The sequence below is a fragment of the Pseudomonas syringae group sp. J248-6 genome (assembly GCF_032586995.1).
Taxonomy (GTDB): Bacteria; Pseudomonadota; Gammaproteobacteria; order Pseudomonadales; family Pseudomonadaceae; genus Aquipseudomonas; species Aquipseudomonas amygdali.
Window position 1 is genome coordinate 1 of record NZ_JAWHOP010000020.1, and the last position, 57,671, is coordinate 57,671.

Annotated in this window: 39 protein-coding genes and 1 riboswitch (1 of these 40 running past the window's edge); of the genes, 16 read left to right on the forward strand and 23 right to left on the reverse strand. The window is 59.5% G+C overall.

All coding sequences use genetic code 11. The annotated features are described in order from the left end of the window. Positions 1-438: 438 nt before the first annotated feature. A complete protein-coding gene (gene thiC / locus RYC17_RS21320; RefSeq protein ID WP_005743016.1) occupies positions 439-2,328 on the reverse strand; it encodes a phosphomethylpyrimidine synthase ThiC in 1,890 nt (629 codons plus the stop codon). A gap of 155 nt (positions 2,329-2,483) precedes the next feature. Next, a riboswitch (TPP riboswitch) is annotated at positions 2,484-2,588 on the reverse strand. 161 nt (positions 2,589-2,749) lie between these two features. On the opposite strand from thiC, the gene RYC17_RS21325 reads away from it, so the two are divergent. Then, the gene (locus tag RYC17_RS21325) at positions 2,750-4,189 is read left to right on the forward strand and encodes a TolC family outer membrane protein (protein WP_058399891.1); all 1,440 of its coding nucleotides are present in this window, start codon (positions 2,750-2,752) and stop codon (positions 4,187-4,189) included. A gap of 122 nt (positions 4,190-4,311) precedes the next feature. Here the strand turns inward: RYC17_RS21325 and waaA are convergent, their stop codons facing one another. Then, positions 4,312-5,592, reverse strand: a complete 1,281-nt coding sequence (gene waaA, locus RYC17_RS21330; RefSeq protein ID WP_058399890.1) for a lipid IV(A) 3-deoxy-D-manno-octulosonic acid transferase — start codon at positions 5,590-5,592, stop codon at positions 4,312-4,314. A 69-nt stretch (positions 5,593-5,661) separates the two neighbouring features. Between waaA and RYC17_RS21335 the strand changes: the two genes are divergently transcribed. From RYC17_RS21335 to RYC17_RS21350, 4 genes are read left to right on the forward strand one after another with little or no spacing between them, the layout of a single operon-like run. Then, on the forward strand, positions 5,662-5,994 hold the full coding sequence (locus RYC17_RS21335) for an SMR family transporter (protein ID WP_002551789.1): 333 nt from the start codon (positions 5,662-5,664) through the stop codon (positions 5,992-5,994). A 48-nt stretch (positions 5,995-6,042) separates the two neighbouring features. Next, positions 6,043-7,218, forward strand: coding sequence for an NAD(P)/FAD-dependent oxidoreductase (locus tag RYC17_RS21340; RefSeq protein ID WP_316904400.1), 1,176 nt, complete (start codon positions 6,043-6,045; stop codon positions 7,216-7,218). After that, the gene (locus tag RYC17_RS21345; protein ID WP_316904401.1) at positions 7,215-8,030 is read left to right on the forward strand and encodes an aldo/keto reductase; all 816 of its coding nucleotides are present in this window, start codon (positions 7,215-7,217) and stop codon (positions 8,028-8,030) included. The genes RYC17_RS21340 and RYC17_RS21345 overlap by 4 nt, the downstream gene beginning before the upstream one ends. Positions 8,031-8,066: 36 nt before the next feature. Then, positions 8,067-9,023, forward strand: a complete 957-nt coding sequence (locus RYC17_RS21350) for a hypothetical protein (protein WP_002551786.1) — start codon at positions 8,067-8,069, stop codon at positions 9,021-9,023. Positions 9,024-9,070: 47 nt separating this feature from the next. Here the strand turns inward: RYC17_RS21350 and hldE are convergent, their stop codons facing one another. Next, positions 9,071-10,495: a bifunctional D-glycero-beta-D-manno-heptose-7-phosphate kinase/D-glycero-beta-D-manno-heptose 1-phosphate adenylyltransferase HldE gene (hldE, locus tag RYC17_RS21355; RefSeq protein ID WP_058399886.1), complete on the reverse strand. Its 1,425-nt coding sequence runs from the start codon at positions 10,493-10,495 to the stop codon at positions 9,071-9,073. Positions 10,496-10,622: 127 nt separating this feature from the next. Then, on the reverse strand, positions 10,623-12,425 hold the full coding sequence (msbA, locus tag RYC17_RS21360; protein ID WP_058399894.1) for a lipid A export permease/ATP-binding protein MsbA: 1,803 nt from the start codon (positions 12,423-12,425) through the stop codon (positions 10,623-10,625). A 178-nt stretch (positions 12,426-12,603) separates the two neighbouring features. On the opposite strand from msbA, the gene RYC17_RS21365 reads away from it, so the two are divergent. Continuing rightward, the gene (locus RYC17_RS21365; protein ID WP_038820444.1) at positions 12,604-13,242 is read left to right on the forward strand and encodes a toluene tolerance protein; all 639 of its coding nucleotides are present in this window, start codon (positions 12,604-12,606) and stop codon (positions 13,240-13,242) included. 45 nt (positions 13,243-13,287) lie between these two features. Here RYC17_RS21365 and RYC17_RS21370 read toward each other — a convergent pair whose 3' ends face one another. From RYC17_RS21370 to RYC17_RS21400, 7 genes are read right to left on the reverse strand one after another with little or no spacing between them, the layout of a single operon-like run. Continuing rightward, the gene (locus RYC17_RS21370; RefSeq protein WP_122280674.1) at positions 13,288-14,457 is read right to left on the reverse strand and encodes an O-antigen ligase domain-containing protein; all 1,170 of its coding nucleotides are present in this window, start codon (positions 14,455-14,457) and stop codon (positions 13,288-13,290) included. Further along, entirely contained in the window at positions 14,447-15,220 is a 774-nt protein-coding gene (locus tag RYC17_RS21375) for a hypothetical protein (RefSeq protein WP_058399884.1), read from the reverse strand. The genes RYC17_RS21370 and RYC17_RS21375 overlap by 11 nt, the downstream gene beginning before the upstream one ends. Before the next feature lie 31 nt (positions 15,221-15,251). Further along, the gene (locus RYC17_RS21380; RefSeq protein WP_058407707.1) at positions 15,252-16,208 is read right to left on the reverse strand and encodes a glycosyltransferase; all 957 of its coding nucleotides are present in this window, start codon (positions 16,206-16,208) and stop codon (positions 15,252-15,254) included. 30 nt (positions 16,209-16,238) lie between these two features. Further along, positions 16,239-17,648 (reverse strand): PIG-L deacetylase family protein, encoded by a 1,410-nt coding sequence (locus RYC17_RS21385; protein ID WP_316904403.1) that lies wholly within the window; start codon positions 17,646-17,648, stop codon positions 16,239-16,241. Beyond that, positions 17,645-18,541 (reverse strand): antimicrobial resistance protein Mig-14, encoded by an 897-nt coding sequence (locus RYC17_RS21390; protein ID WP_122280671.1) that lies wholly within the window; start codon positions 18,539-18,541, stop codon positions 17,645-17,647. The genes RYC17_RS21385 and RYC17_RS21390 overlap by 4 nt, the downstream gene beginning before the upstream one ends. Continuing rightward, positions 18,541-19,671 carry a glycosyltransferase gene (locus RYC17_RS21395; protein WP_316904405.1) on the reverse strand — a complete coding sequence of 377 codons (1,131 nt, stop codon included), beginning with the start codon at positions 19,669-19,671 and terminating at the stop codon, positions 18,541-18,543. The genes RYC17_RS21390 and RYC17_RS21395 overlap by 1 nt, the downstream gene beginning before the upstream one ends. Then, positions 19,655-21,412, reverse strand: coding sequence for a carbamoyltransferase (locus RYC17_RS21400; protein ID WP_002551776.1), 1,758 nt, complete (start codon positions 21,410-21,412; stop codon positions 19,655-19,657). The genes RYC17_RS21395 and RYC17_RS21400 overlap by 17 nt, the downstream gene beginning before the upstream one ends. A gap of 302 nt (positions 21,413-21,714) precedes the next feature. Here RYC17_RS21400 and RYC17_RS21405 point away from each other — a divergent pair, with 302 nt between their 5' ends. Next, positions 21,715-27,807 carry a membrane-targeted effector domain-containing toxin gene (locus RYC17_RS21405; protein WP_316904407.1) on the forward strand — a complete coding sequence of 2,031 codons (6,093 nt, stop codon included), beginning with the start codon at positions 21,715-21,717 and terminating at the stop codon, positions 27,805-27,807. Between the two features lie 10 nt (positions 27,808-27,817). Here the strand turns inward: RYC17_RS21405 and RYC17_RS21410 are convergent, their stop codons facing one another. From RYC17_RS21410 to glnE, 8 genes are all read right to left on the reverse strand, one after another. Next, entirely contained in the window at positions 27,818-29,263 is a 1,446-nt protein-coding gene (locus RYC17_RS21410; RefSeq protein ID WP_316904409.1) for a lipopolysaccharide kinase InaA family protein, read from the reverse strand. Beyond that, positions 29,263-30,042, reverse strand: a complete 780-nt coding sequence (locus tag RYC17_RS21415; protein ID WP_058399878.1) for a lipopolysaccharide kinase InaA family protein — start codon at positions 30,040-30,042, stop codon at positions 29,263-29,265. The genes RYC17_RS21410 and RYC17_RS21415 overlap by 1 nt, the downstream gene beginning before the upstream one ends. Next, on the reverse strand, positions 30,039-30,773 hold the full coding sequence (locus RYC17_RS21420) for a lipopolysaccharide kinase InaA family protein (RefSeq protein WP_058399877.1): 735 nt from the start codon (positions 30,771-30,773) through the stop codon (positions 30,039-30,041). Before RYC17_RS21420 ends, RYC17_RS21415 begins: the two co-directional genes overlap by 4 nt. Beyond that, positions 30,773-31,579, reverse strand: a complete 807-nt coding sequence (rfaP, locus tag RYC17_RS21425; RefSeq protein ID WP_058399876.1) for a lipopolysaccharide core heptose(I) kinase RfaP — start codon at positions 31,577-31,579, stop codon at positions 30,773-30,775. The genes RYC17_RS21420 and rfaP overlap by 1 nt, the downstream gene beginning before the upstream one ends. After that, entirely contained in the window at positions 31,579-32,700 is a 1,122-nt protein-coding gene (locus RYC17_RS21430) for a glycosyltransferase family 4 protein (protein WP_230017391.1), read from the reverse strand. Before RYC17_RS21430 ends, rfaP begins: the two co-directional genes overlap by 1 nt. Then, positions 32,700-33,764 (reverse strand): lipopolysaccharide heptosyltransferase I, encoded by a 1,065-nt coding sequence (waaC, locus tag RYC17_RS21435; RefSeq protein ID WP_122280664.1) that lies wholly within the window; start codon positions 33,762-33,764, stop codon positions 32,700-32,702. Before waaC ends, RYC17_RS21430 begins: the two co-directional genes overlap by 1 nt. A 2-nt stretch (positions 33,765-33,766) precedes the next feature. Continuing rightward, complete coding sequence (gene waaF / locus RYC17_RS21440; RefSeq protein WP_122280663.1) at positions 33,767-34,801, reverse strand: lipopolysaccharide heptosyltransferase II; 1,035 nt, start codon at positions 34,799-34,801, stop codon at positions 33,767-33,769. A gap of 129 nt (positions 34,802-34,930) precedes the next feature. Beyond that, on the reverse strand, positions 34,931-37,888 hold the full coding sequence (glnE, locus tag RYC17_RS21445) for a bifunctional [glutamate--ammonia ligase]-adenylyl-L-tyrosine phosphorylase/[glutamate--ammonia-ligase] adenylyltransferase (RefSeq protein ID WP_316904413.1): 2,958 nt from the start codon (positions 37,886-37,888) through the stop codon (positions 34,931-34,933). Between the two features lie 384 nt (positions 37,889-38,272). Between glnE and aceE the strand changes: the two genes are divergently transcribed. The 5 genes from aceE to yccS all read left to right on the forward strand — a co-directional run bounded on the left by aceE (position 38,273) and on the right by yccS (position 48,078). Further along, positions 38,273-40,918, forward strand: a complete 2,646-nt coding sequence (aceE, locus tag RYC17_RS21450) for a pyruvate dehydrogenase (acetyl-transferring), homodimeric type (RefSeq protein ID WP_058399871.1) — start codon at positions 38,273-38,275, stop codon at positions 40,916-40,918. A gap of 142 nt (positions 40,919-41,060) precedes the next feature. Continuing rightward, a complete protein-coding gene (gene aceF, locus RYC17_RS21455) occupies positions 41,061-42,707 on the forward strand; it encodes a dihydrolipoyllysine-residue acetyltransferase (protein ID WP_058407715.1) in 1,647 nt (548 codons plus the stop codon). Positions 42,708-43,008: 301 nt separating this feature from the next. Next, positions 43,009-44,388 (forward strand): ATP-dependent RNA helicase DbpA, encoded by a 1,380-nt coding sequence (gene dbpA / locus RYC17_RS21460; protein ID WP_004654486.1) that lies wholly within the window; start codon positions 43,009-43,011, stop codon positions 44,386-44,388. A gap of 176 nt (positions 44,389-44,564) precedes the next feature. After that, positions 44,565-45,743: an NAD(P)/FAD-dependent oxidoreductase gene (locus tag RYC17_RS21465; RefSeq protein ID WP_122259383.1), complete on the forward strand. Its 1,179-nt coding sequence runs from the start codon at positions 44,565-44,567 to the stop codon at positions 45,741-45,743. A gap of 136 nt (positions 45,744-45,879) precedes the next feature. After that, positions 45,880-48,078: a YccS family putative transporter gene (gene yccS / locus RYC17_RS21470; RefSeq protein ID WP_058399868.1), complete on the forward strand. Its 2,199-nt coding sequence runs from the start codon at positions 45,880-45,882 to the stop codon at positions 48,076-48,078. Here the strand turns inward: yccS and RYC17_RS21475 are convergent. Then, the gene (locus RYC17_RS21475; protein WP_316904416.1) at positions 48,041-48,796 is read right to left on the reverse strand and encodes a substrate-binding periplasmic protein; all 756 of its coding nucleotides are present in this window, start codon (positions 48,794-48,796) and stop codon (positions 48,041-48,043) included. The two genes, yccS and RYC17_RS21475, sit on opposite strands and share 38 nt — an antisense overlap. Before the next feature lie 227 nt (positions 48,797-49,023). On the opposite strand from RYC17_RS21475, the gene RYC17_RS21480 reads away from it, so the two are divergent. Then, positions 49,024-49,482, forward strand: a complete 459-nt coding sequence (locus RYC17_RS21480) for a GNAT family N-acetyltransferase (protein ID WP_002551760.1) — start codon at positions 49,024-49,026, stop codon at positions 49,480-49,482. Positions 49,483-49,543: 61 nt separating this feature from the next. Further along, positions 49,544-49,840: a helix-turn-helix domain-containing protein gene (locus RYC17_RS21485; protein WP_002551759.1), complete on the forward strand. Its 297-nt coding sequence runs from the start codon at positions 49,544-49,546 to the stop codon at positions 49,838-49,840. Positions 49,841-49,851: 11 nt separating this feature from the next. On the opposite strand, the gene RYC17_RS21490 is transcribed toward RYC17_RS21485, so the two are convergent. Then, a complete protein-coding gene (locus RYC17_RS21490) occupies positions 49,852-50,376 on the reverse strand; it encodes a M48 family metallopeptidase (RefSeq protein ID WP_316904417.1) in 525 nt (174 codons plus the stop codon). Positions 50,377-50,409: 33 nt separating this feature from the next. After that, on the reverse strand, positions 50,410-52,548 hold the full coding sequence (locus tag RYC17_RS21495) for an EAL domain-containing protein (RefSeq protein WP_058399865.1): 2,139 nt from the start codon (positions 52,546-52,548) through the stop codon (positions 50,410-50,412). A gap of 314 nt (positions 52,549-52,862) precedes the next feature. Here RYC17_RS21495 and RYC17_RS21500 point away from each other — a divergent pair, with 314 nt between their 5' ends. Beyond that, complete coding sequence (locus RYC17_RS21500) at positions 52,863-53,534, forward strand: polysaccharide lyase family 7 protein (protein ID WP_058407720.1); 672 nt, start codon at positions 52,863-52,865, stop codon at positions 53,532-53,534. Positions 53,535-53,630: 96 nt separating this feature from the next. On the opposite strand, the gene putP is transcribed toward RYC17_RS21500, so the two are convergent. Next, entirely contained in the window at positions 53,631-55,118 is a 1,488-nt protein-coding gene (gene putP / locus RYC17_RS21505; protein ID WP_058399863.1) for a sodium/proline symporter PutP, read from the reverse strand. A gap of 448 nt (positions 55,119-55,566) precedes the next feature. On the opposite strand from putP, the gene putA reads away from it, so the two are divergent. Continuing rightward, positions 55,567-57,671, forward strand: the 5' portion of a protein-coding gene (putA, locus tag RYC17_RS21510) for a trifunctional transcriptional regulator/proline dehydrogenase/L-glutamate gamma-semialdehyde dehydrogenase (protein ID WP_316904418.1). It continues 1,849 nt past the right edge of the window; 2,105 of the gene's 3,954 nt are visible here — the first part of the coding sequence; its start codon is at positions 55,567-55,569; its stop codon lies off the right edge, out of view.

The window sequence follows — 57,671 nt, forward strand, 5'->3', positions numbered from 1 at the left end:
CCTCTTGACGACGCAGAGCGTCGAGAACTGCATTCCCACGCTGGAGCGTGCGGAACGATAATCTCAACTATCGTGCGGCGCTCTGCGTCGCATGCCGTTCTGGACGCTCCGCGTCCTCTTGACGACGCAGAGCGTCGAGAACTGCATTCCCACGCGGGAGCGTGCGGAACGATAATCTCAACGATCGTGCGGCGCTCTGCGTCGCATGCCGTTCTGGATGCTCCGCGTCCTCTTGACGACGCAGAGCGTCGAGAACTGCATTTCCACGCGGGAGCGTGCGGAACGATCATCGCAACTATCGTGCGTCGCTCTGCGTCGCATGCCTTTCTGGACGCTCCGCGTCCTCTTGACGACGCAGAGCGTCGAGCACTGCATTCCCACGCTGGAGCGTGCGGAACGATAATCTCAACTATCGTGCGACGCTCCGAGTCTCGCTCTCTACACCTTCTTGTACAGCTGGCTGCCTTCCTGCTTGAAGCGCTCGGCCTGCTCGGCCAGGCCTTTAGCAACGTCGACATCCACCGCCTCGATCCGCTGGTTGGCGGCGTACTCGCGTACTTCCTGGGTGATTTTCATCGAGCAGAATTTCGGCCCGCACATGGAACAGAAATGCGCGACCTTGGCCGAGTCCTTGGGCAGGGTTTCGTCGTGGTACGAGCGTGCGGTGTCCGGGTCCAGGCCGAGGTTGAACTGGTCTTCCCAGCGGAACTCGAAACGCGCCTTGCTCAAGGCGTTGTCACGGATCTGCGCGCCAGGATGGCCTTTGGCAAGGTCCGCTGCGTGAGCAGCAATTTTGTAGGTGATGATCCCGGTCTTCACGTCATCCTTGTTCGGCAGCCCCAGGTGCTCTTTGGGCGTGACGTAGCACAGCATGGCGCAACCGAACCAGCCAATCATCGCAGCACCGATGCCCGACGTGATGTGGTCATACCCCGGCGCAATATCGGTGGTCAGCGGGCCGAGGGTGTAAAACGGCGCTTCGTCGCAGCATTCCAGCTGCTTGTCCATGTTCTCCTTGATCAACTGCATCGGCACATGACCGGGGCCTTCAATCATGGTCTGTACGTCGTGCTTCCAGGCGATCTTGGTCAGTTCACCCAAGGTTTCCAGCTCACCGAACTGCGCCGCATCGTTGGCGTCGGCAATCGAGCCCGGACGCAAGCCATCGCCCAGCGAGAAGCTGACGTCGTATGCCTTCATGATTTCGCAGATGTCTTCGAAATGGGTGTACAGGAAGTTTTCCTGGTGATGCGCCAGGCACCACTTGGCCATGATCGAGCCTCCACGGCTGACAATCCCGGTCACACGCTTGGCGGTCAGCGGCACATAACGCAGCAACACACCGGCGTGGATGGTGAAGTAATCAACGCCCTGCTCGGCCTGCTCGATCAGCGTGTCGCGGAACAGCTCCCAGGTCAGGTCCTCGGCCGCACCGCCGACTTTCTCAAGAGCCTGATAGATTGGCACAGTGCCGATCGGCACCGGCGAGTTGCGGATGATCCATTCGCGGGTTTCATGAATATGCTTGCCGGTGGACAGGTCCATGACCGTGTCCGACCCCCAGCGAATGCCCCAGGTCAGCTTGGCAACTTCTTCTTCGATGGAAGAACCCAGCGCGCTATTGCCGATGTTGCCGTTGATCTTCACCAGGAAGTTGCGGCCGATGATCATCGGTTCCAGTTCGACGTGGTTGATGTTGGCCGGGATGATCGCGCGACCACGGGCGATCTCTTCGCGCACGAACTCGGCAGTGATTTCCTTCGGGATGCTCGCGCCGAAGCTGTGCCCGGCATGTTGCTGGGTCAGCAGGCCAGCGGCACGGGCTTCCTGAAGCTTCATGTTTTCGCGGATGGCGACGTATTCCATCTCGGCGGTAATGATGCCCTGACGCGCATAGTGCATCTGGCTGACGTTGGCACCCGCCTTGGCACGGCGCGGGTTGCGCACATGCGCAAAGCGCAGCGCAGTCAGTTCGGCGTCGCTCAGGCGTTGCTGGCCGAAGTTGGAACTCAAGCCCGCCAGGCGCTCGGTGTCGTTGCGCGAGTCGATCCACGGCGAGCGAACATCCGCCAGGCCTTTTCGCACATCAATGATCACATTGGGGTCGGTGTACGGGCCGGAGGTGTCATAGACCGTGACCGGCGCGTTGATCTCACCGCCGAAGTCAGTCGGTGTGACGTCCAGGGTAATTTCGCGCATCGGCACGCGGATGTCCGGGCGTGAGCCCTGAACGTAGATTTTCTGCGAACGGGTAAACGGCTGTACCGATCCGGAATCGACTTGTGCCGACTCGCTCAAATGGGCTGCATTTTTTAGTGTTGTACTCATCACGGCTCTCCAGACATCCGGTTGCGGATTTATTGTCGGAGTGACCTGACGTGACGGACGGGTGCACCAGTGCTGGTGCTGAGTATCGAAAGGAGGCGTACGCTGTTCATTTTTTGAACAGTCGACCCCGGACGATACTCAAGAGGACTCGCCGGGAGACGAGAAATCTTGTTCCCTACGCAGGCGCTAACCTGATCAGGTTCAACGGGATCCGGTTTAACCGATCTCAGCCTCACAGCAAGGCACCCCGACAAGAACGCGATCAGTCTATGCCGGGGCGCGGTCGCAATGCCAGCCTATTTGCACAGGGCTCGATAAATGGCGCAAATCGCCGATTGTTGCTAAAAGAGTCTGGCTCTACACTCGCTAACCCGGTTTCTCTTGAACCGTGATTACTTTCTTCATGAACAGGGAATGCCTCATGCTGCGCAAACTTTCGTTGGTTGTGGCCGTTTCGTTTGCGTCCAGCGGCCTGACGTGGGCAGCCGATATGCCACTGCCGACCCAGACAGGTCTGCTGAATGTCTATCAGCAGGCGGTGGACAACAATGCCGACCTTGCGGCATCCCGCGCCGATTACGATGCCCGTAAGGAAGCCGTACCGCAGGCCCGCGCAGGTTTGCTGCCAAACATTTCCGGCAGCGCACAAAGCAACAATACCCGCACCAGTATCGACCAGCCCAGAGCCGTTGCCACCCGCAGCGGTAACGTCTATCAAGCCACCCTGAGCCAGCCGATCTTCCGTGCCGACCGCTGGTTCCAGTTGCAGGCCGCCGAGGCGAGCAACGAGCAGGCGGCACTCGAGCTGTCGGCTACCGAGCAGAACCTGATCCTGCAAGCGGCACAAAGCTATTTCAGCGTGCTGCGCGCCCAGGACAATCTGGCCTCGACCAAGGCCGAGGAGGCAGCGTTCAAACGCCAGCTCGATCAGGCCAACGAGCGTTTCGATGTTGGCCTGTCGGACAAGACCGACGTGTTGCAGGCGCAGGCCAGCTACGACACCTCGCGCGCCAGCCGGATTCTCGCCAAGCGCCAGGTGGACGATGCGTTTCAAGCACTGGTGACGCTGACCAATCGTGAATACAACTCTATCGAAGGCATCGTGCATACCTTGCCGGTGCTGGCGCCAACGCCAAACGATGCCAAGGCCTGGGTCGATACCGCAGCACAACAGAACCTCAACCTGCTGGCCAGTAACTACGCGGTCAACGCTGCCGAGGAAACCCTGCGTCAGCGCAAGGCCGGGCATGCCCCGACACTCGATGCCGTGGCGACTTATCAGCGTGGCGACAACGACGCACTGGGTTTCAGCAACCCTAACTACACCGGGCGCAATTATGGCGGCGACGTCGAGCAGCGCAGTATTGGCGTGCAGTTGAATATCCCGATCTACAGCGGCGGCCTGACCAGTTCACAGGTACGCGAAGCCTATGCGCGCCTGAGCCAGAGCGAGCAACGCCGTGAAAGCCTGCGTCGTCAGGTGGTGGAAAATACGCGCAACCTGCACCGTGCGGTGAATACCGATGTCGAGCAGGTGCAGGCCCGCAAACAGTCGATCATCTCTAACCAGAGCGCACTGGAAGCCACTGAAATCGGTTATCAGGTGGGCACCCGCAACATTGTCGATGTGCTGGATGCGCAGCGCCAGTTGTATGCTTCTGTGCGTGACTACAACAACACACGCTATGACTACATCCTCGACAACCTGCGCCTCAAGCAGGCAGCAGGCACCCTGAACCCGGGCGACCTGCAGGATCTTTCACGCTACCTGAAGGCTGATTACAACCCGGACAAGGACTTCCTTCCGCCCGACCTGGCAACTGCCGCACAGAAGAACTTCGAGCGACCTGCAAAGCGCTGACAGGTGACGCAGAGCGTCACGAAATGCATTACCACGCTGGAGCGTGAGGAACGAGAATCTCGACTATCGTGCCCATGCTCCGCGTGGGCATGCCGTTCCGGACGCTCTGCGTCCTCCCCGACTCAGCGTTTGCCCATCAACCGCCCGATTCCGTCGAGCAGACGTTGCAGAGCGCCCTGATTGGCCTTCATCACCGCAAGCCCTGCATCGGCCATGCCGCGAGCCTGCTGTGGCTGGTCGAAAAGCCCCTGCACGGCGGTCGCCAGCGTGGTCGCATCGCTGATTTCCTGCAACGCACCGGCAGTGCGCAGCATGGCGGCAATCTCGAGGAAGTTGAACAGGTGCGGGCCGCTGAGTACCGGTTTGGCCAGCGCCGCAGGCTCCAGCAGGTTGTGACCGCCGTTAGGCACCAGGCTGCCGCCCACAAAAGCGATATCCGCCAGCGCATAGAGAAACAGCAATTCGCCCATGGTATCGCCCATCAGCACTGAGACGTCCGGCGTGACAGCCTGTGCGGATGAGCGCCGAACCGTCGCAAAACCCTGCTGCTGACACAGCGCATGCACGCTGTCGAAACGCTCGGGATGACGCGGCACCAGGATCAGCAGCGCATCAGGATGGCTCGTCAATAACGTGCGATGAGCTGAAAGAACGCTTTCATCCTCGCCCGCATGGGTGCTGGCGGCGATCCATACCGGGCGCTGCGTCGCCTGCCATTGCTCACGCAAGTGCGCGGCACGTTCCAACAATTGCGGGTCAATGCTCAGGTCGAACTTGATCGAGCCGGTCACCGCAACGCACTCGGGACGCGCGCCCAAGTCACGGAAGCGCTGCGCCTCGACTTCTGTCTGCACCGCGAACCAGGCCATTTGCGCCAGCATCGGCCGGGCAAGCCTGGCAAAGCGCGCATAGCCCCTTGCCGAGCGCTCCGAAAGCCGCGCATTGGCGAGCACCACAGGGATCCCGCGCAGGGCGCATTGGTGGATGTGGTTGGGCCACAGCTCGGTTTCCATGATGATGCCCAGCCGGGGCTGCACATGATCGAGAAAACGCCCTGCCGCCCAAGGCAAGTCATACGGCAGGTAGCAATGCTGAATGCGCGGTTCGCTGGCGAACAGCGCCTTGATTCGTTCCGAACCTGTGGGCGTCATGCAAGTCACAGTGATCGGCAGTTGGGGGTATTGCAGCAGCAGCGCGCGAATCATCGGCGCGGCCGCGATGCTTTCGCCCACTGACACCGCATGCACCCAGATACCACCGCGCTGCATGGCAGGCAGACCGCTGGCGAACCGCTCGCCGATGCGTTGGCGATACGCCGGAGCCTTGCGCGCACGTAACCACAGGCGCAGGGCAACCAGTGGCAGGCCGAGATGAAACAGTAGGGTATAAAGGGTTCTATTCATGGGCGCGGAGTTTATCAGCCCGCCATCACAAGTCGCTAGAATGCGCAGCCTGACGAAAAGGAATGCACCATGAACGCTTATTACCTGCTGGCTATCGCCGTTTGCGCGGAAGTCATCGCCACCACCTCCATGAAAGCCGTGAAAGGGTTCAGCACTCCCCTGCCGTTGTTGCTGCTGATCACCGGTTATGCGATTGCATTCTGGATGCTGATTCTGGTGATGCGCACGATCCCGGTCGGCATCACCTACGCCATTTGGTCGGGCATGGGCATTGTCATGGTGAGCATTGCGGCGTTCTTCATCTACGGCCAGAAACTCGACCTGCCCGCGTTGTTGGGCATGGGCATGATTGTGGCTGGCGTAGCGGTCATCCAGTTGTTCTCGAAAACCGCCGGGCATTGAAAAGCCGATCCTTTATAATGCTCGTACTTTTTGCTCACTGAGGTGCTCATGCCATCGGTTATTTCCACTGACGTGCTGATTGTCGGGGCTGGCGTAGCCGGTCTATGGCTCAACGCCCGGTTGCGTCGTCAAGGGTTCTCGACAGTGCTGGTAGAAAGCGCCAGCCTGGGTGGCGGGCAAAGCCTCAAGTCTCAGGGGATCATCCACGGCGGTGCCAAGTACGCGCTGCACGGTGCGCTTTCCGGTGCCTCCGAGGCCATCGCCGACATGCCGCGCCGCTGGCGTGAAGCTCTTGATGGCAAAGGCGAGCTGGACCTGTCCGGTGTACGCCTGCTGTCCGAGGCCCACTACTTGTGGTCGCCGGGCACCATCGCCGGCAACCTCACCAGCTTCTTCGCCAGCAAGGCGGTGCGCGGCCGTGTGGATCAGGTCAAGGGCGAGCAATTACCGCCCGCACTGCAAAACCCCAAATTCAAGGGCAAGGTCTATCGCCTCGCGGAACTGGTGGTCGATGTACCAAGCCTGATCGGGCGACTCGCCGAGCTGGCCGGTGACAGCCTGCTGGCCGGTCAGAGCATCGAGCCGCTGTACGAGGGTGATGAGCTGATCGGGCTGCGCGTCGATGGGCGCGATATTCATGCCCAGCGCATCGTACTCAGTGCTGGCGGTGGCAACGCCGACCTGCTCAATGCACTTGGCGTGTCGCAACCGCAGATGCAGCGCCGCCCCTTGCACATGGTGCTGGTCAAGGGCCCGACCCTGAAACCGCTGTTCGCCCACTGCCTGGGTGGCGGTCCCAAGCCGCGCATCACGGTCACCACCCACCCTGCGGCTGACGGCCAGTGTGTTTGGTATCTGGGCGGCGATCTGGCTGAGGCCGAGGGCGTGGTGCGCGAGCCGGACGCGCAGATCGCCGTCGCCCGCAAGGAGCTTGAAGCCCTGCTGCCGTGGGTCGACCTGAGTCAGGCGCAATGGGCGACCCTGCGCGTGGACCGTGCCGAGCCTGCCCAGTCGGGGCTGGTGCGGCCAGACAACGCCTTTCTCGACAGCCAGCGTCGCCTGATGGTTGGCTGGCCGACCAAACTGGCACTGGCTCCGGACTTCGCTGACCGGGTTCTGTCGCAGCTTTCGAGAGATGGCATTCACCCGACACCGCAGTCACCACTGGTTGATGTACCAAGGCCGCCGATGGCCATACCTGTCTGGGATGAGCTGCTGCCATGAGCCTGAAAACCCTGCACGACCTACATCGCCCGCTGGGCAATAGCGGCCTGAACGTATCGCCGCTGGGTCTGGGCACCGTCAAGCTGGGCCGCGACCAAGGCGTCAAATACCCTAGCGGTTTCAAGATTCCCGATGACCAGCAGGCGCAGATGCTGCTGCGCATGGCTCGCGACATGGGCATCAACCTGATCGACACTGCACCCGCCTATGGCACCAGCGAAGAGCGCCTGGGACCGCTGCTGCGCGGTCAGCGCCAGGACTGGGTGATTGTCAGCAAGGTCGGCGAAGAATTCGATAACGGCCAGTCGAGCCATGACTTCAGCGCTGAACACACCCGCAAATCGGTCGAGCGCAGCCTGAAACGTATTGAAACCGATTTTCTCGATCTGGTGCTGGTGCATTCGGACGGCAATGATCTGGCGATTCTTAACGAGGCCGAGGTATATCAGACGCTCGCCGACCTCAAGCGCGAAGGCAAGATTCGCGGCTTCGGCTTTTCCGGCAAGACGGTCGAAGGCGGTTTGCTGGCATTGCGCGAAGGTGATTGTGCGATGGTCACCTACAACCTCAACGAGCAAGGCGAGAAACCGGTGCTGGATTACGCTGCCGCCCATGGCAAAGGCATCCTGGTGAAGAAAGCGCTGGCCAGTGGTCATGTCTGTCTGACGCCGGGCATGGACCCGGTGCAGGCCAGTTTCCAGCTACTGTTTGAACATCCGGCGGTTGCCAGTGCTATTGTCGGCACCATCAATCCGTTGCACCTGGCGCACAACGTTGCAACTGCCGCTGCCGTGATTTGCCGTCAAGCCTGATTGAGGCGGCCGACCCCAACGCAAGAAGGAGCCGTTATGCCGCGAACACTGATCCGCAAAAACCCCAGCAACTTCAAGACCCTGCCGCTGTTTGTCGAGGCCACGCCGGAAGGCCTGAGCTACCAGAGCATCGGCATGCCGATGAACTTCGCGCAGACCTTGCAGCGGCGGCGCAAGATCGACGTGCCGGACACCGAACGTTTCTCCACCGAGCTTGCCAATCTGGGGGTGTCCGTTCGCCTTACCGTCAGCTGGCAGAATCGCGATTACTGGGTGCTGGTTCGCCAGCGTCGCCAGGACCGTGGCGACGTCGTACTCAAGCTGATCTCGGGTTATGTGCCGGCCCACGAACTGACCCTGCCACTGCATACCGCCATTCAGGAAGTGGCCGAAGAGTGCATGATCGAAACGCCTCAGGGCTGGCTGAGTGGACTGTTCAAAGAGACCTGGCTGCCTGCGCCATATGCCGCTGCACTGCATTATCGCGAGGCCATGCCCTTTCGTCTGAGCCCGCTCTCCGGCGCAGCGCGGCCGGTGCGAAGCGGCAGCCTGACACTGCTGGAGCGCCCACGGGCTTATGTGCATTTACCCACCGCGTCCTTGCAGCTGATTTACGACATGCGTCTGGAAATCCCCAAGGAAGCGCGCCCGGTCAGCCTTTTCCATGTCGATGAAGTGTTGGAAAACGATCAACTGGTCGCCCGCCTTAACCGCAGCAAACCCGACCTGTACCTGATGCCGCTGGAAAATGGAGTGCCGCTGCCCGAGCTGTACACGCTCAAGCGTGACAAACTGATCCCGGCTGGCACCCGAGGGCTGTACCTGGCCGAAAGTTTCGCCGCGCAGGATGGCTGGATCGTGCGAGAGGAACGAATTCGCTGGAAGGACTGGCTACGCCAGCAGGGCATGGCCCCACCGGCGAAGAAGTCAGGACTGAAACGCCTGACCGGAAAAGCTCGGGAGCTGCTGCACGCCATGAGCGGCAAGCTGTGAGCCTCAAGCCTTTTGATTTGCCTTGGCTTGCAGCTTGCGGCTGAAAACTACGCCTGCCCGCGGATCTTCTCGACAATTGCCGTGGTCGAGCTGTTTTCCACCAGCCCCAACACACGCACATCGCCACCGTACGCCTGGACGATATCGGCACCGACCACCTGATCGACGCCGTAATCACCGCCTTTGACCAGCACGTCCGGCTTGACGTGACTCAGCAGATTTTCAGGGGTGCCTTCGGGGAAGCTGATCACCCAGTCCACTGCACCCAAGCCTGCCAGCACGGCCATACGCCGGTCAACGCTGTTGATCGGACGGCCCGGCCCTTTCAGGCGGCTGACAGACGCGTCATCGTTGACGGCCACGATCAGACGATCACCCAGCGCCCGCGCCTGCTCCAGGTAGGTCACATGACCGGCGTGAAGAATGTCGAAGCAGCCATTGGTGAAGACGATTTTTTCCTTGTGCGCGCGCGCATCATCGACCGCCAGCAACAGTTGCTCCAGCCCCAGCACGCCGCGTTCGGAACCTTCTTCGCGCTGAATGGCGCGGCGCAGTTCCGGGGCGCTGATGGCTGCAGTACCCAGCTTGCCGACCACAATGCCTGCTGCCAGATTAGCCAGCGCCACCGCATGCGGCAGTTCCTCGCCCGCAGCAATCGCTGCCGCGAGAGTGGAAATTACCGTGTCACCGGCGCCGGTCACATCGAACACTTCGCGAGCACGGGCCGGCAGGTGCAGCGCCTGCTGATCAGGACGCAGCAGGGTCATGCCGTGCTCACCGCGGGTCACCAGCAGAGCGCCCAGGTCAAGCTCCTGCATCAACTGCGCACCTTTGGTGACCAGCTGTGCCTCGTCTTCACAATGCCCGACGATGGCTTCGAATTCACTGAGGTTCGGCGTAATCAGGCTGGCACCGCGATAGATCGTGAAATCCTTGCCCTTGGGATCAGCCAACACCGCTATACCGCGCTTGCGGGCGGCCTGAATCAGCGCCTGATGGTTTTTCAGTGCACCCTTGCCGTAATCGGACAGGACCAGCACCTTGATGCCATCGAGCAGGCTGTAGACCTCTGCACTCAGTGCCAGCGGGTCAGTGTTGAACGGTTCTTCGAAGTCGATACGCAGTAACTGCTGATGGCGACTCATGACGCGCAACTTGACGATGGTCGGCTGATCGGCAATACGCTGAAAACGCGCCAGCACACCCGCTGCTTTCAGGCTGTTGGTCAGACTTTCTGCGGCCTCGTCGTCACCCGTCACACCGACCAGCGAAGCCGGTGCACCCAGCGCAGCGATGTTCAAGGCCACGTTGGCAGCGCCGCCCGGACGGTCTTCGATCTGATCGACCTTGACCACAGGCACCGGCGCCTCAGGGGAAATACGCGAGGTACCACCATGCCAGTATCTGTCGAGCATGACATCGCCAACCACCAGGACAGGGGCCTGATCAAAGCGCGGCATGTATAGCTTCATGGAACAACCCGTACTTGAAAAATGGACAGGGGCGGAATCTTAGCACAGGGGTTTATAACCGACAGGCTGTTGAATCACACCGCCCGAAGGCAGGCAGGCCACAGGGGCCCGCCCGGTGAGAGCGAAATCAGACTGCGCCGACAGGTGACGGCTCGTCCAGCCCCATGGCATGCAGACGGGCGTAATAGCCGTTCTGTGCCAACAACTCGGTATGCGTACCGCGCTCGACGATCTGCCCGGCGTCCATGACCAGAATCATGTCAGCCTTTTCGATGGTCGAAAGGCGGTGAGCGATGACCAGCGTGGTACGGCCCTTCATGACGTGATCCAGCGCCGCCTGGATGTGGCGTTCGGACTCGGTGTCCAGCGCCGACGTGGCTTCGTCGAGGATCAGCAGCGGTGCGTTTTTAAGCAGTGCGCGAGCAATGGCCAGACGCTGCCGTTGACCACCGGACAGCAGCACGCCGTTTTCGCCCACCTGAGTATCGAACCCCTGCGGCAACTGGTCGATGAACTCTTTGGCGTAGGCATCGGCGGCGGCCGCTTCGATGTCGGCACGCGGGGCACCTGCCAGATCACCATAGGCAATGTTGTTGGCGATCGTGTCGTTGAACAGCGTGACGTTCTGGTTGACCTGGGCGATGTGCTTGCGCAGGTTGCGCAAACGGTAGTCGTTGATTTCAACGCCATCGAGCAGGATGTTGCCCATCTCGTGCCCGTAAAAACGCGGTATCAGGTTGGCCAAGGTCGATTTACCGCTGCCGGACCGGCCTACCAGCGCGATCATCTGCCCAGGCGCTGCGGAGAAACTGATGTCGTTCAACACCTGACGCTCGGTCTGCGGGTAGAAGAAGCTGAGGTTCTTCACCTCAAGATGGCCAGTCACGCGATCACGCTCGATGGTGCCGGTATCGACTTCTTCTTCCACGTCCAGTTGTTCGAAGATGCTCTCGGCACCGGCGACGCCTTTCTGGATCGTCGAACTGACTTCCGACAACTGGCGAATAGGCTTGGGCAACAGACCGGCAGCAGTGATGTAGGCAACCAGATCGCCCGCGGTGGCATCACCTCGCAGGAACAGAACCAGAAACATCAACACCGCCATGGCGCTGTAGATCACCAGTTGCAGCATCGGCGTGTAGATGGCACCGGTTTTGGTCATGCGCAGTTGTTTGCGTGTATTGCTGTCACTGGCCTGAGCGAAGCGGTTCTGTTCGTAGGACTCGCCACCGAAGCTGCGTACCACGCGATAGCCCTGAATGGTTTCCGAGGCAACGTGCGTAACATCGCCCATCGCTACCTGAATCTTCTTGCTCTGCTTGCGGAATTTCTTGCTCGCACTGCCGACCATGACGGCAATCAGCGGCAGGATGGCGAGCATGACCAGGGTCAGCTTCCAGTTCATCATCAACAGATAGATGAACAGGAACACCACAGTCAGACCTTCACGAATCACCACTTTGATGGCATCGGTGGCGGCACCGGTGACCATCGTGACGTTGAACGTGATACGCGAAATCAGGTGGCCGGAGTTGGTCGTATCGAAGTAACGATTGGGCAGTACCAGCAGCTTGTTGAACAGCTCCACCCGCAGGTCATGGACCAACCCGAGAGACACCTTGGCCAGAAAGTAGTTACCCAGGAAAGAGCCAAGCCCCTGCCATGCGGCGATCAGAACGATCAGCAACGGCACTGCCTGCAACAGTTGCAGCTCGCGCAGATAAGGCACATTGGGGAACAGCACGGCTTCAGGGTTGGTCAGGCCATCGACGAAGTATTTGAGGATGCCGGCAAGCATCGGCTGGGTCGAGGCGAAGATCACGAAACCAATGATGCTGAGCAGGAAGATGCCCACATACGGACGCACATAAGACAACAGACGGAAATAGATTTTCACGCTGGAAGTCGAGGACGATTCGGAGGTTGTCATGAGAATCCGTCGTATTAAAAAGAGGCCGAATTGTATCACAGCGGTTTTCGAGGCTGCCTGCTGCGGTAACATAGGCGGCTCGTCCATTCCCTGAGGTTTCTGATTGCTGCTTGAAACCGGCAAAGCAGGCTTCTGTATGACGACCAGTAGCCCTTGGGGCGTAAAAACCGGAGTATCGATGCAAGCGTTTGACCACGCCCATTACCTTGATCTGGTTCAAGGTGCCGAAGTGCTTGAAGCCGATGGCACGGGCGACAAAGTACTACGTCTGCGTGACGGCTCCATGTTGAAATTGTTTCGACGCAAACGCCTTGTCAGCTCGGCAGCCTGGTATCCCTATGCCCAACGCTTCGCAGACAACTGTGAAACGCTGATCAAACGCGGCATTCCCTGCCCGCGCATACGCTCGGTAAGCCGCATCGCCGAAATCGAGCGCGATGCAGTGCATTATGATCCGCTGGCAGGCTTCACCCTGCGCCAGCTTTTGGGCAGTGCGGTGGCCGACGACAAGCTGCGCAGGCAACTGGGAAGCTTCATTGCCCACCTGCATGAAAAGGGCATCTACTTTCGCTCGGCCCATCTCGGCAACGTTATCCTCACACCGGAAGGCACCCTCGGCCTGATCGACATTGCCGACATGAAAACCTACCGCCGCGCATTGCGTAAAAGCCTGCGTCTGCGCAACTTCAAGCACATGTTGCGCTATCAGGAAGATCGCCAATGGCTGCTGGACAACGGCAACCCGGCGTTTCTGGATGGCTACATGAGCGCTCAGAGCCTGTGCGACACCAGCGAACTGGTTCAGGCTATTCAGTAACGCTTTCACAAAAAATGGCCGCTTTCGAAGCGGCCATTTTTTATCTTACTGCAGCTGCCGGAGCCGATGCGCCTGCACAATACGGCCCAGCACCATCGTTGCCGGTAACAACACCAGCACCCAGAGCTCATCCGGGTTACCGACCAACTGGCCGCCGTCGAAGTTAAGCATGACCAGCGCGCACACCAGGTAGAGACCCCAGGCATCGCCGTTGCGCAAGGCGTTCCACAGCGTCATCGCCATAACAACCAGAAACATCACCAGCGAAGCGGCACCGGTGTACAGGCCCAGCGACACGAAAATATTGTGCGGGTGCTGGATCGGTATGCCGCCCGTCAGGGTCTGGGTCGTGTAGAAATCGACACCACAGCCGAGCACCCAGCCGCAGCGACGCCATTCACCGGTCATGATTTCAAACAGCTCGATGCGGTAGGAATCCCCTCTGACCATCAGCAGGGCGACCCACTGTTCATCCTTGACGAACCAGAAGGCTGCCGCCGCCACGACGCCCAGCGCCAACAAGGCGACTATCGTGCGCAATGGAAAACGGTACAGCGCATAGGCGCTGCAGACGGCGAACAGAACCGCGCAACCCACCAGCGCGGTGCGGGTCTGGACGACAAAGGCCGTTAACACCAGAGTAACAAGAACAGCACACACCGCTTCAATCCAGCGCCGTTCTCTGGCCCATAGCGGCAGTGCCAGGGCGAGGCTGCAAACCAGCCAGGCGCTGGTGTAGATCACATTCTCCATACGTGCCGGAAGAATGGCCACACGCTGACCGAACTCGAATTTTCCGGTCACCCAGCTATAAATGCTGCCGAGCAGGATGTACAGGCAGATGGCCCAGAACATGCCTCGCACGAACAAACCGCGCCGGAAGAAACCGTTTTCCGTAATCCCGGCCACGACAAAGACAAACAGGCTGACGTAGACAATGTGCTTGTAATACTGAAACTCCTGCGCTTGCAGCGCCGGCACCAGAAAGCACGCCATGAATACAGCCCAGGCTATGCCCAGCGGTTCTGCAAACACCCCGGCGCCGCGGTACTTGATCAAGAAGAACAAGCCCGGCAAGGCGGTGAATGCGTAAAACAGATTGTTGGTGATCTTGGCTGACGGGTTAAGAATAAAACTCAGCAGAAAGACAACAATCGCTACGGTGAAATACGTCTGTACTTTGCTACTGGGGATTTTGATTCGGTCAACTGACATTATTGAGCAACCAACCTGTTACCAGACCAGCGAGCACAGCGATGATCAGCTTGACGCGATCACGACGCTTGCGACGCTGTTTGTCGAGCCGCTCCTGCGGCACCACCACATGCTCACCGAACCCGGTGTGCAATACGGCATCATTTTCCAGGATCAGAGCGTAACGGTTTTGCGCGGCAAATAATTGTGAAAGTTTCTTCTCGCCACCATGCCCGGCATACGGCGCATGCTGCTGGTAATCAGCCAGACGGCGCAGCCCGGGATTGAAGGAAAACCCCTGCCACTCCGGCTTGTGCGAACCCAGTTTGTAAAACGGGATACCTTCGACCACTTCACGCTCGTTCAAATAGACATAGGGGCTGTGAATACGCAGATCATGATTGTAGCTGCGCAACCAGACTTGCAATGCCTGAGGATCGTGCTTGAGCAGCGTCATTGATTCTTCAATGAAGTGCGGGCGGTAGAAATCCCAGTCATCCTCGCAATGGAAAACCCAGGATGTCTCGACCAACGAATAGGCCGCATCGACAGAGCGCATCTGCCCCAGCTTGGGGTTGTTGATAATGAAACGTGTATGCGGGCGCCAGTGTTCGGGAATGCAGGCCTGAACCTGAGCATCACCCGAATCTTCGGTAATCAGCACATGGCGTATGGGCGCGGTATTGAAACGGTCGAACGTTTCCAGGGTGCTCTTCAACAAGTCGAATCGACCACAACTGGTGACGACCAGCGTAATGTCGCTGTTTTCGCTGAATACCATCATTCGTTCCCAATCATTGAATATTCATAATTCCTTACCATCCCAAGCGTGACCGCAGGCGATCGAGCCAGCTCATCGCCGGCATACTGCGCAACGGCGAATGCATTGCGTCCACGATGGCTTTTCCAAGGGCATGGAATGTAAAGCGTTCTTCGACCAAAGTCTGCCCATTACAGGATATTTCGCTGGCCAGAGCGGTGTTTTCGCGCAACTTCGCCAGCTTTTCACGAAGCTGGGGAATGTCGCGATAGAGCACGATGTTGTGCATGTCGACAAAGCCCAGCGCGCGGTTTTCTTCAGCGCCCTGGTCGAAGGCCAGCAGCACGCAACCGCAGGCCATGGCCTCGAAATTCTTGATCATGTACTCGCCCATGCCGACATCGGCACTGACGAAAAAGCGGATACGGTTAAGGGTGTCGCAATACTCTTCCCCGGACTTGGTACGCGTGACGAGCAGATTCTCGACCTGCCCCAACTCATCCAGCAGCGCCTTGCGGCCGCTGTAGGCCACACTGTTGGTACTGCCAACGAAGGCCAGTTCGATGTCACGTTCACGCGCCTGCAATTGCAACAGGCTCTGGTCATAGCCCTTGGGCACGAAAACCGCGTCGAAGCCTTCCTGGCGCAGACGCTCGCTGACCATGAACCCCGAGCAGATCACCCGCGCCCAAGGCAGCTTGCGATAGTGCGCACTGAACTTGCCGGTGTATTTGCAAGGAATGTAGTTCTGATAGGCATCGTGTTCGAGGATGACCAGATTGGGGATCGTGCGGATGAACCCTACCTGACGCACTTCCTGCTTGAAGCGCAGGAAAAACACGATCCGGTCATAACGGCTGACGTCCACCTCGCGGCGGAAATAGCCACGCAGGTTGCGCTGCTCCCCGGAACTCAGCCAGCGCACGTCGCATTCGCAGTGTGCCGCGATGCCGTCATAGAGACGGTCCAGAATCGCACGCTGCTCTTTCTGAACCAGAAGTAGAACTTTCATGGATTTCCTTGCAGTACTGCGCCTGCTGAATCAGATGTCACGGCTGCGCCAGAACAACTCGTGTCGTCGCACAGCTTTGCGGAAGAATTCGTTTTCGCCTTCGGCCGGCCAGTGGCGACCGGCCAGAACGCGCTGCAACGCACGGCGTACACGGCGTTTGAAAGGCATCGGTGGCAACAGGTCATGCATCATACCCAGCGCCATCGCCTTGTCGCGTTGGGCCGCAACCGATAAGTGCAGGCTGTACGGCACCAGCGGCAGACTGGCATCGAATACCGGCGGCAGGCTGATGCCACTGTAGGCATCGCCCATTGGCCAGCGGTCGTTGTCGTGCAAGTGGTTGGCGTAACCGAGCACCACGTCTGGCTGCCATTCAAGACCGGCCAGCGCTTCACGCACGGCTGCCTGGGCACAGATATGGTCAGGATGCGGATCGATGGCCGGGTGCGGCATGACAATAACCTGCGGCCTGGCCTTGAGGAGCAGTGCGCGCAGGTCGGCGAGCAGATTATTCCAGGTCGGCTGGCCGTCATCGCCGGGCAATGGAAGCGTATTGAACTGGCGAAACAACCGCGTATCGGTCAGGTCCGCCTCACGCGAGGCGACCGGCGTATCCGGCGCGGCCTGCATGGCGGGTAACTGCAGGCAGAAATAACCCAACTGCACACAGTGCGACTCAGGCACACCACCCCAACGGGCGACGGCGATGCTGTCCCAGGCGCGCAAGCGGCCTTTCATGCGCGCAGCTTCGGCGCGCTGCATGCCCATCTGGCGATAATGTTCGGCCTCGATCTCGCCAGCAGTCAGCGTCACAATCCAGGCTTCCTCGGCTTGGCTGTAAAGCCCGAACGCGGCGAGTTCGGCATCGTCGGCATGCGGTGCGATAACCATGACACGCTGCTTTCGCGCATCCGGCTGACGAAACAGCCAGAGGCGCGGTGTACCGGCAAGACGACAGAAACGCCCGCGCAGTTGCAGGGCACCCGCGGCCAGCGGCTCGCCAAGCCCGGTCAGGTTCAGATAACGCACGCCGCAGACGCCACGCTCGAAGGCCTGCCGGTCACTCAAGGCTTGCCCCTGCAGTTCCACGACCGGGTCGAGAAAACGTCCCAGCCAGGTGCTTTTTACGGTCAGTGCCAGTATCAATGTTTCGTCGCCGGTCAGTTGCACGGCGGGGTCGATCAGCAACGTGCCGCCGTCGAGGCGGACGCCCGGCACTTCGCTGTCGGCTGCAAAGTTGTACTGATAGTCGTCAGACGGCGAATAGAACAGATGATCGGCGAACCAGGCCTCATGAGCGACCCAGGCACACACGGCCAGCAGCGGCGCCAGCCACCAGGCCACCAGCACGCCGACCGCGATCAACAGGAACAGACCACCCAGCAACGCCAGCCGCTTGTTACGGCGATGGCGCTTGAGCAACTGTTGCTTGCGACTCAAATCTGGAACACCGGAACGGGGTTGCACCATCGGTCCTTGTACTCGCGGTCGGCACGACCAAAGGAAAAACGCAGTGATTTGCCCAAGGCTCGGGCGTCCTCCCAGGCAGACTGGGTGTTGACGAAGCTCAGCACACTGCCGGGGCTGAAATCACGGGTTTCGGGGTCAACACCACCGTTGACGTACTCGATGCTGACCCACTGCGGCGCTTCGACGCGGTACACCAGTTGAATGGCGATTGGCGCATCGTTGAGGAACACCACAGAACCGATCAGCAGATCACGCAGCAACTCGATGACCTCGGCCTTGTGCCGGGCACCGGTGGCCTCGAAGCCCCAGCGACGCTGAAACAGATCGCAATACATGCTCGCCAGCTCAGCGCTGCTGAACTCGCTGACAGGTCTTACCGTACCGCCAGCTTCCTCCAGCAAGCGAAGTTCACGACGCTGGTTGTAACGAAATTTCTTGGACAGTTCTTCAGGCGTACGCGCCATCGCCAGCGATTCGGTCTGCGGCCTGAAGGTGCTGATGCGGCCCTCGTTGAGCGCAGACACATAGCGGGCACGATGGCGGACCGGCACCTGAATATCATCGGCCACCGGTAAAATCAGTTCGGCGTTGCCCAGGTCGAACAGGCCTTTCTTGCCGTGACGCTTGAGTTCGTCCTTGGACAGCGCCAGCGAACGCCCCCAGGTGGCAATCGCTGCCTTTACTTCGCCGCCCTGCTCCCAGGCCAGATAACGCACAGCAATACCGGAAAACGCCGACAGGCGCGCAACGACCAGCGGATGAGTGGCTACGCTGCCACCCAACCGTTGCCATGCCTGCTCGTAAGCAGCCGCGTCGATCTGCACCCAGCCACGCTCGCGCCAGCCTTTGAATCGATTGAGCATCAGGCCCCCGCCGTCAGGCTGGAGACTTGCGGCAGCCGCCAGAAGACATCGCGCACAGCATGATCGGAAAAGCGTTCGCGCAAACGCAGCAGCATGCGTTCGGCGCAGTCCTGACGCTGCTCGGCGTCAAGACCGGCCATGTGTACCAGGCCGTGCGCGAGGCTGTGAACATCACCCAGCGGGAACAGCAGACCCACGTCTTCGACCACTTCCTTCGCGCCGCCGCAGGACGTTGCAACCAATGGCACACCAGCCACCATCGCTTCCAGCAGGACCATGCCGAACGGCTCGTGGTCAGAGCTCAGGGCGAATACATCGAACGCCTTGAAGTAGCGGCGTGCGTCAGGCACCTGCCCAAGAAACAGCACGTGCGGACCAATGCCCAGCTCCAGCGCAAGCGCCTTGAGGTTTTCTTCCAGGCGGCCCTTGCCGAGAATCACCAACTGGCTGTTCTCGGGAAGATTGGGCAGAGCCTCGGCAAAGCCGCGCAACAGCGTGGCCTGATCCTTGTCCGGATGCAGGCGACCGACGTTGGCGACGATCCACGCCGAGGCAGACAGGCCCAGCTCTGCGCGGGCATCTTCAGCGGAAAACTGACTGCCCTGCAGTTGTTCGACATCAATGCGGTTGTACAAAGTCTGAATGCGCTCGGCCGGCCAATTGGGCAGGCTGTTGCGCATGTCGTCACGCACCGCGTCGGAAACGCCGAGCAGGCTCAGGCGCTTGCGAAACAGGTTGGCGAACAGCTTGCGACTGCGCCGGTGATAATCGCCGAACGCATGATGCACACCGATCACCTGCAGCGTCGTCGCCAACAGAGCGATGTACACCGGTTTGAAGCGATGCGCGATGCAGAAGCTGAAAGAGCGCGTCGCGGCAATTTTGCGCAGGTCACGGATGGCACCCAGCTTCAGGCCGCGAATGGCACTGGAGCTGTATTCCATGAACAGTACTTCGTCCGAGCCGCAGTCGGCGACCACATCGGGGTCGGCGGCGCCGGTCAGAAACACCGTCGTCACCCGATAACCCTTGCCGGCAAACAGACTGGCGTATTGCCGTGCGCAGTCCAGAAACGGCCCGTCATAGCCGTGACAGAACTGCAGCACGTGACGTTCAGCCGAGCGTGTCATAAGCCTCGACGCCCTCTTTGACCACCAGGATGTCTTCCATAATCAGGTACTCGAGGTCCGAGCCGAAGAACATGTTCAGCGCATCGGTCGGCGAGCAGATCATCGGTTCGCCACGGCGGTTGAGCGAGGTGTTCAGGGAAACGCCATTGCCGGTCAATTCTTCCAGCGCCTTCATCATGTCGTAGTAGCGCGGGTTGTATTCGCGCTTGAGCACCTGGGCACGGGAAGTGCCGTCTTCATGGACGACTTCCGGAACACGGGTTTTCCACTCTTCCGCCACTTCGAAGGTGAAGGTCATGAACGGTGCCGGATGATCGATCTTGATCATCTGCGGCGCGACGGTATCGAGCATCGACGGGCAGAAAGGCCTCCAGCGCTCGCGGAACTTGATCTGATGGTTGATACGGTCGGCTACCCCGGTGACGCTCGGGCAACCGATGATCGAGCGACCGCCCAGAGCACGCGGACCGAACTCCATGCGTCCCTGGAACCAGGCAACCGGGTTGCCCTTGACCATGATTTCGGCAATCCGCTGTGGCGTATTGTCGATCTGACGCCAGACCGGCTTGCTCGGGTGACGGGCACAGGCCGCGATCACGTCTTCGTTGCTGTACGCCGGGCCGAGGTAGACGTGTTCCATCTTCTCGACCGGTACACCGCGAGCGTGGGACACATAAGCCGCAGCACCGACCGCCGTACCTGCATCGCCGGACGCAGGCTGCACGAACAGCTCCTTGACTTCAGGACGGGCGATGATGCGCTGGTTGAGTTTGACGTTCAGCGCACAGCCACCGGCGAAAGCGATCTTGCCGGTTTCCTTGAGGATGTCACCCAGGTAGTGGTCCATCATCTGCAACGCGAGCTTTTCGAACAGCGCCTGCATGCTCGCGGCATAGTGAATGTAGGGCTCGTCGGCTACGTCGCCAACGCGTTTCGGGCCGAGCCACTCGATCAGCTTCGGCGAGAAGTAAAAGCCCTTGCCGTTCTCTTTATAGCGACGCAGGCCAATGACGTTGGCCAGCTCGGTATTAATGATCAGCTCGCCGTTCTCGAACGTGGCCAGACGCGAAAAATCATACTTGCTGGCATCACCGTACGGTGCCATGCCCATAACCTTGAATTCGCCGTCGAGCATCTCGAAACCGAGGAATTCGGTGATAGCGCCATACAGGCCGCCCAGCGAGTCAGGATCGAAGAATTCCTTGATCTTGTGGATCTTGCCGTTTTCGCCGTAGCCGAAGAAGGTCGTGGCGTACTCGCCCTTGCCGTCGATGCCCATGATCGCGGTTTTCTCGGTGAAACCGGAACAGTGGTAGGCGCTGGATGCGTGGGCCAGGTGATGCTCGACCGGCTCAATCTTGATCTTTTTCGGATCGAAGCCCAGTTGTTCGAGGCACCAGACGATCTTGTTGCGGTAGCGCTTATAGCGGCGGTTGCCCATCAGCAACGCATCAAGGGCGCGATCCGGCGCGTACCAGTAGCGCTTGGCGTAGTGCCAGCGGGCCTTACCGAACAGGCTGATGGGGGCGAACGGAATTGCAACCACGTCGACGTCCGAAGGCTTGATGCCTGCCTGTTCCAGACAGAACTTCGCCGACTCGTAGGGCATGCGGTTCTTCGCGTGTTTGTCACGAACGAAGCGCTCTTCTTCAGCCGCTGCTATCAGCTTGCCGTCGATATAAAGCGCTGCGGAAGGATCATGGCTAAGGGCGCCGGACAGGCCAAGGATCGTCAATGCCACTAGGGTCTAGCCTCTTTAGTCTGCATGCAGGCGCATTGCGCCCGAGAAAAGGTGTGCCCCCGCACAGCGGGCTGAGGGCAGCTAAAGGGCGGGATTATAACGTAATGACCAAGGATTGGCTCGACGCGCTGAAATGTCATCGGGGATGCCCGCCAGACGGCGTAGGAAACATCTCTTTCTCAGCATCAATAACTATCTACGACCTGACGCCCGTTGCTTCTGATTAATTGAGGCCCATCGTCGCCGGCCCGACGGCCGTCGCTCAAACCTCAGCGCCTGAAGCGCGCAATGGAACGCCTGTCATGACACAAACACTGTCCTCTTTGGCTATAACGCCTACACCACTGAAACCTGCCGATACCTGGCCTGCCGCCTCCGCCGCACTGAAAAGGCTCGATGAACTGCGCACACTTCTGGCCATCGAGCTGAAGGCCCAGCCTGGCCCGGGCGAAGCGCTGTTGACTGCGCTTGGCGGTTCCGATGTTTCTGAACGGGAACTGGAAATATTCAGCCTGCTGCAACAGACCGATGACTACTGGACAGACCCTGGCAAAAACGCTGAAAGCCGCCGCGACCGGCTTGTACCTGCCTTGCAGCGAGCCTTGCGTGATGAAGCCAGCGTCAGGATTCACGAGCGTGATCTGGAGAGTGGCTATCTTGTCTGCCTGCCGGACTCGCCCGATCAAAGCCCGGCGCTCACTTACGCCTCGCTGCATGTGCAACTGCACGATGACGAACACGTTGAAATGGCAGGCGCGCTGGCGATATCCGAGGAACAGGGACGCACGCTGCTGATGTTACCCGGGCTCGGTATCATGGGCTTTGCCACGCAGGCCCTGATGCTCGCAACCCTGGCGCGCTGGCTCAACACAGCGACGTTGCAGGATGCTCTTCTGAACACGATGGAAAGGCGTCATCAAGATCAGCTTTTCAAGATCATCCAGGACGCCGACCTTTACCTTGAGCCATCCAAGGCTGAAGACCTGCAACTACAGCCGGTCACCACCGCCCCCTTCATGCATGCCCTGGATCGCCTGCTGAACAAGCAGCGCAATGACATTCGCCATGCGTGCGAACGACCTGATACTGAAGACCGGGCAACACGTCAGGCGCTGATTCAGGCAGCCATCGACATGCGCGGCCTGCTTGGCCCTGCCTACATGCTCGAACTGCGCGAACTGACCACCAGGCAACGTCAGTATCATCGAAGCCTGCCGGACTGGATGAAGATTGCCAGCGAAGCCGACCTGCAGACCTATGCCTGGCACTTGCGACACTACGATGAGGCGCATGAAGCGATGCTCAGCGTACTGGGCAGCGCGGCCTCTCCAGAACATTTTGCCGAAGCACGTTTGCGCACCCGGCTGGCCGATGACCTGGGCCATGACCTGGACCCACGCGCATTGACCATCGACACGCGGCGCACGCTGCCATCCACGAGCGAGACCTACCGCGTGACATGCTCACTGGCCGAACTGGCACTGTATGGCCTGCATCCGGACGACGAGCTCGCAGGTTCAGACTTCCTCGATCACACCGTTATCACTCTTGATGGCAAACCGCTTGATGCAACCTGCTCGGCATTGAATCCGGCTTACCTTGCCGGAGTGATCGATGAGCTCGATCTGCGAGCGGAGTTTGGCGAGTTTCAACGCAAGACTTACCAGCAAGAGCACAACCGGCAAATGCTCTGCGCACTGGCGCGAACCCGACTGACCGCGCAGGGTTGGGCGGCGAAGATGCAGGGGCATATCCAGCCCGGTGATTTCGCCATGGTCGCGGCACTGACCGGCCCGGCAGCGCGCGCATCCGATCCAGCATTGCGTGTACAACAGATCAAACTCAACAACCGCAACGTGATGGCCAGATTGCTGGTGTTTCGCAAGCAGGGTGCCGAGGGGCGTACGCAGCGGCTGATCATGGTCGCCACCGATGCACCCGGGCAGCAGTACTTCGAAGCCTTCGACACTGAAACCCAACTGCTGCACGAGGTGGTCGGCTGGACTGCTTCGCCATCAATGGTCAACTACCTGCTCGATCAGGTGGAAGTGGATGCCCGTGCGGCACTGGCAGAGCAACTGACTGCACTGGCACTCAAACCCCAGCCTTCGAAAGACTTCATTCAGTTTATTGATCATGCGGACTGCGAGTCGGCCTTGCGTCGCTTTACCGACGAACAGACCCGCATATTGCTTTCCGAACAGGCCAGGCATACGCCGGACTGGTACCTGCGCGCCAGTCGCGCCCAGCGCCGGGAACTGCTGGCCCTTGAACAGGCCATTGGCGGAGCGCTCGACAACTATCAGGCGCAGCCACACACGGGAGTCAAGCCATTCAAGGATTACGTACACCAACGTGCCAGCCAGCAAATCGGCGAGCTGCTGAACGTACCAGCCGGCACGGTAGACCCCGACCTGATCGTAATTACCACCGAGCGCGAAACACTGACCTACACCGACATGCTGCTCAATGGCTATGACGACAGCATTGACCCCTTGCGTGCTTCGGCAGCAACCAACGCGACGTTCAGCGGCCCGGAAGGCATCGACGTGAGCGCGCTGTCAGCTGCTGCCGTTGCAGGTTCGGTGCGCGGTCAGTGGCTGGCGGACGAGTACATTGCCTTGATCAGAAACACCCTGCTGAACAGCGAAAGCGAAGGCTACGCCTACCGTCGCCAGTTCAGCGTGATAATCACGCAACTGCAGATGCAGGCAGCGGCATTGCGCAGCGTGCTGAAAGGTCATATCGAAGCAGCGCACTATGCGTGGTTGAAACAATCTCTGGATAACGCCCACCTTAACAACACCGCCTCCCGCGAGCGATATCCCCTCTACCCCCTGCAAGTGCATGTGGACAAACCGTTTATCGCCTCGGGGCTGACCGGCGTCGATCAACTGGTCATTCCCAGCACGCTGCTCACCCACGTCGAAACCGTGCAGGGCTGCCTGGTGATCCTGCCGACACAGACTCGCCATGCTGCGCTGCTCTACACGCCGCAGGCGCCTGACGGTATCGAGTTTCGTCTGTTCAGCGACTTTGTGCGCTCGCTCGTTAGCGAAGGCATGATCGATTACTACAAGGATCGCTGCCGGATCAAGGCGCGCCGAACCTTGTCGTTCTTGCTCCGCGACATGCAGCAGGGTAAGGCCAACAAACCTCCGGTCATTCCCAAGGCATTCATTTCAGACTTCGCCGACACCTGTTTCAACAGGCCGCTGGAGCGCAGGTTGCGTGATGTGGAAGAGACCACCACCGGCCGCAACGACATGCTCGTCCGGCTGATCTGGGTCAGCGTCGAGATAATTGCTACCGCCTTGACCCTGCCGTTCCCACCGGCAAGCTTTGCGGTTGGCAGCCTGCTTTCATTGCATGACAGCGGGCAGGCAGTTGCCGCCTTGACTGAAGGCGACCAGCAACGCGCTGCAACATACATGCTCTCGGCACTCTTCAACGGCATCGGCGCAGGCAGCGACTTGTTGGTTGGCATTAAGGGCTTCGGCGGCGTATTGCATCAGCTTGAGCACGGTCATCAATCACCACCGGTCCTGCGCTCGCTCCAGCGCCAGTCCTCGCTGCCGCGTTACGAGGACCTGTACCCGGTTGAACTTCAAGAGCAGGTTTTTCTGATCGGCAAGCCCAACGCCCATGGTCACGCCGCAGTTTTCCATGCACCCCACGTCGCCTCGGCGCCCCCGATGGCAACCGGTCAGTTCGCCCTGCGAGAAGCCGCTGGTGCCTGGCAGCCGCTCCTGCCACCGCCCAACGCCTTGGCGCGCGCGCCTTCCGGGCTGCGCACCGACCTGGCAGTCGACGTTTCGCTGGATAACGTGCCACGTATCACCGACGGCCACGCGAAAGGCGTGTACGCACTCAGCGGGAAAAATTACATCAGGTTGTCAGGCAACACCTTTCAGGTTCAATACGATGCGCATCTGCGCTGCTGGCAGATCATCGATCCGGCCAATCCATTCGCATTCTTCGGCAAACAGCCGGTTCGCCTGAATGAACAGGGCCAGTGGCTGGTCGTCGACCGGCGCTTGCGCGGCGGCGGGCTGGACGGTCCGGGGAACTATAGGCCACTGCCTGAAGATGCCGCCGCAGGCTCGCTCAACACGTTGATCGACTATGAGATGCCAAGCACCATGAGAGCGCATCTGGACATCGTCATCAGCAAGGAAGTCTTTGACCCGACCGGCGCAGGTCTGGAAATTTATTTCGAGACCTATTTCACGGAAATACGCCAGACCTTTACAGCGTTTCGGGAAAAGCTCTACCAGGACGCTCAGGCATTTTTTGCCCGATTTTCTCCGCCGCCCAGGCCGACACTGCCCGCTTATGGCCTGCCCGGTAGAGTCGAGACGCTGATCGAGCACATCTTCACGCACAGCAACGGGTTGGTTTTCAGCGAGGCCCCAAAGTCGGTAGCCAGCAAGCGCCTGCTCCTGCTCAACATGCCTTTGCTGGCAGAACAGCGTGTCGAGGTCCTGTACATCGAACACCTGCTCACCGACAAACACCTGCTTAAACTGAACAGATATCGCCATCTGGGCAAAAAGAGTCGCTCTGGCTCTCATGAGCTCAAGTACTACCTGCACGACGTCAATCGCGGCGCCTTGAACAACTCGAGCAGCGAATACGACTACTACCACCTTATCAAGGAAGCCCACCGTCACGGCATCGAAGTGCGCCCGTTCAGCTCGTCGATAAGCTACCCGTTTTTCGGCCATTCGGTGCTGGCCGCCGCTGATGATCCGGCAGCGGCCAGCAAAATGAGCAACTTCTTCGGGCACAGGCTCATCAGCCAGGACATCGCACCCGGCTCTTCCAAGCGCTGGGTCGCACTGCTCGACCAGAAACTTGCCACGACGCATGATCAGGTGCCCGGCATTGCCGAGATGCAAGGAGTCGTCAGTGTGCATGTTCAGGACATACCGGCAGGACGCCCGACCCGCATAAGTGAAGGTACCAACGGGTCGCATCAAAGCACGCCGACTCGCTGTGACTTCACCATCGCGTTTGCCGACCCTGCGCTGCCGGGCATTCCGCTGCCCCCCGCCACCCCTGTGGATGACATGCTGATCCGCGAGCTGAGGGGCTCCGTTGCCGAGGGCGAGCATTGGGCGGGCCAGTACGGGTTTGTCCACGGCGAAAACACTACCTGGCTACGCGTACCACCCGAAGAGTGGACTGCCGACAGCCCGATGACAGCGATCCAGCAATCCTTGGCCGACGCGACCTATGAGATGCCGCTTGATACCAGAACGACGCTTCATACATTGGCGAACTTCGAAAGGAAAGGGCTCGACATGGAGTATTTCTTTGAAGACACAAAACTCGACACTGTTCGCAACACGTTCGCCCAGCGCCGCAAAAATCTGCAAAAGGACGCCGCCACGATCAGATCAGCCCAACTGCCACCTCGCCCGACATTGCCAGCCATCGAGCCACAGACGAGCACGGCGGGGCTGCTTGAAACCCTGTACCGTCACACGGAAGGCATCGTTATCGGCGAGTCGCATTTTTCTGTTTCGAGCAAAAAACTGATCATCGACAACCTGCCATTGCTGGCGCGGCAAAACGTCAAGACGTTGTACATGGAGCACCTGCTGACCGACCTGCATCAGGCGGACCTGGATCGTTTCTTCGAAACCGGCCAGATGAGCAAAACGTTACTGCATGACCTGAAAATCCTGGACCGTGGGCATCACACCGATCCGGACAAGGTCTACAACTTCGAACAACTGATCATCAAGGCGCGGCAGTATGGCCTGGAGGTCCGCGCTATCGACTGCGCAAGCAGCTATCACCTCAAAGGCATTGCCAGGGAAGAGTCCATCACCCGCCAGCAGATGATGAATTACTTTGCGTCGCGCACAATCCGCAGGCATCAGGACGTGATGGGTTCCCACAAATGGATCGCGCTGGTTGGCAACAGCCATTCCAATACCTACCAGGGCGTGGTACCCGGTATTGCAGAACTGCAAGGAGGAATCGGTCTGCGGGTTATTGATGTGGCACCAGGCAAATCGACCGACGTAGTACCGGATCCGGGAGAGCTTGTTACGGGAGGCATAACCAATGAACAGGTCTACATCAAGGGCGATTACCGAGTGGCCATGGAAGTGTCGCGCCCAGAGTCAGCCAGGCTCTTGAGCATTGACCAACGCCTCTTCAAGCCGGGAATGTTTCTGGTGCAACAGGGCGAAGGCGATTTGCAGACCATCGTCCATCGCGCTCGTGACACATGGATTCATCGCACGCCGGTGCAGCGCAATGCCGAGGGCAAACTGTATCTGGAGCGTGTGCGTTGGCCGCGTATCCACCTCAAACCCTTCGACGACATGGACGCGCTGGTGACGGCCCTCGAGGCGATGAACCTCACCCACATTGCCTGAGAGGCCAGGCTCAGTCTGGCGTGATCTTCGGCAAGCGCTGCTCCAGTATCTGGTGCAGCGCACTCTGCACCGGCCAGTTGCGCATGAACCGCGCCCGGTCACGCGCGTAGGCTGCTGCAAAGGAAGAGTGAGAACTGTGCTGCTGCATGGCATCCAGGTCGATCATCGCCCAGCGATCGGTGTGCCAGAACAGGTTATGCCCCTTGAAATCACCATGACTGATGCGCGCCTGGATAAGCTGTGCGAACAGCGTGTCCAGCGCCAGCAGTTCGGCCTCTGGTGCATCACCGGTTTCGACATGGGGAGCGAAGCGCTCGATGATGTCCGGCCCTTCGATAAACTCGGTCACCAGCCAGGCTTTGCTGCGCAAGCCGAGGAAACGCTTTTCCTGAACTGCCAGCGGCTTTGGTGTGGCGATGCCGAGAAACATCAGGCGGTTACCTTCGCGCCATGAATGCCAGGCCCGGCTGGGACGCCAGAAGCGCTTGAGCCAGTGACTGAAATTCTTGATGTTGTAACGCTTGATGACCAGCGTACGACCACTGATTTCGACACGGCCTACGCTCGCAGCGCCACCGGTCTTGTACAGATGGCCCTTGTCGAGCAGGGCATCAGCCTGATCAAGTACCGGCAGCATCGCGGCCTCCTCCTCGCGACGAACAGCACGGAACACCGAAGCGCTGTCCTCGACGCTGAACAGACTGCAATCGCGCACGGTCTTGCTCATGAAGTCCTTGAGCCGCCAGCTGCGAACCTTGTCGATCTGCTTTTGCAGCGCCTCCATCGGCAAACCATGCTCGGCGTTGCTCAGCAGGTAATGCACCAGCAACTCTTCAGTGAAGGGCTCGAAAGACCTGGGCAACTGGGCAAAGAACACACCGAGGTTTTCCAGCACCTTTTGCCGGGACAACGGTGTGCCGGCCTGCTCGGCGCGAATACCGGCACCATCAATCAAGTACAACTGCCCGTTGTGGCGCAGCAGGTTGTCGAGGTGCAAATCTTCCTGCCACAAGCCTTTGGCGTGTTGCCGGGCGATGGCGCTCAGCGCCTCGCCGAGCACGGCTTGCTGCTCATCCGCCAGCGGTGGCAGGTCCTGGACAGTATTCCAGGCATCGCCCAGGCTTGACGCCTGCTCCAGAAACTCGAACAGCAGCCAGCCACCCTCACCATCCTGCAAACCGTCGGCCAGCAACAGCGGCGTGGTCAGCCCCTGTTCGGCAAGCAGGCGCACCCCGGCAAGTTCGCGCTGAAAGTGTCGGGCCGCTTTGTCGCCCACCAGCAGTTTTGCCAGAACCGTTCGGCCTCGCCAGACACCTGCACCGACGTAGCGCTGCCCCGGCAATACACGCAGCAGGGTCAGCAATTGCAGTTCAGCCGAACCGGCAGCATCAGCCAGCGTCAGGCTCATCGGCAACTCGGGGGTACGTCCAGCGGTATTGAGTTCAGACAAACGCATCAACGGGTCTCTTTATCATCGCGGTGTTGAAGGTCTCGTTTGTGAGCGCCGCGCTTGCCCAGACGCGCATTCCAGGCGTCGACCAGCAGGCTGTTCGGCGTGGCTTGCAGATAAGCCGCCAACAGCTCGCGCCGATCGGCCTCATTCCACATCGGCGCGCGGCGCAGCAGCGGTTCGAGGTCGCGGGCAAGGTCACGCTTGCCGAAGATCACCGGACGGGTTTTCTCCAGGTCGATCAATTGCGCCTGGTAGCCCTTTCCCACCGCCTGCAGAAAAATATGCTTGGGATAAAAGCAGCCATGAACCTGTCCGGCACCGTGCAGCGTGCGCGCCAACTGGCCGCAGGCGTGAAGTACCGCCAGACGCTGGACGCTCTCCATCTGGTTCCACTGCTGCAACAGTTCGTCAAGATCGGTCCAGCCGTCCAGCGCACGCGTCATGAGGATCGCCCGGTATTCCCCGTCGACCTTGCGCTCGCCATAAAACACCGCTTGCAGCGCTGGAATGCCCAGTTTGCGGTAGCGACTGATGTTACGAAACTCACGAGAGAAGGACGGCTCGCCAAACGGATGATGCAACGTGTGGGTCAGGTAATTGCTCTGGCGCTTGAGGTAAAACCCCTGACCTTCCAGGTCGAGACGGAACACACTGCTCCAGCCGCCGCGCCCGGTATTGGGCTCGTCGACCGCATCAAGCCTGATGTTCCAAAGCGATTCAAAATCAGCCAGGTTGTGACGCGCCAGTAACGGCTGGTCAGCACTGGCAATAAAAACGCTCATTCACGGCCCTCGAAAAAGCTGACGATATGTCGAATACGTTTCTTGTCGGAGGCGTTCAACCGCGTTCGCTGACGGTACTGCAGGTAGAAGCGCAGACGCTGGGTAGCTGACAAGTGATACTTGGCGACCTTGTCCAGGCACGCCAGATCCTTGGTGATCCGATAGCGCAGCATGAAGCTCCACCAGAATGCGCCATTGGGGCAATCGATGAAAAACAGCTTGCCTTCGTCATCGACCAACAGGTTGCGCCATTTCAAATCATTATGTGTGAAATGGTTGTCGTGCATGGTCCGGGTACACGCAGCCAGCTGGCGGCTGACAGCGTCGACCCAGTGGCGGTCGGTCAGTCGCGTATCCTTGCGTTGTGCCAGCGCAGACAAGTCTTCGGTATTGGGCAAGCCGCGAGTGATCAGTGCGCCGCGATCATACGCTGCGCCGTTGCGCTCCAGCCCCCAGGCCACCACCTCTGCCGTGGGAATGCCCCATTTGGCAAAGCGCTTGAGGTTCTGCCACTCGGACTTGACCCTGGGCTTGCCGATGTAACGGCGCAGGCCTTTGCCCGCTCCTACGTAGCGTTTGACGTAGTAGTAAACCCCGGCGCGCTCGACGCGAATGACGTCGGACAGCGGGTCGCGGGTCAACTGCTGGCCCTGCAAGGCAAACACGGCATCCAGACTGCCGAAATCCTGTTCCAGAAAAGCGTACTCGGGCTCGAGCTTCCAGCCCGCCATCAGAGTGCATCCCCGTAGCGCACTTTGCGCTGATACAGCTTGTCGGCCTTTTTCTCCAGCCAGCTCAGCAGCGCTGCTTCCTTGCGCAGTATTTCGCGCAGCGGTTTCTGGAAATACCCCTTGAGGAAACGCAGCTTGTCGCGGCGGGTCAGGCCGATGTCCAGCGCTGAAAAATACAGCGCGGCCAGGTCCTTGTTGCGCCAGCGCGGCGTGATCGCACGGCGGGTCTGAGCACGGTGCAGGTCGATGACCGACAATCTGAAATTGTCAGCGGTGACCGGCGTATCGGTGTGCAGCAGAAAATGACAGATGTAACAGTCGCGATGGTTCACGCCGGCGCGGTGCATCATGCCGACCAAGCGGGCAACTTCGGCGATAAACGCTCTTTTCAGACGAGGCTCGGGCGGCTGGGTGCGCCAGTTGAGGCTTACGTCTTCCAGGCTGGTAGTCGGGGCCAGCTCTTCAGTGACAATAAACGAATGCTGCGCAGCAGGGTTGCTGCCACGTTCACCATAGGCCACGGCCGTCATGGTCGGCACGCCGACTTCATGCAGACGCTCGATGGCGTCCCACTCCTTGCCCGCGCCCAGCACTGGCAACTTGGCAGTTGCCAGGTTCTTGGCGATTTCACCCCAACCGATACCACGGTGGATCTTGACGAAGTAGCCACGCCCGTTGACCTCGGTGCGCAGCGTGCGGCGTCCTTCAAGCTCGCGGTAGACCTCGCCGCTCAGGCCCTCGACCTCGACGAACGCATCGCGTCCGGCCCACAGGCTCTTGAACGGTTCAGCCAGGAACAGCTTCATCAATAGTGCTCCGCCAGAATCACATCCGCAGCGTGTTGCGGCATGCTGTAAAGGTCCGCTGTGTCAGCAAAGGCAAGACCATTGCGCCCCCATGCGCTGCGTGCGCCATCATCCTCAAGCATGTCCGACAGGTAGCGATTGAGTTGCGCCTGATCGAACGGCTCGTCCAGCACCCGCCCGCAGTCAGCTTCGGCTATGTAATGGGCGTAGCCGCAGACTGCGCTGACCAGAACCGGCAAACCGGCGACCAGTGCTTCAAGCAATACGGTGCCAGTGTTCTCGTTGTAAGCCGGATGAATCAGCAGGTCGGCGCCCAGCAGAAAGCGCGGAATATCGCTGCGCCCTTTCATGAACGTCACCTGCTCGCCCAGGCCCAGCGCAGCGCTCTGCAACTGGAATACTTTGGGGTCGTCCTGGCCGATTACAAACAGGCGGGTGCGTTTCTTGAGCTCGGCAGGCAAGGCTGCCAGCGCCTTCAGGCTGCGATCGACGCCCTTTGTCTTGAAACCGGAGCCGATCTGCACCAATAACAGGTCATTGTCGGTAAGCCCGAACTCCTTGCGGAAGCCCGCACGGATGTCAGGCGCGTCCGGCGGTGCGCGGCGATCCTGGGAAATACCCGGTGGCAGCAAGTGAAAGCGCGACGCCGGGGTGTCGTAATGTTTTATGAACAGCGGCTGCTGCACTTCGGAGATCATCAACACCTGGGTTTTCGAGTCACTGGCGAACACCGCGCGCTCGTAATCGGCGAAGTGACGATAGCGCCCCCACTTGCGATACAACGGGCTGCGCAGGTTCTGCGCCTTGTCCTCAAAACAACCGTCGGCGGCGTAATACACATCCAGACCGGGCATCTTGTTGAAACCGATCAGACGGTCCACCGGGCGTTTGGCCAGGTCTGCCTCCATCCACGCAGTGAGCTTTTCGTTGCGTCGATGGTTGAAGAACGCCTTGACCGGCGCTACCAGCACTTCAAAACCGGGCGGCACATCGCCTTCCCAGATCAGGGTGTAGACGCGGATCTGGTGGCCGCGCTGCTGGCACTCCAGCGCAATGCGCATGAAGTCGCGTTGCAGGCCGCCAAACGGAAAGTATTTGTAGAGTACAAAAGCCAGTTGCATCAGCCAGGTTCCTTTGCCAGCAACAGCGCGCCCAGTTGGCTCGCTACTCGCTCGGGATTCAAGCGAGTGAAGCACATCGGCCACTCGCGTTTAAGGTCGAACCGGCGCTGATCATCGGCGCTCGGTTGGTACGTGCATTTCTTTTGCAGGCACGGCGTGCAGCCCGGATAGTCGCTGGCCAGATGCACCTGCGACTTGCCGTAGGCCCCGGTCAGGCCCGGATTGGTCGGGCCAAACAGGGAAATGGTCGGCACATCCAGTGCAGCGGCCAGGTGCCCGATGCCGGTGTCTACCGCGACGCACGCCTGTGCGCTGGCCAATACCCGCGCTACACCTGCCAGATTCAGCTTGGGCAGCACGTGTGCGCTGTCCAGACCGTCGGCAATGCGCTCGGCGCGTGCCTTTTCTGCCGGGTTGCCCCATGGCAACTGCACCTGCAGGCCACGAGCGGCCATCAGTTCGGCCAGTTGTCGCCAGTACAGCTCGGGCCAGTGCTTGGTGTCCCAGGTCGTGCCATGCAGGAACAGCACGAACGGGGCCTGCAACGTGTCATCAAGAGTCGCCAAGGGCTTGAGGCCGTAGTCGCCCATGCCGGACGGCTGTGGATAACCCAATGCCTGAGCGAACAACTGACGAAGCCGCTCGACCGCATGCTGCCCGCGTGGCACTGCAAAAGCGTGGTCATAAAAGCGACTGGCGACCGATTCACGTGCCGAGTCGCGGTCCAGTCCTGCCACCGGCGCATCGATATAACGCGTCAGCCAGGCACTTTTGAACAGGCCCTGAGCGTCAATCACCAGATCATAGTGCTGTTCGCGCACCTGCTGCTTGAAGCGCCGCCACTCCCCCGACCTGAACGTCTGCCAGAGGTGCTTGCGCCAGCGGCGGATCGCCACCGGGATCACCTTGTCGACCGCCGGGTGCCAGGCGGGAATTTCGGCGAAACCCTCTTCCACTACCCAGTCGAAGCGGATGCCGGGCAGCGCTCGCTGCGCATCGGTCAGTGCGGGCAAGGCATGGATAACATCGCCCAGCGAAGAAGTCTTGATCAGCAGTACCCGCAAAATCAGGCAACCTCCACCGGCGTACTGCTCAGGCGGCTCAGCGCCTGAATAACGGCGTCCGGTTCAAGCAGACGCATGCAGTTGTAATGGCCGAAACGGCAGGTGCGCTCAAAGCACGGGCTGCACTCGATACCCAGGCGCACCACTTCCACCGCGTCGGCCAGCGGTGGCGTGAAGCCCGGCGAGGTCGAACCGTAGACGGCCACCAGCGGGCGATTCAGCGCTGCGGCCACGTGCATCAGGCCGGAATCGTTGGACACCACCGCGTCGGCACACGAGAGCAGGTCGATGGCCTCAGCCAGCGAGGTTTCACCACTGAGGTTGACGGACTCCTCGCGCAGGCCGGGAATCAACTCCTGGCGAATACTCTCGCCGACCGGGTGATCCTTTTTCGAGCCGAACAGCCAGACCTGCCAGCCTTCGCGAATGCTGGCGTCAGCGACTTGTGCGTAATGCTCGGCAGGCCAGCGCTTGGACTCGCCGAACTCGGCACCAGGGCATAGCGCCAGCACTGGACGGTCGAGGGTCAGGCCGAACTTGCTCAACGCCGCATCGCGAGTCGCGGTGTCGATGCGCAGGCTGGGCTTGGGATAAGGACGCGGCAACTCGGTGCTCTTGTCGAATGCCAGGGCCATGAAACGCTCGATCATCAGCGGATAGCGCTGTTTGTCGAGGGTGCGCACGTCATTGAGCAGGCCGTAGCGGAATTCGCCACGCCAGCCGGTACGTTTCGGTATACCAGCGAAAAACGGCACCAGCGCGGATTTCAGCGAATTGGGCAGCAGGATAGCCTGATCGTATTGGCCAGCCAGGGACTTGCCGATCCGGCGACGGGTCGCCAGCTCGAGGGCGCCGTGCCCCAGCGGAAAACTGAGCGCAGCGCGAACCTCCGGCATGCGCTCCAGTATCGGACGGCTCCATTCAGGGGCCAGCACGTCGATTTCGCACTCGGGATGACGCTGTTTCAGACACTGGAACAGCGTTTGTGCCATCACCATGTCACCGACCCAGCTAGGCCCAACGATCAGAATTTTCATGTTCTATCCAGAAACGACCAGAAACGATCAGGGAGGCCGATCAGACTGCGTGACATTCCCACACAACCTGTCGCCTCCCTGTCATAGCTTTATATAGTGTTGCAGCGGAATATGGCGTTGCCGCGCGGCTCAGCTCAACCCCATCTGCGTCCAGATCCGCATCACCTCACGCCGCTGGGCATGAAACTGATCGCCGCTGACCACACCCGCCTGCTTCTGCAAAGCCTGACGGTGCGCAGCCGAGCGATACGCCTTGTAGGCTTCGCGTAACAGGCTGGCGTCCGTGTCAGGCAACAGTCCGGCGTCCTCAAGCCCTTCGAGAATCCGGATGTTGTCGGTGTATTGCAGCAGCGCGGGATGCTCTCTGGACCACGCCAAGGCGGCGTATTGCACCATAAATTCGATATCGACGATACCTCCGGCGTCCTGCTTGAGGTCGAACGGCACCGACGCCTCGAAGGCATTGGCCGCCCTTCCGGCTGCTGTCACGCGGGTGCCGAGGTTGTCGCGCATCTTGCCGCGCATCTCGCTGACCTCTGCGCGCAGCTTGCCCAGATCACGCTCGCGCCCCAGCACATCGGCACGGACTTTTTCGAACTGTTCGCCAACATCGCGACTGCCGGTCATCACCCGCGCACGCACCAGCGCCTGATGCTCCCAGGTCCAGGCTTCATTAGCCTGATAACGGGCGAAGGCCCCCAGCGAACTGACCAGCAACCCGGACGCACCCGACGGCCGCAGGCGCATGTCGACGTCATACAGCTGACCGGAGTTGGTTTGCGTGGTCAGCAAATGGATGACCCGCTGCCCCAGCCGGGTGAAGAACTGCGCACTGTCGATCGGTTTGGCGCCGTCGGTCTCGGCTTGCAGATCGCCATCATGAATGAACACCAGGTCCAGATCGGAGCCGTGGCCCAATTCGATACCGCCAACCTTGCCATAACCGACAATCACGAAACCTGGGTCGCACAACGTGCCGTCCGGGCGCGAGGGCGTGCCGTGGCGAGCCACGCTGTAGCGCCACGCCAGCGCCAGCACCTGGTCCAGAATGGCCTCGGCCAGCCAGGTCAGGTAATCACTGACTTTCATCAATGGCAGACTGCCAGATATCTCGGACGCCGCAACCCGCAGGCTGTGGGCCAGCTTGAAATGCCGCAGGGCTTCCATCTGCTGCTCGAGGTCGTCCTCCGGGATACGAATCAGCCGCTCACGCAGCTCGGCCGCCAGCTCTGGTGCCAACGGTGGATTGAACAGACGACCTTCATTGAGCAGCTCATCGAGCAGCAGCGGGAAGCGTGCGATCTGTTCGGCAATCCATGGGCTGGCAGCGCACAGGGTCAGCAGTTGTCGCAACGCATCAGGGTTTTCGGTCAGCAACACCAGATACGCCGAGCGCCGGGCGACCGCTTCTACCAGCGGAAGAACACGTTCCAGCACCAGGTCGGGCTTCTCATGCTCTACCGCCTGAGCCAGCAACCGAGGGATGAACGCATCCAGCCGCTCACGACTCAGACGCTGCATCGAACGCAGGTTGGGACTGCTGCGCAGGCTGGCCAGATTTTTCAGTGCCTTTTCCGCATCCACGAAACCGGCCTGCAACAGCTGGCGACCCGCGGCTTCCTCGTCCTGGGACTCTTCCCACAGGGGCAGCCACTCGCCACCCACCGCGACCTCACTGTCGTCCTGCTGCTCATCGTCAGGATCAGAATCGGGGTCGGCGATGACCTGACGGAAATGCCAGGACACCCGACTGCGCCAGTACATAAGGCGCTCGTGAAAACTGACCCAGTCGGCAAAGCCCATGATCAGGGCAATGCGTGCCTGATCCTGATCGTTGTCCGGCAACATTTGCGTCTGACGGTCGGCAATCGCCTGAATGGCGTGCTCGGTGTAACGCAAAAATTCGTAACCCTCGCGCAGCTCTTCAGTCACCGTCGAAGGCAGATAGCCCTGACCTTCTAGGGTTTTCAGCACTTTGAACAGCGGACGCTGTTGCAGGCTCAGGTCGCGGCCACCGTGGATCAACTGGAACGCCTGGGCGATGAACTCGACTTCGCGAATACCCCCGGCACCGAGCTTGATGTTTTCCGCCATGCCCTTGCGCTTCACTTCCTGCTGAATCAGCTGCTTCATGGTGCGCAGCGCTTCAATGGCCGAGAAGTCCAGGTAACGGCGATACACAAACGGGCGCAACATATCCAGCAGCTCGGCACCTGCGGTCTGATCGCCGCCGACCACTCGCGCCTTGATCATCGCGTAACGTTCCCAGTCCCGACCCTGATCCTGGTAATACTGTTCCAGCGCGTTGAAGCTGAGCACCAGCGCCCCGGAAGAACCGTAGGGCCGCAGGCGCATGTCGACCCGGAACACGAAACCATCGACAGTCACCGGGTCCAGCGCCTTGATCAGCCGTTGCCCCAGGCGAATGAAAAACTCCTGATTGTCCAGCGCACGCTTGGTGCCCTGCGTCTCGCCGCCCTCCGGGTAGGCAAAGATCAGGTCAATGTCCGACGAAAGGTTCAGTTCTACCGCGCCTAGCTTGCCCATGCCCAGAATGACCATGTGCTGCGGCTGCCCCGAGTGACGACCGGTAGGTGTGCCGAACTGCTCGCAGTGCCGTGGATACAGCCATTGGTAGGCCAGGTCGATCGAGGCATCGGCCATTTCCGACAGGTCGCGGCAGGTTTCGATCAAATCTGCCTGGCGGGTCAGATCGCGCCAGATGATTCGCACTTGCTGGCGTGCGCGCTGCCGACGTAGATTACGCCCCAACTCGTCATCACTGGCGGCGCTCGACAGGGCATCGGCAATCTGACCGCGCAATTGGCCGGCAGAGAAGCTACGCTCCAGCTCGCCCGAGTCGGCCAGTTGCAGGAGCATCTGCGGGTCACGGCAAACTTGCTCGGTGACAAAATCACTGGCTGCGCAAACCCGGTCGAACGCCTTGCGGCGCGCCTCGGGCCAGGCCTCGAAAGACGTCAGCGCGTCCTCTGACAAAGCAGTGAGCGCGGCCTGGAACGTCTGGCGGGCACGGGTAATCAATGGCAGCAGAATGGCCGGAAATTCAGCCAGTAAAGGTAGGCTCATGGTCTATCCTTGATCGGCGTGCAAACGCCCGTCTTTCATGACGGCAAGACGCGTCTGCCAGCACCGCTTGTCGAACAAAGGTTATAAATTGCTGGAAAAATCAAATTAGAAGCATAAAAATCCGCTTTTTCCCTGCAAGATATTCAATAGCAATCAACAGTAACGTTTTAAGTTACAAGACAACAGGAGCGATTGAGTCGCTTCTCTGTAGTTTTACTACTGGGTCCGATACTCGGAGGGCTGAAATCGTCGTCGATTTGTAGTAAAACTACACGCCGCCGGATCCCACCCTCCGGTAATCCAAGAATTTATGTCGTCTGCCCACAAGGCCAGTCGCAAACTCAGGCAACCGATTCTGGAAGCCTTTCCGCCCTGGAGCAAGCCATGCAAGACCTCGATCCCGTCGAAACCCAGGAATGGCTGGACGCCCTGGAATCGGTTCTCGACAAAGAAGGCGAAGACCGCGCTCACTACCTGATGACCCGTTTGGGCGAGCTGGCCACCCGTAGTGGTTCGCAGCTGCCGTACGCCATCACTACGCCATACCGCAACACGATTCCTGTCACCCACGAAGCACGCATGCCTGGCGACCTGTTCATGGAACGCCGCATTCGCTCGCTGGTGCGCTGGAACGCATTGGCAATGGTCGTCAAAACCAACCTGAACGACCCGGATCTGGGCGGCCACATCTCCAGCTTCGCCTCCAGCGCCACGCTGTACGACATCGGCTTCAACTACTTCTTCCAGGCCCCGACCGACGAACACGGCGGCGACCTGATCTACTTCCAGGGTCACGCATCGCCAGGCGTCTATGCCCGTGCGTTTCTCGAAGGCCGTATCACCGAAGACCAGATGAACAACTTCCGTCAGGAAGTCGACGGCAACGGCCTGTCGTCTTACCCACACCCGTGGCTGATGAAGGATTTCTGGCAGTTCCCGACTGTATCGATGGGCCTTGGCCCGATCCAGGCGATCTACCAGGCGCGCTTCATGAAGTACCTGGAACACCGCGGTTACATCCCGGAAGGCAAGCAGAAAGTCTGGTGCTTCCTGGGTGACGGCGAGACCGACGAGCCGGAATCCCTGGGCGCCATCGCTCTGGCCGGTCGCGAAAAGCTCGACAACCTGATCTTCGTCGTCAACTGCAACCTGCAGCGCCTCGACGGCCCGGTTCGCGGCAACGCCAAGATCATCCAGGAACTCGAAGGCGTGTTCCGTGGCGCTCAGTGGAACGTCACCAAAGTCATCTGGGGCCGTTTCTGGGACCCGCTGCTGGCCAAGGACGTCGACGGTATCCTGCAACGTCGTATGGACGAAGTCATCGACGGCGAATACCAGAACTACAAGGCCAAGGACGGCGCGTTCGTCCGCGAGCACTTCTTCAACTCGCCTGAACTCAAGGCAATGGTTGCCGATCTGTCCGACGACGAGATCTGGAAACTCAACCGTGGCGGCCACGACCCGTACAAGGTTTATGCGGCCTACCACGAAGCCGTCAACCACAAGGGTCAACCGACCGTGGTTCTGGCCAAGACCATCAAAGGTTATGGCACCGGCGCCGGCGAAGCGAAAAACACTGCACACAACACCAAGAAGGTCGATGTCGACAGCCTGCGTCACTTCCGTGACCGTTTCGACATCCCGGTCAAGGACTCCGAACTCGAAGCCCTGCCGTTCTACAAGCCGGAAGAAGGCAGCGCCGAAGCCCGTTACCTGAGCGAGCGTCGTGCTGCGCTGGGTGGCTTCGTACCTCAGCGTCGCGCGCAGAGCTTCAGCCTGCCGACGCCGCCACTCGATACCCTCAAGGCCATCCTTGACGGTTCGGGCGACCGTGAAATCTCCACCACCATGGCTTTCGTGCGCATCCTGGCGCAGCTGGTCAAGGACAAGGAAGTCGGTCAGCGCATCGTGCCGATCATCCCGGACGAAGCGCGTACCTTCGGTATGGAAGGCATGTTCCGCCAGCTGGGCATCTACTCTTCGGTCGGCCAGCTCTACGAGCCAGTCGATAAAGAACAAGTGATGTTCTATCGCGAAGACAAGAAAGGCCAGATTCTCGAGGAAGGCATCAACGAAGCGGGCGCCATGTCCTCCTTCATCGCTGCCGGTACTTCGTATTCCAGCCACAACCAGCCGATGATTCCGTTCTACATCTTCTACTCGATGTTCGGTTTCCAGCGTATCGGCGACCTGGCATGGGCTGCTGGCGACAGCCGCACCCGTGGTTTCCTGATCGGCGGCACCGCCGGCCGTACCACGCTGAACGGCGAAGGCCTGCAGCACGAAGACGGTCACAGCCACATTCTGGCGTCGACCATCCCGAACTGCCGCACCTTCGACCCGACTTACGGTTACGAGCTGGCAGTGATCATCCAGGACGGCATGCGCCGGATGTTCGAAGAGCAGCAGGACGTTTTCTACTACCTGACCGTGATGAACGAGTCCTACGCCCAGCCAGCCATGCCGGCCGGTGCGGAAGAAGGCATCGTCAAGGGTATGTACCTGCTCGAAGAAGACACCAGAGAAGCGGCGCACCACGTCCAGTTGCTGGGCTCGGGCACCATCCTGCGTGAAGTTCGCGAAGCGGCGAAGATTCTCCGTGACGAGTTCAACATCGGCGCTGACGTCTGGAGCGTTACCAGCTTCAACGAACTGCGTCGCGACGGTCTGGCTGTAGAGCGCAACAACCGCCTGCACCCTGGCCAGAAGCCGGAACTGAGCTATGTTGAGCAGTGCCTCAACGGTCGCAAAGGTCCGGTCATTGCATCGACGGATTACATGAAGCTGTTCGCTGACCAGATTCGTCAGTGGGTTCCAACCAAGGAATACAAAGTCCTGGGCACCGACGGTTTCGGCCGTAGCGACAGCCGCAAGAAGCTGCGTCACTTCTTTGAAGTCGATCGTCACTTCGTTGTGCTGGCAGCTCTGGAAGCTTTGGCGGATCGTGGCGATATCGAACCTAAAGTGGTGGCGGAAGCCATCGCCAAGTTCGGCATCGATCCTGAAAAACGCAATCCACTGGACTGCTAAGAGTCTGCTTCAAGAGCGCTGATCAGAGCGTAAACAGCCGAGGATGCGGAATTTACCTACCGTAAATGAGCATCCAACGCTGTTTCGTTGTAACTGAACCAGCGTATTGGTGAGTGAACAGGTTCTCCTAAGGAGAGACATAGTGAGTGAGTTAATTCGCGTACCCGACATCGGCAACGGTGAAGGCGAAGTCATTGAATTGATGGTCAAGGTCGGTGATCGCATCGAAGCCGACCAGAGCATTCTGACGCTGGAATCGGACAAGGCGAGCATGGAAATCCCTGCTCCCAAGGCTGGCGTCATCAAGGCCATGAAGGTCAAGCTGGGCGACCGTCTGAAAGAAGGCGACGAGCTGTTCGAGCTGGAAGTGGAAGGCGAAGCGGCTGCCGCTCCTGCCCCCGCAGCCGAACCTGCCGCGGCCCCTGCTGCTGCCGAAAAACCGGCTGAAGCTGCACCGGCACCTGCCGCTGCTGCGCCTGCTCCGGCAGCCAGCGCCAGCGTTCAGGACATCCACGTGCCGGACATCGGCTCGTCGGGCAAGGCCAAAATCATCGAGCTGATGGTCAAGGTCGGTGACTCCATTCAGGCTGATCAGTCGTTGATCACCCTGGAATCCGACAAGGCCAGCATGGAGATCCCGTCTCCTGCAGCAGGCGTTGTCGAGAGCATCGAAGTCAAGCTGGACCAGGAAGTCGGCACCGGCGACCTGATCCTCAAACTGAAAGTCGAAGGCGCAGCGCCCGCCGCTGCTCCGGCACCTGCTGCCAGCGCACCGGCTGCCGCTCCTGCCAAGGCTGAAGCGGCTGCACCGGCCGCTGCTCCAGCGCCGAAAGCCGAAGCAGCACCTGCTCCGGCTGCACCGGCCAAAGACGGCGCCAAGGTTCACGCAGGCCCGGCTGTTCGTCAGCTGGCACGCGAGTTCGGCGTCGAGCTGAGCGCAGTCAGCGCCACCGGCCCACACGGTCGCGTGTTGAAAGAAGACGTTCAGGTCTACGTCAAGACCATGATGCAGAAGGCCAAGGAAGCTCCAGCTGGCGGCGCAAGCGGCGGCTCGGGCATCCCGCCGATCCCGGAAGTCGATTTCAGCCGTTTCGGCGAGATCGAAGAAGTACCGATGACGCGCCTGATGCAACTTGGCGCTTCGGGTCTGCACCGCAGCTGGCTGAACATTCCGCACGTCACGCAATTCGACCAGGCCGACATTACCGACCTGGAAGCTTTCCGTGTGGCGCAGAAAGGCGCTGCCGAGAAAGCTGGCGTCAAGCTGACCGTTCTGCCACTGCTGCTCAAATCCTGCGCCCACCTGCTCAAGGAGCTGCCGGACTTCAACGCTTCGCTGGCACCTAGCGGCAAGGCGGTGATCCGCAAGAAGTACGTGCACATCGGCTTTGCCGTGGACACCCCGGATGGCCTGCTGGTCCCGGTTATCCGCGACGTCGACCAGAAGAGCCTGTTGCAGCTGGCCGCCGAAGCCGCAGCACTGGCTGAAAAGGCACGCAACAAAAAGCTGACTGCGAACGACATGCAGGGCGCGTGCTTCACCATCTCCAGCCTCGGCCACATTGGCGGCACCGGCTTCACGCCGATCGTCAACGCGCCGGAAGTGGCTATCCTCGGTGTTTCCAAGGCCACCATTCAGCCAGTCTGGGACGGCAAAGCCTTCCAGCCGAAACTGATGCTGCCGCTGTCGCTGTCCTACGATCACCGCGTGATCAACGGTGCAGCCGCCGCCCGCTTCACCAAGCGCTTGAGCGAATTGCTGGCGGATATCCGCACAATCCTGCTGTAAGCCAGCCAGGCCCGTCACCACGACGGGCCTTGCCGTACACCTTTGCGAGCTGCCACGCTCGAACCTCAACCCCGCCCTCCAGCGGGGATTTTTTTGCCTGGCTATTGCGCCCATGCTCCGCGCTCATTGTTGGATCCTGTGGGAGTGACCGGGGCGGCGATCCGCATTGCTCACGAACCATCTTCTGGTGCTGTACGGGCCCCTTCGCGAGCAAGCTCGCTCCCACAGCCTCTATCGCGGTGCCAGGTCTGGCTGGCGGGTGATACACTACGCGACATTTTTGTTTTGCAGGTCCACCGTCGTGACTAACACCGCTTTCAATTCTCTGCCTCTGTCCGCTGCCATGCTGGCTAACCTGGAGTCGCTTGGTTATGCCGAAATGACACCGATTCAGGCGCAGAGCCTGCCGGTGATCCTCAAGGGCATGGACCTGATCGCGCAAGCCAAGACCGGCAGCGGCAAGACCGCTGCCTTCGGTATCGGCCTGCTCAACCCGATCAACCCGCGGTTCTTCGGTTGCCAGGCACTCGTCATGTGCCCGACCCGCGAACTGGCGGATCAGGTGGCCAAGGAAATCCGCCGTCTGGCGCGCTCGGAAGACAACATCAAGGTCCTGACCCTGTGTGGCGGCGTTTCATTCGGCCCGCAGATCGGCTCGCTGGAGCACGGCGCGCACATCATCGTCGGTACGCCTGGGCGTATTCAGCAGCATTTGCGCAAGGGTTCGCTGGTGCTGGACGGCCTGAACACGCTGATTCTCGATGAAGCCGACCGCATGCTGGACATGGGCTTCTACGACGCCATCGCCGACATCATCGAGCAGACCCCGCAACGTCGTCAGACCCTGCTGTTCTCCGCGACCTACCCGGTTGGCATCAAGCAACTGTCGTCGAAATTCATGCGCGACCCTCAGACTGTCAAAGTCGAAGCACTGCACGCCGACAGCCAGATCGAGCAGATTTTCTATGAAATCTCTCCGGAGCAGCGTCTGGAAGCGGTGGTCAAGGTACTCGGTCATTTCCGTCCGGCGTCCTGTGTGGCGTTCTGTTTCACCAAGCAGCAGGTTCAGGAAGTGGTCGACCACCTGACCGCCAAAGGCATGTCTGCCGTCGGCCTGCATGGCGATCTGGAACAGCGTGACCGTGATCAGGTGCTGGCGATGTTCGCCAACCGTAGTACCTCGGTACTGGTCGCCACCGACGTGGCGGCACGCGGCCTGGACATCGACGCACTGGACATGGTGATCAACGTCGAGCTGGCGCGAGATTCGGAAATCCACATTCACCGCGTAGGCCGTACCGGTCGCGCAGGCGAAAAAGGCATCGCGGTCAGCCTTGTGGCACCGTCGGAAAGCCAGCGCGCCCGCGCTATCGAAGAATTGCAGAAAGCCCCGTTGAACTGGCAGCAGTACGATCAGCTAAGTATCAAGGAAGGCGGCAAGCTGCTGCCGACCATGACGACGCTGTGCATCGGTTCGGGTCGCAAGGACAAACTGCGCCCGGGCGACATTCTTGGCGCGCTGACCGGCGAAGCGGGTATTGCGGGCACTCAGGTGGGCAAGATCGCGATCTTCGATTTCCAGGCGTACGTCGCCGTCGAACGCAGCATGGCCAAACAGGCGCTGGAGCGTCTGAACAACGGCAAGATCAAAGGCAAGTCGCTGCGCGTGCGAATCCTCTGAAATAGTCGTTAGCTGGATTATCGTTCCCACGCTCCGCGTGGGGACGCAGTTCTGGACGCTCTGCGTCCGATTTTGAATAGGTGGTGCGGCGCAGGTATGTGACGCAGAGCGTCACGAGAGGCATTCCCACGCGGAGCATGGGAACGATCGTGACCTACAGATCGAGGAACCACGCTGTGCCCGTTACCGACGTTGTAATCATTGGCGCTGGCGCCGCTGGTCTGATGTGCGCGTTTACCGCTGCCGCTCGCGGGCGCAGGGTGATGTTGATCGATCACGCCAACAAACCCGGCAAGAAGATCCTCATGTCCGGTGGGGGGCGCTGCAACTTCACCAACATGTACACCGAGCCGGCCAACTTCCTGTCGCAGAACCCGCACTTCTGCAAATCGGCCTTGGCGCGCTACACCCAGTGGGATTTCATCGCGATGGTCGCCAAACATGGCGTGCCTTATCACGAGAAGAAGCTCGGTCAGCTGTTCTGTGACAACAAGTCCAGCGACATTCTGGAAATGCTTCTGGAGGAATGTCGACAGGCCGGTGTCAGCCTGCACATGGACACCTCCGTGCAGCAGATCGAAAAGACCGAATCCGGCTACAGCCTGCAAACCACGCTGGGCACGTTGAGCTGCGAGGCGCTGGTCATCGCCACGGGCGGGCTGTCGATTCCGACGCTGGGCGCAACCGGTTTCGGCTATCAGGTCGGCAAGCAGTTCGGCCACACGCTGCTGCCCACCCGCGCAGGCCTGGTGCCGTTCACCATCACCGATCAGCTCAAGGAGCTGTGCACAGAGCTTTCAGGCACATCGGTGGATTGCCTGGTCAGTTGCAATGACACCAGCTTCCGCGAAAACATCCTGTTCACGCATCGCGGCCTCAGTGGTCCGGCGATCCTGCAGATCTCTTCGTTCTGGCAGCCCGGTGACACCGTGGAAATCAACCTGCTGCCCGATCACGATGTGCCCACCTGGCTCAGTCAGCAACAGGCCGAGCGTCCCAACAGTGAGTTGAAAACCCTGCTGGGCGAGATTTTCACCAAGAAGATGGCCAATCTGATCGCCGAACACTGGTTCGTGTCCAAACCCATGAAGCAGTACACCCATGCCGAACTGGCCGACATCGCCGAAAAGCTGGCGAGCTGGCAGGTGGTCCCGGCAGGCACCGAGGGTTATCGCACCGCTGAAGTGACGCTGGGTGGCATCGATACCCGTGAAGTGTCGTCCAAGACCATGGAGTCACTGAAATCCCCCGGCCTCTATTTCGTCGGCGAAGTGCTCGATGTGAGCGGTCATCTGGGCGGCTTCAACTTTCAGTGGGCGTGGGCCTCGGCGTACGCAGCGGCGCAGTACGTGTGACGTAGTGCGCGTGGCGTAACATCACGACACTGCAAACCGGTATAAATTTTGCCAGGCGGATGTACAGCCAGTCATTTGGTCTGTACATATCCTCCTGCAGAATTGATCAATTGCGAACAGGGCCGTCAGCTTACCCATGGCATCGAAATCTCTCCGTCATACATTCCGTCGATTGTGGGCGCTGGATAAATTCAGCTATAGCGTTCGAGTCTTTATCGCACTAACCGGCAGCATGGCGCTGTGCTGGTACCAAAACGAGATGGCCTTGCTGATCCCGCTGTTTCTGGGGATTATTGCCTGCGCACTGGCTGAAACCGACGACAGCTGGCAAGGCCGGCTCAATGCTCTGGCCGTGACGCTGGTGTGCTTCAGTGTTGCCGCACTCGCCGTAGAACTGCTGTTCCCCTACCCCTGGCTGTTTGTCTGCTCACTGGCGCTGGCCAGCTTCTGCCTGACCATGCTCGGCGCGCTGGGCGAACGCTATGGCGCGATTGCCTATGGCACGCTGATTCTCTCGGTCTACACCATGATCGGCGTCGATCAGCGCGGCGGCGAGGTGCTGGACTTCTGGCATGAGCCGATGCTGCTGGTGGCGGGTGCAGCCTGGTACGGCCTGCTGTCGGTGCTGTGGCAGATGCTGTTTTCCAACCAGCCGGTGCAACAGGCGCTGGCCCGACTGTTCCGTGAGCTGGGGCAGTACCTGAAACTCAAGTCGACGCTGTTTGAGCCGATCCGCACGCTCAATGTGGAGGCCCGCCGCCTGGAACTGGCGCAGCAGAACGGCAAAGTGGTCGCCGCACTGAACTCCACCAAGGAAATCATCCTGCACCGTGTCGGCAGCGGCCGCCCCGGTTCGAAAGTCAGCCGCTACCTGAAGCTGTATTTCATCGCCCAGGACATCCACGAGCGCGCCAGCTCGTCGCACTACCCCTACAACTCGCTGGCCGACGCCTTTTTCCACAGCGATGTGCTGTTCCGCTGCCAGCGCCTGCTGCGTCAACAGGGCGTTGCCTGTCAGGCCCTGTCGGAATCCATCCAGTTGCGTCAGCCGTTCGTATACGACCCAAGCTTTGCAGAAGCCATGGAAGACCTGCACGCCTCCCTGGAACACCTGCGCATCCAGAGCAATCCTGCATGGCGCGGCCTGTTACGTTCGCTGCGCGCGCTGGCTGCCAACCTCGGCACGCTGGATCGCCTGATCAGCGACGCCAGCAACCCGGATGCCGTGGCCGATGCCACCGACAGCAGCCTGCTGGACCGCTCACCGCGCAACCTCAAGGATGTCTGGACCCGCCTGCGCCTGCAGATGACCCCGACCTCGCTGCTGTTCCGCCACGCCCTGCGCCTGCCGCTGGCGCTGACCATCGGTTATGCGATGGTGCACCTGATTCACCCGTCACAGGGCTACTGGATCATCCTGACCACGGTATTTGTCTGCCAGCCGAGCTATGGCGCCACCCGGCGTAAACTCGGCCAGCGGATCATTGGCACGGCAATAGGTCTGACGGTCGGCTGGGTACTGTTCGATCTGGTTACCAGTCCGATTCTGCAATCGATGTGCGCGGTGTTGGCCGGTGTGGTGTTCTTCGTCAATCGCACCACGCGCTACACCCTGTCGACCGCCGCCATCACGGTCATGGTGCTGTTCTGTTTCAATCAGGTCGGCGACGGTTACGGGCTGTTCCTGCCCCGGCTGTTCGATACGCTGCTGGGCAGCCTGATCGCCGGGCTCGCGGTGTTCCTGTTCCTGCCGGACTGGCAAGGGCGACGCCTGAACAAGGTGCTGGCCAACACCCTGACCTGCAACAGCATTTACCTGCGCCAGATCATGCAGCAGTACGCCAAGGGCAAGAGTGACGACCTTACCTATCGACTGGCACGGCGCAACGCCCACAATGCCGACGCCGCGCTGTCGACCACACTGGCAAACATGCTTATGGAGCCCGGTCACTTCCGCAAGGAGGCCGATGTCGGCTTCCGCTTTCTGGTGCTGTCACATACGCTGCTGAGCTACCTTTCCGGCCTCGGCGCGCACCGTGATACCCAATTGCCCGGCGATGTCCGCGAACACCTGATCGATAACGTCGGCGCTACACTGGCAGCCAGCATCGACGAAATCGCCGCAGGGCTGGCCGAGAAGAAACCGGTCGCTGTACAGAGTGACGCAGAGGAAGCACTGGCTGCGCAACTGGAACAGCTGCCGGAAGAGATGGACGAAAGCCAGCGTCTGGTACAGGCACAGCTAGCCTTGATCTGCCGCCAGCTGGCACCGCTACGCACCCTTGCCGCTCATCTGATCAAAGCTCCGGAGGCTGTTGCAGCCCATGCAGTCTGAACAGCTCGTCGTAGGTGCCGTCGGCCTTCATGGCGGCAATTTCACGATCAAAATCGGCGACAATTTTTGCGTGGTGAGGATTTTTCAGGCTGACCAGAATGTGCAGACTGTTCTCGCTCAACGAGCCGGGTAGAAACTCGACACGGTCGCGAACCTCGTCGGGCTCCATCGCCAGGTTATAGCGAGCGACGTATTCGTCCTCCAGTGTCAGGTCCACACGTTCGGCAGCCAGCATGCGAACAGCTGTGGAAAAGTTTTGTACAGGGACCTTCTTGAGCAGGCTGTCGCTGTCAAACGCTGGGGAATAGGCATAACCGCGTACAACCGCAATCATGTAATTGTGCAGTTGTTCATGGCTCCGAACCTCGATAGACGATTCCTTGCGTTTGATGAAGCGCACCCGATTGAGCAGGTATTCGGCTGAAAACTGACCAATTTTTGTGCGATCGTCGCTGAACCATGCGTTGATCAGCACATCGTGCCGCCCCTCACCCAACCCCAGCATTGCCCGCGCCCAAGGCACTTGCTCATACAGGGTGGTGTATCCGGCGCGGCGCAACGCCGTATTGACGATATCGGTCGCAAGTCCGCCGTTGAGCAGCAGCGCATCGGTAAAAGGTGGCCAGGGGTCAGCGACAAGGCGCAGTTTCTCGGCTGCACTGGCGTGCGCCATCAGCAAAAAGACCAGCAACCCAACCGCTCGAAGCCACTGCGACATACTCAGGTTCCTGAAAAGGGCGGCATTCCCGATTTAATCCTATCGGCAGCAAAACCATCACTCATGAGAGTGCCTGCAGCTTTTAATTGAAGACCTCAAGCAGTCAGTAGACAAGCCGGGAGGGGAACATGCTCAGTAAAGCTGCACGCACATCGTTGACAGCGTTTATTGGGAATGTCGGCGGATACGTTTAGACTTCGCTTCTGGTTTCCCTGCGAGTCTGCGACATGTCTATCAAATGGATCTGCAAACATCACACCGAGCTGAGCATCCAGCAGCTGTATGCCGTGCTGCAACTGCGCGCCGAGGTGTTTGTGGTCGAGCAGCAATGCGTGTATCTGGACGTGGACGGGCAGGACCTGACGGGCGATACCTGCCACCTGATGGCCTGGCAGGAAGACAAGCTGGTCGCCTATCTGCGCTTGCTGGACCCTATCCAGCAGGGCGGCGACGTCACTATCGGGCGAGTCGTGACAGCCCCTTCGATTCGCAGCCGGGGCATTGGCCATGAACTGATGGAGCAGGCCCTGGAAAATGCCGAACGCAAATGGCCTGACCAGCCCATCTATCTGTCGGCACAGGCCCACCTGCAAGGCTACTACAGCCGCTACGGCTTCAACCCGGTGGGCGAGGTCTATCTGGAAGACGACATCCCCCACATCGGCATGCGCCGCGATCTGGACTAAAAGCAGTTGCACGCCTTGAGCTGCAAGCTGCACGTTGAAAGCATTGAAAAGGGATTCGTCGATGGAGGTCAGCAAGACCAAAAGCAGTTTCTATCGCCGCCTGTATGTGGCGTACCTGATTGATTCGAAGCTCGCCAGCAGCGTACCCGAACTGACAGCCGTGACCGGCATGCCACGCCGCACCGCTCAGGACACCATCAGCGCGCTCTCCGATCTGGACATCGTGTGTGAGTTCGAACAGCAGGAAGGTGCCCGCAATCACGCAGGCAATTACCGTATTCGCAATTGGGGCGCCATCGACAAAACATGGATCGCCCGCAACCTGAACAGCATCAAGGCCGTGCTCGGGTATCCCTAGCAGCTGCGAGCTTAAAGCTTGCCGTTCGAAGCTTGCAGCTCGTTATAGGTCAGGTAGACGCGCAGGTCGAATTCCAGCTGGTGATACCCGGGCAGCATGTGCTCGCATAACTGGTAGAACGCCTTGTTATGGTCTGACTCGCGAAAATGCGCGAGTTCGTGAACCACGATCATCTTCAGGAATTGAGCAGGGGCTTCCTTGAACAAGGCGGCCACGCGAATCTCATTGCTTGCCTTGAGCTTGCCGCCCTGCACTCTGGATATTTTGGTGTGCAACCCAAGCGCGCGATGGGTCAGGTCCAGGCGATTATCGAACAGCACCTTCCTGATGGCCGGCGCATTGCGCAGGTGATCCTGCTTGAGCGCCAGCGCGTAGGCGTAAAGAGCCTTGTCGCTTTGTATCTGATGACGCTCCGGGTAGCGCTGCTCCAGATAGTCCGCCAGACGGTTCAGGGCAATCAACTGATGCACTTGATCCTGCAGGGCTTGCGGATAAGCCTGCAGGTATTTGAGTGGAGCATGGCTGGCGGCAGTCATGGGGCCTTTTGCATGATGACGAAAGACGCCATTCTACAACAATCCACCCGACCTCAAGCCTGCCACCTCAAAGTGCCCTGGAAAGTGCAGCGCGTCTTCGGACACCATCGGATGCGCGATCAGAAAGCCCTGCATGACCTGACAGCCATTGTCCGCCAGCCACTGGTATTGCTCGCAGGTCTCCACCCCTTCGGCAATGACCAGCATATCGAGGTTGCGACTCAGGTCGATGATGCTGCTGGCCATCGCCGCCTCGCGCCTGGACTCGACAATATTGGCGACAAAACGCCTGTCCAGCTTCAAGGTGTCGAGCTGAAGATTGCGCAAGTGCGACAGCGAGCATTCGCCAGTGCCGAAGTCGTCCAGCGCAATACGCACGCCGACGTCATGCAGTGACTTCAGCTGTTTATGGCTATGCGTAAGGTTATGCACCAGAGCGCTTTCAGTGATTTCCACCTCGATCTGTCCTGGCTTGAGCTCGAAGCGATCCATGGCACGCTTCAGCTCCGAAGCCAGGTTGGGCATGCAGAATTGCGTGGGGCTGACACAGACACTCAGCACCACATCGGCAGCAAATACCCGGCTCCACGCCTGACGCTGTTCGGCGCCCTGATCGAAAATCCAGCTGCCGAGCCGGTTGATCAGTCGGGTCTCTTCAAGCAAGGGAATGAACAGCGCAGGAGGTACCTCGCCGACCGCCGGATGCTGCCAGCGCAGCAACGCTTCGAAACCACGCAGGCGACCATCCGCGACATGGATCTGGGGCTGGTACACCACCGAGAAATCCTTGCCGTCGATGGCCGTGCGCACACTTTCCTCAAGCATCAGCCGTGAGCGGGCGCGTCCGTTCATATTCTGGTCGTAGAACCGGTATTGCTGACGCCCTGCACGCTTGGCCTCATACATGGCGATATCTGCCGCACGCAGCAAACCGTCCAGATTCGAGCCGCAGTCCGGAAAGGTCGCGATACCGACACTGGCACCCAGGGTGATTTCGACACCGTCGACCTGGCGCCTTCCCGACACCCGTTCAATGAGTTTTTCAGCGATTTTGGCCGCCTGTTCGGGGTAATCAAGCCCGTCGATCACAACCGTGAATTCGTCGCCGCCAATGCGCGCCAGAACATCATAGGGACGCATGCTGTCCTTGAACTGCTCGGCGACCCAGAGCAATACCTGATCACCGGCGTCATGACCCAGCGCATCATTGATCTGCTTGAAGCCGTCCAGGTCCATGAACAGCACAACCAGGTATTTGTCTGTCTGCTCCTTGCGCAGGAGCATGCCTTCAACGGCCTGATAAAGCCCGCGGCGATTGAGCAGGCCTGTCAACGCGTCGGTAACAGCCTGTTTTTCAAGTTGCTGATAGAGATCACGGACTACCGACATATCCAGAACCGTCAGCACCATCGCCTTCTGCTCCGCAGGCAGCGCCGCGCAAGACAAGGCAACCGGCAACTGCGTGCCTTGTGCGGTACGCAGAATGGCATCGTGCACCCGGTAGGTGTCGGCCTTGCGATAGTGTTTGTAGAAGCCTGACTCCAGCCAGTCGCCCACTTGCGGTTCGATGATGTAATCCAGCACTTGCGTGCCGCGCAGTTGATCGACCGAAGCGTTCAACAACTGGCAGATGGCGGGATTGGCAAAACTGATGGTGCCCGCCTCATCAACGACCAGAATGCCTTCGGCGACGTTGGCCAGCACTGACGCATTGAACGCACGAGCCGATTCAAGCTCCAGCGAAAGCTGTTGCAGCGCACGACGGTTACGCTGTTGCTCAAGCAGGGTCTGCACCTTGGGCTTGAGAACGTTCGGGTCGAAGGGTTTGAACAGGTAATCCGTCGCGCCGTTTGCATACCCTTTCTGCACGGCATCCTGGGTCTGCTCATTGGCCGTGAGAAAGATAATGGGCGTCAGGCGGGTGCGCTGACTGCCTCGCATCAACCGGGCAACTTCGAAGCCGTCCATGCCCGGCATCTGCACATCCAGCAGAACCAGGTCGACTTCCTGTTCAAGAAGCACCGTCAATGCTTCGATTCCTGAACTCGCAGTCACAATATGCCAATCCGTTCTTTGCAGAACAGCACACATCGTCACCAGATTTTCCGGATAATCGTCTACAACCAGTAAAACCGAAGAGCCATCATGTGGCTGTGTTGGCACGCGTTCCATGCTGCTTCTCTGTGTGGGCATGACGCCTGAGTTTCAGGACGACCGTCATACTTTGGAATAACTCTAGCCCCGTCTCGCAAAAAGCAGAAGCAAGGCACCCCTTCCCTACCATCAAAGTTCGATCTACCCGACTAACGGTCATTCTCTGCACGCGTTGCAGGCTCTGCCCTGCAGGAAAAGTGACAGCACTTTGACGTCATTGGTTCGACAATTTTTCATTAACAAATCGCCCTACAATCCGTATAAAACGTGATCAAACCCTCTTGCTAGAGGTGCCCCCTTGGTAGCAAAAGACATGCGCGGAAGGATTAAAAATGATCGATCTTGGATCGTACCAACTCAGCATTCCAGTGGACTCACCTCCCAGGACCATTACGACCGCTCAGCTTGTGAAAGGTTATGACGGCAAATACTTCAAATCGAAATCGGACTCCATTGTGTTCTGGTCTCCGGTAACCGGGACCAAAACCGAAAACGCCAAATATTCACGCAGCGAGTTACGGGAAACATGGTCAGATGGATCACTGCACAATTGGGTATATCCCGATGCGGACAACTATCTGAACGCTAAACTGGAAGTCGATCAGGTGCCTTCTTCCGGCAAGATCGTGATCGGCCAGATACATGCCTATGAAAGCACCGAGCCTCTTCTTAAAGTCGAGTATCAATACAAGGAAGACACCAAGAGTGGAGAAATCGTTGCGAAAGTTCGCAATCGTTTCGATGACGACGAAAGCAAGGTCTATAAGATAGTCGACGGTGTGAAGCTCAATCAGACATTCAATTACGTCATTCACCTGAGCAAGGGCGGGAAATTGACTGTCAGTGTCAATGACACCGACTGGAGCAAGCGCATCAGCGAGACCTGGCGCGACAAGCCTTTGTATTTCAAGGCCGGTGTTTATACCCAAGACAATACCGGGTATACCTCCGAAGGTGGCAGGGCCACTTTTTATAATCTCGATATTGATCACAACAAGAGCTGAGCCGCGCGCAGGCCTTGAATCAAGCGCTAAAAAAACGGCCCGCACTTGCAGAAAGTGCGGGCCGCTTTTATTTCATCAGTTCATTAAGCAGCGCTATCAGCGGTTGGCTTTGAACTCCTGCTCAGCCGCCAGGAAACGTGTCTGCATGGACGCCGACGCAGGCTTGCCGATCAGGCTGAATACCACGATGGCGATGCTGGCAAGGATGAAACCCGGGATGATTTCATACAGACCAAGGGTACTGAACTGTTTCCAGAGTACGACAGTCGCCGCACCGACTATTACCCCGGCCAGCGCACCATTGCGTGTCATGCCTTTCCACAGCACAGATATCAGCACCACAGGGCCGAATGCTGCGCCGAACCCTGCCCAGGCATAGCTCACCAGCCCCAGCACGCGGTTCTCGGGGTTGGCGGCCAGCAGAATGGCAATGATCGCGATCAGCAACACCATCGCACGCCCGACCCACACCAACTCAACCTGCGAAGCGCCCTTGCGCAGGTAAGCCTTGTAGAAGTCTTCGGTCAGCGCGCTGGAGCACACCAGCAACTGACAGCTCAGCGTACTCATCACCGCAGCCAGAATGGCCGACAGCAGCACACCGGCAACCCATGGATTGAACAGCAGCTTGGCCAGTTCGATGAACACCCGCTCGGGGTTCTCGGTCACCGGCCCTGCCACATCCGGGTGCGCGGAGAAGTAAGCGATACCGAAGAAGCCTACCGCCACAGTACCGCCCAGACACAGGATCATCCAGGCCATGGAGATTCGTCGGGCGCTGGCAATCGACTTGACCGAATCAGCCGCCATGAAGCGCGCGAGAATATGCGGCTGGCCGAAATAACCCAGACCCCAGCCAAGCAGGGAAATGATGCCGATGAAAGTCGTGTTCTTGAACATGTCGAAGCTGGTCGGATCTTTCGCTTCAATGGCCAGGAAGGTGGTATCTACCCCGCCTGTCGCCAGCAGGACGATGATCGGCGTCAGGATGAGGGCGAAGATCATCAGCGTGGCTTGTACGGTGTCGGTCCAGCTCACGGCCAGAAAACCACCGACGAAGGTGTAGGCAATGGTCGCCGCAGCGCCAGCCCACAGGGCGGTTTCGTAGGACATGCCGAAGGTGCTTTCAAACAGACGCGCGCCAGCAACGATGCCCGAGGCGCAATAGATGGTGAAGAACACCAGAATCACGATGGCCGAGATGATGCGCAGCAGGCCGCTGTTGTCTTCGAAGCGGCTGCTGAAGTAATCCGGCAGGGTCAGGGCGTCACCGTTGTGCTCGGTCTGCACGCGCAGACGACCAGCCACGAACAGCCAGTTCAGGTAGGCACCGATGATCAGACCAATGGCGATCCAGCTTTCCGACAGGCCGGACATATAGATAGCCCCCGGCAACCCCATCAACAGCCAGCCGCTCATGTCCGAGGCTCCTGCTGAAAGCGCTGTTACCACGCTGCCCAGGCTGCGCCCGCCGAGGATGTAATCCGAAAGGTTGTTGGTAGAGCGATAGGCCATCAGGCCGATCAAGACCATTGCCGCTATATAGATCACAAACGTGATCAAGGTAGGGTTGCTGACACTCATGAGTTCTGCCTTGGCATTGTTTTTATGTTGGCACCCGGTGCCAAAGGGAATAGCGACCGATATTCGGCGCATCCGTACTTTTGCACCCGACACCGCGTTGACTGATCGCTCCGCAAGGATCGGCAATCAATTGCTGGCGGTTGCACCGCGGGAATGAATCCTATTAAACAAACCAAACAAGGTGCAACCCATTTCAACGTGCAAGTTGCACCTGTTACAAAAAAACCAATAAAGGCGTTTTTCTGCGCCATTTTAGGGCGTTTTCGGCCCTATCTACAAACAATCACGCACCAGCTCTGGGCAAAGCAACGCTATTGCGGGCCGCTTGCCGGGAATGTCACAAAATATTGTCGAAACAGGGTTGCACTCGGTTGCACCTGACCCCGTCACGGCGCTAATCTTTGCCAAAGCCGATGCCACCGCCGCGTGGCTATAATGAGGACAACACATGGCCACCACTACTCTAGGCGTCAAACTTGACGACCCGACCCGCGAGCGATTGAAAGCCGCCGCCCATTCGATCGACCGCACACCGCACTGGTTGATCAAGCAGGCGATTTTCAATTACCTGGAAAAACTGGAGAGTGGTGCAACCTTGCTGGAGCTCAATGGCGCGACTGGCAAAGACAGCGAAGACCGTGGCGAAGTGGCGGAAGACACTGGCCTGCAATGCTTTCTTGATTTTGCCGAGAGCATTCAACCGCAGTCGGTACTGAGGGCCGCCATCACCTCCGCCTACCGCCGCCCCGAGCAGGAAGTGGTGCCGATGCTGCTGGAGCAGGCGCGCCTGACCGCACCTGTTGCCGAAGCCACCAACAAGATGGCCGCGTCGATTGCCGAAAAGCTGCGTAACCAGAAAAGCGCTGGCGGCCGCGCTGGCATTGTTCAAGGCCTGTTGCAGGAATTTTCGCTGTCCTCGCAGGAAGGCGTTGCACTCATGTGCCTGGCCGAAGCGTTGCTGCGCATTCCGGACAAGGGCACGCGCGATGCCTTGATTCGCGACAAGATCAGCAACGGAAACTGGCAGCCGCATCTGGGCAACAGCCCGTCGCTGTTCGTCAACGCTGCCACCTGGGGCCTGCTGCTGACCGGCAAGCTGGTCGCCACTCACAACGAGGCAGGTCTCACATCTTCGCTGAGCCGCATCATCGGCAAGAGCGGCGAACCGATGATCCGCAAGGGCGTCGACATGGCCATGCGCCTGATGGGCGAGCAGTTCGTCACCGGCGAAACCATCGGCGAAGCCCTGGCCAATGCCAGTCGTTTTGAAGCCAAGGGCTTCCGCTACTCCTACGACATGCTGGGTGAAGCGGCGCTTACCGAGCATGATGCGCAGAAGTATCTCGCGTCCTACGAGCAGGCCATACACTCCATCGGCAAGGCCTCCCACGGCCGCGGCATCTACGAAGGCCCGGGCATTTCCATCAAGCTGTCGGCACTGCACCCGCGCTATAGCCGCGCCCAGTACGAGCGCGTGATGGAAGAACTGTACCCGCGCCTGCTGTCGCTGACCCTGCTGGCCAAGCAGTACGACATCGGCCTGAACATTGATGCCGAAGAAGCTGATCGCCTGGAGCTGTCGCTGGATCTGCTCGAACGCCTGTGCTTCGAACCGCAGTTGACTGGCTGGAACGGCATTGGCTTCGTGATTCAGGCTTACCAGAAGCGCTGCCCTTATGTGATCGATTACGTGATCGATCTGGCTCGGCGCAGTCGCCACCGCCTGATGATCCGTCTGGTCAAGGGCGCGTATTGGGACAGCGAAATCAAGCGCGCCCAGGTCGAAGGCCTGGAAGGCTATCCGGTGTACACGCGCAAGGTGTACACCGACGTCTCGTACATCGCCTGTGCCCGCAAGCTGCTGGCGGCACCGGAAGTCATTTATCCACAATTCGCCACACACAACGCCCACACCCTGGCGGCTATTTACCAGATCGCCGGGCAGAATTATTACCCCGGCCAGTATGAGTTCCAGTGCCTGCATGGCATGGGTGAGCCGCTGTACGAGCAAGTTGTAGGCAAGGTCGCCGACGGCAAGCTGAATCGTCCATGCCGCGTGTACGCTCCGGTCGGAACGCATGAAACGCTGTTGGCCTATCTGGTGCGTCGTCTGCTGGAAAACGGTGCCAACACGTCGTTCGTCAACCGGATTGCCGACCATTCGATCTCCATTCAGGAACTGGTGGCCGACCCGGTCAGCCAGATCGAACGCATGGCAACACAGGAAGGCGGTTTCGGCCTGCCGCACCCGCGTATTCCGCTGCCGCGCGACCTGTATGGCACCGAGCGCGCCAACTCCAGCGGCATCGACATGGCCAACGAGCATCGTCTCGCTTCGCTGTCCTCGGCCCTGCTCGCCACGGCGCACAATGACTGGAAAGCCGCCCCCATGCTCGGCTGCCCAGCCAGCGCAGGCACACTGACTGCCGCGTTGAACCCATCGGACCTGCGTGATGTGGTCGGTCATGTTCAGGAAGCCTCGCTGCAGGATGTCGATAACGCTATCCAGTGCGCCTTGAGCGCTGGTCCGATCTGGCAGGCAACACCACCCGC

What these genes read in the sequence shown, in the direction of transcription:
- RYC17_RS21495 (WP_058399865.1), bottom strand. Translation starts at nt 52,548, where the DNA reads ATGGAACGCGTGCCAACACAGCCACATGATGGCTCTTCGGTTTTACTG.
- RYC17_RS21500 (WP_058407720.1), top strand. Translation starts at nt 52,863, where the DNA reads ATGATCGATCTTGGATCGTACCAACTCAGCATTCCAGTGGACTCACCT.
- aceE (WP_058399871.1), top strand. Translation starts at nt 38,273, where the DNA reads ATGCAAGACCTCGATCCCGTCGAAACCCAGGAATGGCTGGACGCCCTG.
- RYC17_RS21380 (WP_058407707.1), bottom strand. Translation starts at nt 16,208, where the DNA reads ATGAAAGTTCTACTTCTGGTTCAGAAAGAGCAGCGTGCGATTCTGGAC.
- RYC17_RS21410 (WP_316904409.1), bottom strand. Translation starts at nt 29,263, where the DNA reads ATGCGTTTGTCTGAACTCAATACCGCTGGACGTACCCCCGAGTTGCCG.
- RYC17_RS21335 (WP_002551789.1), top strand. Translation starts at nt 5,662, where the DNA reads ATGAACGCTTATTACCTGCTGGCTATCGCCGTTTGCGCGGAAGTCATC.
- glnE (WP_316904413.1), bottom strand. Translation starts at nt 37,888, where the DNA reads ATGAGCCTACCTTTACTGGCTGAATTTCCGGCCATTCTGCTGCCATTG.
- RYC17_RS21350 (WP_002551786.1), top strand. Translation starts at nt 8,067, where the DNA reads ATGCCGCGAACACTGATCCGCAAAAACCCCAGCAACTTCAAGACCCTG.
- thiC (WP_005743016.1), bottom strand. Translation starts at nt 2,328, where the DNA reads ATGAGTACAACACTAAAAAATGCAGCCCATTTGAGCGAGTCGGCACAA.
- RYC17_RS21405 (WP_316904407.1), top strand. Translation starts at nt 21,715, where the DNA reads ATGACACAAACACTGTCCTCTTTGGCTATAACGCCTACACCACTGAAA.
- msbA (WP_058399894.1), bottom strand. Translation starts at nt 12,425, where the DNA reads ATGACAACCTCCGAATCGTCCTCGACTTCCAGCGTGAAAATCTATTTC.
- waaA (WP_058399890.1), bottom strand. Translation starts at nt 5,592, where the DNA reads ATGAATAGAACCCTTTATACCCTACTGTTTCATCTCGGCCTGCCACTG.
- RYC17_RS21485 (WP_002551759.1), top strand. Translation starts at nt 49,544, where the DNA reads ATGGAGGTCAGCAAGACCAAAAGCAGTTTCTATCGCCGCCTGTATGTG.
- RYC17_RS21420 (WP_058399877.1), bottom strand. Translation starts at nt 30,773, where the DNA reads ATGGCGGGCTGGAAGCTCGAGCCCGAGTACGCTTTTCTGGAACAGGAT.
- RYC17_RS21340 (WP_316904400.1), top strand. Translation starts at nt 6,043, where the DNA reads ATGCCATCGGTTATTTCCACTGACGTGCTGATTGTCGGGGCTGGCGTA.
- RYC17_RS21390 (WP_122280671.1), bottom strand. Translation starts at nt 18,541, where the DNA reads ATGCTCAATCGATTCAAAGGCTGGCGCGAGCGTGGCTGGGTGCAGATC.
- RYC17_RS21430 (WP_230017391.1), bottom strand. Translation starts at nt 32,700, where the DNA reads ATGCAACTGGCTTTTGTACTCTACAAATACTTTCCGTTTGGCGGCCTG.
- RYC17_RS21480 (WP_002551760.1), top strand. Translation starts at nt 49,024, where the DNA reads ATGTCTATCAAATGGATCTGCAAACATCACACCGAGCTGAGCATCCAG.
- RYC17_RS21395 (WP_316904405.1), bottom strand. Translation starts at nt 19,671, where the DNA reads ATGACACGCTCGGCTGAACGTCACGTGCTGCAGTTCTGTCACGGCTAT.
- RYC17_RS21345 (WP_316904401.1), top strand. Translation starts at nt 7,215, where the DNA reads ATGAGCCTGAAAACCCTGCACGACCTACATCGCCCGCTGGGCAATAGC.
- RYC17_RS21415 (WP_058399878.1), bottom strand. Translation starts at nt 30,042, where the DNA reads ATGAGCGTTTTTATTGCCAGTGCTGACCAGCCGTTACTGGCGCGTCAC.
- RYC17_RS21325 (WP_058399891.1), top strand. Translation starts at nt 2,750, where the DNA reads ATGCTGCGCAAACTTTCGTTGGTTGTGGCCGTTTCGTTTGCGTCCAGC.
- RYC17_RS21365 (WP_038820444.1), top strand. Translation starts at nt 12,604, where the DNA reads ATGCAAGCGTTTGACCACGCCCATTACCTTGATCTGGTTCAAGGTGCC.
- RYC17_RS21375 (WP_058399884.1), bottom strand. Translation starts at nt 15,220, where the DNA reads ATGATGGTATTCAGCGAAAACAGCGACATTACGCTGGTCGTCACCAGT.
- putP (WP_058399863.1), bottom strand. Translation starts at nt 55,118, where the DNA reads ATGAGTGTCAGCAACCCTACCTTGATCACGTTTGTGATCTATATAGCG.
- yccS (WP_058399868.1), top strand. Translation starts at nt 45,880, where the DNA reads ATGGCATCGAAATCTCTCCGTCATACATTCCGTCGATTGTGGGCGCTG.
- hldE (WP_058399886.1), bottom strand. Translation starts at nt 10,495, where the DNA reads ATGAAGCTATACATGCCGCGCTTTGATCAGGCCCCTGTCCTGGTGGTT.
- RYC17_RS21370 (WP_122280674.1), bottom strand. Translation starts at nt 14,457, where the DNA reads ATGTCAGTTGACCGAATCAAAATCCCCAGTAGCAAAGTACAGACGTAT.
- RYC17_RS21490 (WP_316904417.1), bottom strand. Translation starts at nt 50,376, where the DNA reads ATGACTGCCGCCAGCCATGCTCCACTCAAATACCTGCAGGCTTATCCG.
- waaF (WP_122280663.1), bottom strand. Translation starts at nt 34,801, where the DNA reads ATGAAAATTCTGATCGTTGGGCCTAGCTGGGTCGGTGACATGGTGATG.
- rfaP (WP_058399876.1), bottom strand. Translation starts at nt 31,579, where the DNA reads ATGAAGCTGTTCCTGGCTGAACCGTTCAAGAGCCTGTGGGCCGGACGC.
- RYC17_RS21475 (WP_316904416.1), bottom strand. Translation starts at nt 48,796, where the DNA reads ATGTCGCAGTGGCTTCGAGCGGTTGGGTTGCTGGTCTTTTTGCTGATG.